Genomic DNA, 52,395 nt, shown 5'->3' on the forward strand with positions numbered 1-52,395 from the left:
CCGCCGCCGGAGCCTCGGAGTTCGGTACGGCGCTCGCCGGCGAACTGGCCTCACCCGACGTGGACGCCGCCGTCGTCATCTATATGCCGCCCATTCCCGGCGACACGGACGAGGTGGCGGCCGAGCTGCTACGGGTCTCCAAGGACGTTGCCAAGCCGGTGCTCGCGACGTTCCAGGGCCATCTGGGCATGCACCCGTCGCTGCGCGTCGAGACCAGCGCTCCGGGGTGCGAGGTGACGCCGTCGCGCGGCTCGATCCCGTCGTACGCGGCGCCTGAGGAGGCGGTCAGGGCGCTGGCCCAGGTGGTCCGCTACGCGAGGTGGCGCGCCCACCCGGCGGTGCCGCCACCGGAGCTCGACGGCATCGACACGGACCGCGCCAAGCACCTGGTCCGCACGGCCCTGTCCACCGCCGCACCCACTCCTGACATCCCGCGGCCGTCCACCCCGGACGGTCCCATGGGGAGTTCGGCGGGGGCGGCGAGCGTTGAGGGCGAGTCCCCGTCGGGCGTGTTCGCGCAGCCGGGGCCACCGGTCGAGGTCGACGCCACCGAGCTGCTCTCCTGCTACGGCCTGACCGTCTGGCCGGCCGAGGTGGTGCGCACGCCGGACGAGGCGGTGGAGGCGGCCGAGCGGCTCGGGTGGCCCGTGGTGCTCAAGGTGGCCGACCCCGGCGCCTCGCGCCGCGCGGGCACCGTACGGCTCGGGCTGACCGGCCCCGAGATGGTGCGTCACGCCTTCGCCGGGTTCGCCGGCGGCGAGGAGATGGAGCTGGCGGTCCAGCGGATGGCGCCGCAGCCCGCCGTGCCGACCGTCGTGGGCGCCGTCGAGGACCCCGCGTTCGGCCCCGTCGTGTCGTTCGGGCTCGGCGAGGTGACCGCGCGCCTCCTGCTCGACCAGGGGTTCCGGCTGGCACCCCTGACGCGGGAGGACGCCGCCGCGCTCGTGCGCTCCGTGCGGGCGGCCCCGCTGCTCTTCGGCCAGTACGGCTACCCGCCCGTGGCCGTGGAGGCCCTGGAAGACCTCCTCGTACGCGTCGGCCGCCTGGCCGGAGACCTGCCGGAGGTGGCCAGGCTGGACCTGGACCAGGTGCTCGTCGGCGAGTCGAACGTCATCATCCTCGGCGCCCGCGCCACCCTGCGCACTCCGGCCGGTCCGCGCCTCGACGGCGGCCCTCGGAGACTCTCCTGATCCGCTCTCAGCGAATGACGGCGAGTGGCGGCGAATGGCGGCAAATGAGGTGAACCCAAGTGCCACCTGATGCCTGGATAAAAGACGTTATAGAGCGTTATATCCGGCGGGTGAGTGTACTGCCCGTCCCTGGCAGGATGGACCCATGAGGGAAACCCGAGTCTCCGCCGCGGGCCTGCGCGAAGCGATCGAGCGCAGCGGCTACTATCCCGACCTCGTCACCGACGCGGTCGAATCCGCGCTGGGCAAGGAGGCGGTGACCGCCTTCGTGGTCCATCACGAGGCCACGTTCGATCCCGCGATGGAGGTGCGCCGGCACGTCACCGTCCTGGTGCTGTCGGCGACGCGGCTGCTGGTCTGCCACACCGACGAGCACCCCGCGGTGGAGGGCGTCTCGACATCCCACGCCTCCACGACCACGGAGGCCGTACGGTTGAGCCGCATCCAGTCGGTCGCCGTCACCCGCGTCGTGCCCGACCCCGCCTCCTACGTCCCGGGCGTCCCTCCGACGGAGGCGACCCTCACGATCGGCTGGGGCGCCATCTCGCACGTGGACCTGGAGCCGGCGACGTGCGGCGACGAAAACTGCGAGGCCGACCACGGCTACACGGGCGCGATCACGGCCGACGACCTGTCGCTCAGGGTCAGCGAGGCGGCCGACGGCCCGGAGGCCGTCACCCACGTCCTCGCCTTCGCCAAGGCCCTGTCCGAGGCCACCGCCCGCGCCGCCTCCTGACTCCCGCCCAGATCAGCGCCAGGGTCGCGCCGTGCTCGCCTGGCACCTGGACCGGTTCGGCGGCGGGAGCGTGTCGCATGCGGTCGCCGGTCAGGGCGCCGCGTGGGGGGCTCGGCCGTGCCCATGCCGGTCGGGCCGGCGCCGGGCCTGACGGACCTGGCGGAGAGATCCGCGCGAAAAGGGAGAAATTCGCGAAGGCATAGGATGATGGGCATGCTGGTGCCGGGGTACGGCGGCGGGTCGCTGGCAGATCTGCCTGGTGCGTTGCTGGCGGCGCTGGGCGTCCACGAGCCCGGCACCTCTGGTGCGTCGAGCGCGCCCGAGACGACGGCCGAAGGGCCTGGCGCCGCGCGCGACACGGCCACCGCCCTCACCCCCTCGAACGACCCCCCGCTCGTCCTGGAGCCCGCCGAGCGCGTCTGCCTCTTCCTGGTGGACGGTCTGGGGGCCGAGCTGCTGCGGTCGCACGCCGAGGCCGCCCCGTTCCTCTCCTCGATGGTGAGCAGGACGCTCACCGCCGGATTCCCCGCCACCACCGTCACCAGCCTCTGCTCCCTGGGCACCGGCCTGACGCCGGGCGAGCACGGCATGCTCGGGCTGACGCTGGCCGTGCCGGGCACCGGCCACCTGTTCAACTGCCTGCGGTGGAGCCTGCCCGGCGGCCTGATCATGGATCCGGACCAGTGGCAGCCCGCCCCGACCGTCTACCAGCGCGCCGTACGGGCCGGGATCGACTCCGTCTACGTCGGTCCCGCCGAGTTCGAGGGCACCGGGCTGACCAGGGCCGTCTATCGAGGCGTGCGCTACGTGGCCGCCGACGCCGTGGGCGACCGCGTGGCGCGGGTGCACGAGGTGATGCGGGCGGGCTCGGCACACGTCACCGTCTACTACGGCGACCTCGACGCCGCCGGCCACATGACGGGCTGGGGGAGCGAGGAGTGGCTCCGGCAACTCGCCGTCGTCGACGACATGGCGCGCCGGCTCGCCGAGGGGCTGCCTCCCGGCTCCGCGCTCTACGTCACCGCCGACCACGGCATGGTCAACGCCACCGAGAAGATCGACGCCGAACAGGTTCCCGAGCTGATGGCGGGCGTGACACTGCTCGGTGGCGAGGCCAGGGCCAGGCACGTCTACGCCGAGCGGGGCGCGGGGAAAGACGTGCTGGAGGCGTGGCGCGACACCCTTCGCGGCAAGGCCTGGGTAGTGTCCAGGCAGGAGGCGGTCGAGTCGGGCTGGTTCGGGCCACGGGTGCGGGACGCGTGGCTGGAACGCATCGGCGACGTCGTGGCCGTGCCCCACACCGACCTGGCCATCACCGCCCCCACCCACAACCCGATCGAGGCGCTCTTCATCGGATACCACGGTTCGATGACGGCGGCCGAGCAGCATGTCCCGCTCCTGGAGGTACGCACTTGACCAGCCCGCTGATCACACCTGCCGCGCTCGACGCGCTCGACGACGTGACGGTGCTCGACGTTCGCTGGCGGCTGGGCGGGCCGCCCGGCGTGGAGTCCTATCGCGAGGGGCACATTCCCGGCGCCGTCTACTGCGACCTGGACAGAGACCTCGCGGCGCCTCCCGGCGAGGGCGGCCGGCATCCGCTGCCCGAGGCGGGCGCGTTCCAGAGCGCGATGCGGCGGCTCGGGGTGTCGAACGGGCGGCCGGTGGTGGTCTACGACGACACCGCCTCCACGGTCGCGGCCAGGGCCTGGTGGGCGCTGCGCTACTTCGGCCACCAGGACGTTCGCGTGCTCGACGGCGGACTGCCCGCGTGGACCGAGGCCGGGCTGCCCACGACGAAGGACGTGCCGGCGTCCGGCCTCGCCGAGGGTGACTTCACCGCGAGGCCGGGCGGGATGCCGGCGTTGACCGCTGACGAGGCGGCGGCGCTGGCCACCCAGGGCGTGCTGCTCGACGCACGGGCCGCCGAACGCTACCGGGGCGAGGTGGAGCCGGTCGATCCGGTGGCCGGGCACGTCCCAGGGGCGGTCAGCGCGCCCACGACCGAGAACGTGGGACCCGACGGCCGCTTCCTCGCCCCAGCCGCGCTTCGTGACCGCTTCACCGGGCTCGGGGTCGGTGAGGGCGTTCCGGCGGGAGCGTACTGCGGCTCCGGCGTGATGGCCGCGCACGAGGTGCTGGCGCTGGAGGTGGCGGGCCTGCCCGCCGCGCTCTATGTGGGCTCCTGGTCCAACTGGGTCGCCGACCCCACGAGACCGGTCGCCACCGGCTGACCCCGTCGTCCTGCCGACCGGCCGTCCGGCTGATCCCTCCGGACGGCCGGTGCCTGCTGCGGGCCCTCCGCGTCAGCACAACGGCCGGCTCCCCGCGTCAGTACAACGGCCGGCTCCCCGCGCCGAAGCAGGCGAAGCCGGTTTCGCCCGTCTTGGCCGCGGCGGACGCCAGCGCCGCGTCCGGCGGCAGGCCGGTCGCCACGAGCTCGTGGAACATGCTCATCAGTGCCCGAGCCGCTTCATCGCGCACCGGCACCAGCCCGGCCACCACGCACGACGACCCCTTGGCCAGGAACGCCCCCGGCAGGCCCAGCGGCGCCCCCTCGACCGGCGCGCGCGACATCCCGGAATTGCAGGCCGACAGCACCACCAGGCCCGGCGCTCGCGGGATGTCCAGCAGGTCGTACGCCATGAGCGACCCGTCCTCCATGGTGATCCCGGACACCAGCGGACTACGTGCGTGAAAGACCCCGTGCGCGGCCAGATGCAGCACATCAGCCGCCTCCAGCGCCTCCAGCACCGCCTTGGTGCGCCCCGGCACCGCGTGGCCGTCCGGATGGCAGGCCAGGACGTTCGCCACCTCGGCGTGCGCGTGCGCCAGAGCGGGTCCGGCCGCCGCCACCACCACCGGCGGCCTGCCCCGGCCGGAGAGAGGGACCTCCCTGGCGTGCACCCAGGCGGCGGCGCCGGCGGTCACGGTCACCGGGCGTTCGCGCAGGCACGGCAGCGCACCCCACGGCAGCGTGTGCAGGGCGCCCACCGGCACCATCACTAACGGCCCGTCGCCCAGCTCGGCCAGCAGCGGGCGCAGCAGCAGCCGCTCGACCTCCAGGCCCGCCGCCTCGACGTTCGCCACGTCGCACGCCTCGGGATCATGCCGTGGCGCGGCGGACCGCCGGCGTAGCGCGTACCGCAGGCGGACGATCGCCTCCTTGACCGTCCGCACGTCGCCCACCCGCCGCAGCGCCACCCGCTCCCCAGTGATCACGACGGCCAGCAGCGCGTCCTCGTCCGCCACGAACTCCACCAGCGCCCCGGGCCCCAGCCCGGCCCGCACCCGATCGGGAGTCACCGGCGAGCACGCATGCGAGGGCGCCGCCACCGCCCGCCACCGCTCCGCGAACTCGAACACCTCCCGCGCGCACCCGCCACGCACCGCCAGCCCCAGCCCGAACGCCGCCAGCCGCTCCCCGGCCCTGGCCGCATGGGCGCGCAGCGAGGGGTCGTCGAACGTCTCCACCCGCTCGCTCACCTCCGACAGCCCGGTATGGACCGCCCGGAACGCCCCCGTGGCGTCCTCCTGCAGCGACGCCTCCAGCGCGAGCGCGTGCTGGCGTACGGGCACCGGGATGTCGGGCGTCCGCGCGGGCTCCGCGGCCAGGGAGGTCAGCCGGGTGCCGACGGGGGCCCACGGCTCCTCGCGTTCGGCGTGCTCGGTGAGCCGGGCGAGCTGTGCCGAGGCCGTCGGGTGGTCGTCGAGGGCCAGCGCCGCCTCGGCCGCCACCAGCCGCAGCGCGGCCGCCGCCTCGAGGTGGGCGGCGTCGTCCTCCAGCTCGTCCGCGCATGCGACCAGCTCGGCGACCAGGGCGGGAGTGACGGGTTCGAGCGCCAGCCGGGCACGCAGGACGACCTCGTTCGCCAGCGGCAGCCACGAGGTCCGGTCCTGGGCGGCCAGCTCGGCGGCCGCCTGCTCGGCTACCTGCCGCGCCCGGTGCGGGTCACCGGTGAGCAGCTCCACCTGGGCCAGCTTCAGCCGCGCCTCGGCCAGCGCCACGTGCGCGCCCGACGCCTCGAGATCGGGTACGGCCAGGCTCAGCATGGCCCTGGCCTCGCCGGGCAGATGGGCGGCCAGCAGGGCGCCGGCGAAGTCGGCCCGCATCGTGGCCAGCCGCTCGGGGAAGCCGAACAGGGTGTCCTCGGCCTCGCGGTAGTGCTTGAACGCCCCCGCGATGTCGCCACGCCGTACGGCTAGGAAGGGCAGGTTCGCGGCGGACAGGCGGGCCAGGTGCCGCAGCCCCGAGCGCTGGGAGATCTCCAGGCAGGCGGTGAGGTCGCGCATGGCGGCGTCCCAGCCGCCGCGGTAGGAGTGGACCAGGCCGCGGTTGAGCAGCCCGCCCGCCAGGAACCTGCGGTCGTCGATGGTGCCGGGAGCGGTCACGAGCACCCGCAGCGCGCGGTCGCAGGCCGCGATGGCCTCCTGGTGGCGGCCGAGGCGGGCCAGGGCCACCGCGCGCTGCGTGTCGAGCTTGGCGCGGTCGAGCGGCGAGAGGTGCGACCAGGCCAGGGCGGCCACGCGGAGGGCCTGGCGCGGGTGGCCGCGTTCGGTGCGTACGGTGACGAGGGAGAGTCGGGCCTGGGCGACCCTCTCGGGCGGGGCGTCCTCGGTGGCGATGGCCTCGCGGAGGTGGTGCTCGGCGCTGCGGAGATCGCCCAGCTCGCGGGCGGCGAGCGCGATGGCTCTGAGCGCGACGGCCTCGGCCTCGGGATGACGGGCGCGGCGGGCGGCGGCCAGGACGAAGCGGCCTGCCTGGAGTGCGTGATCGGGATCGACCAGGGAGCGCATGACGGCGGCCTCGGCCGCCACGACGAGCGGGTCGCGGTCGCCGGGTGGGTCTGGTGTCGCGCTCATGTCGGGGCCTTGGAACGAAACGGCCGAGAGAGGGATCGCGGCTCTCTCGGCTGGTCGGTGGGTCGTCAGGTCGGGGGGGTCAGGGACGGATGCGTACCCATCTGGTCTGGACGGGTTTCTGGCCGACCCGGTGGCACACGATGCTGAGCCAGCCCGGTGGCAGGCCGGTGACGGCGAACTCGCCTGTGGGCGTGACCCGCCGGGACAGTGTCAGATGAGGGGTTTTCACATCGATGAGGGCGCCCTCTCCAGGGTTGGGGGAGATGTGTCCGGCGACATCGATGAGGCCGTCGCCGATCGTCACCTCCAGATCGAAGGTGAGATCCGCCGTGACGAAGCGCACCAGGTGGGAGCCCTCGCCATCGCGTACGCCGCCGGCTGCGGCGCACTCGCCGGGCGCGGCCGTGACCGCTCCCGGGACCCGAAGCCCGTAGACGTCACGTGCGGCGGCGGACACGTGACCGGGGATCGGGTCGTTCCCGGAGGCCAACCGGAGGGCCGCCAGGAAGTATTCATCGTTGATCATTGCGCTGTCTCCTGTAGTGAGAGCAGAGTGCGCAGTTTTTCCAGGCAGCGGGCCTTGGTCGGCCCGATGCTGCCCACGGGGAGTCCGAGCCGAGCCGCGATCTGCTGGTTGCCGACGTCGATGGCGACCAGCTGGAGGAGTGACCGGCAGGGTTCGGGCAGGGTGGAGACCGTCTTCCAGAGCAGGCGCCTGCCGTCGGCCTCCAGGACGGCGGACTCCGGGTCAGGATCTTCGACGACCTCGAAGGAGGAGATGCGCGGGCTCTCCTTCCGCAGCAGCAGGAGGGCTTCGCGGCGCACGGTCGTCATGAGCCAGCCCCCCACTGCCGCGGGATCCCTGATGCTCTGGAAGTGCTGCAGCAGGCGCAGCCAGGAGCCCTGGACCGCGTCCGCCGCGTCGGAGGGGCTCAGGCCGCACGCGCGGGCCACAGCCCACATACGCGGCCCGAACCTGGACTCCAGCTCGTCCCAAGCCGAGCGGTCTCCCTCAGCGGCCGCGACAAGCAGCTCCGCTGGATCTCGCATGCGGCCTCCTTCCGCCCGGCACGGACAGGCGATCATGCCTCCCCGTGATTACCTGAGGACTGAGCGTAAACTCTACAGACTCGCCGGGATGAGAACTCCCAGATCGGGAATTTGCCGGGCGCCCTCCGAGTCGAAGAGCCGCCTGGCCACTTCCTTGGCCGGCTCGCTCTTGGCCGCGTCCGCGACGGCCCCCGCCACCAGGGCGGTGGCGAAGGACGTGCCGCTCCACGTCGCGTATCCCGCGAAGTCGCCCCCGTCCAGAAAACTGCTGGTCAGCCAGTCGCCGCGGGCGCAGGCGTCCACCCAGGTGCCGTAGCCGGAGTAGGGGGCCCTGCGCTCCTCGGACGCGTCCACGGCGGCCACGCCCACCACATTGGCCATCGCCGCGGGCCAGAACGGCCGGTCGGACCCGGTGTTGCCCGCGCAGGCCACGGTCACCGTGTCCTGCAGCGCCGCGATGGCGTCACTCAGGAGCTGAGGCGGCCGGTCGTCGAAGGTGTGACAGCCGAAGGAGAGGTTGAGCACGTGCGGCGGTCGCTCACGCATGCGGAAGAGGGCGCGTGCGACGGTCGCCTCGTCGCTGACGCCGTCGCCGTCGAGCACCCGGTGGACGCGCAGCGCCGCGCCCGGTGCCCGGCGGGCCAGCAGGCCGGCGATGAACGTGCCGTGTCCGGCCTGCGAGCCCTCGGTCGCGTCGGCGTCCTCCGGGGCGGTCTGGCCGTACCAGTCGGTGCCGGCCCACCACGGATGCTTGGCCACGCCGGTGTCGAGCAGCCCCACGACCACGTCCGAGTGGGACCGGCCCGGTTTGTGGTGGATGGGTGGGATGGGGAAAGGTCTGGACGCGGGACCGCCGAAGAACAGGGGCTGGCCGCGGAACACGTGGTTCGGCGACGCCCTGAGGCCCTGCTCGCGTAGTTCGGCCGTGATCTCGCAGGGGTCGGCGCCGGGCGACAGGTGGATCACGCAGACGCCGTCCGCCTCCGAGACCGCCTGGGTCCACCGCCTGGCGGCGGACAGCGCGGTGCGGTCAGTCAGCAGCTGACCTGGCCGGATGAACGCCGCGCCGACAGATTGCATTTCCATGAGGCGGTATGTTTCCCCGCTCGTCCAACTGTCACATGCCACTCCCGCACCAAGTTGGTATGGCCCCCCTCTGGTGCCGGATAGCGACCGACGGTAGTCTCTCCCTAGTCACTTGTGATCATCCTGGGGCGAGGCCGTTGGGGAAGGCGCACCTCGTACCGAAACGGGAGGTCCGGTGTCTGCTCGTGGCGTCCTTTACGTCCACTCGGCTCAGCCCGCGCTGTGCCCTCACATCGAATGGGCAGTCGCGGGTGTCCTTGGCGTGCCCGTAGATCTGACGTGGACGCCGCAACCCGCCGCGCCCAATGTCGTACGCGCGCAGGCGGAATGGGAAGGCAGACCGGGCATCGCCGCGGCCATCGCCTCCTCACTCATGGGCTGGCAGCGCCTGCGGTTCGAGATCACCGAGGACGCCTCGCCGGGTGTGGACGGGTCCCGTCACGCCTACACGCCCACCCTCGGCGCCTTCACCGCGGTCATCGGCGTCGCGGGCGACATCATGATCCCCGAGGACCGGCTCAGGACCGCGATGATGATGGCGGCTCAGGGGCGGTGTGTGCTGGAGGACGAGCTGGACAAGATGCTCGGACGGCCCTGGGACGAGGAGCTGGAGCCGTTCCGGTACGCGGGCGACGGCGCGCCGGTCCGCTGGCTCCACGCCGCCGTCTGACCCCCCACCACGGCCTCCCGTAAGCCGCAGAGGCCCCGCACCGACGCCGGTGCGGGGCCTCTTGGGAAGTCGGCCCAGGCCCCGCTCGTGGCGCGGCGCCGCCCCGGCCGACGTGCATGCGGGTCCCTTGGGGGAGGGATCGGCGGGACACTCGCCGGCCCCGAACGCCGCCCGCACGCCCGGCGCCTCCGCCCGCACGCCCGGCGCCTCCGGCCGCGCGCCCCGGCGTCCGGCGTCCTGCGCCGCGCGCCCGGCGTCCCGCGTCCTGCGCCGCGCGCTCCGCGTCCCGTGCCGCACGCCCTGGGTCCCGCTCGCGTCCCTTTGCGCCTTAGCCCCGCGCCCCGGCGAGGGAGGTGGTCGCGCCAAAAGGCACATGCCAGAAGGACCCCGCCGATGTCGGCGAGGTCCTTCGGAAGAGCTTGGGGAGGGTTACAGGGGGATGTTGCCGTGGGCGCCACGGGCAGGCGTGGCCTGGGCCAGGACCTTGGCGATGGCGCCGCGCGTCTCCGCGGGCTTGATCACCTCGTCGATGACCCCCAGCTCCTGCGCCCGTACGAGCCCACCGGCCAGCTTCTCGTGCTCGGCGGCCAGCTTCTGCTCCAGCTCCGCCCGCTCCTCATCCGGAGCCGCGGCCAGCTCGCGCCGCTTGAGGATGCGTACGGCCGCCACTGCCCCCATGACCGCCACCTCGGTGGTCGGCCAGGCGAACACCTTGGTGGCGCCGAGCGCGCGGGAGTTCATCGCGATGTACGCCCCGCCGTACGCCTTCCGCGTCACCAGCGTGACCCGCGGCACCGAGGCCTCGGCGAAGGCGTGCAGCAGCTTGGCGCCCCGCCGGACGACCCCGTCGTGCTCCTGCCCGACCCCGGGCAGGTAACCGGGCACGTCCACGAGGACAACCAGCGGCACTCCGAATGCGTCACACATACGAACGAATCGGGCGGCCTTCTCGGCGGACGTGGCGTCGAGGCAGCCGCCGAGCCGCATCGGGTTGTTGGCGATCACACCGACCGTCCGGCCGCCGAGGCGGCCGAGCGACGTGACGATGTTGGGCGCCCACTTGGGGTGCAGCTCGACGCCGGGCTCGTCGAGCAGGCCGTTGACCAGCGGCTTGACGTCGTATGCGCGCCTCGCCGACTCGGGCAGCAGCGTGGAGAAGTCCACTTCCTCGATTTCTCCGGTGCGCACCCGGCCCTGGTGGCCGAGGAGCGTGGCGAGCTGGCGCGCCTTGACGTACGCGTCGGTCTCGGACTTGGTGACGACGTGCACGACGCCGCTGCGCTTGCTGTGGGGCTCGGGGCCGCCCAGGGCCGCGGCGTCGACGCTCTCGCCGGTGACGCTGCGGACCACGTCGGGGCCGGTGACGAAGATACGGCCGGAGTCGGCCAGGATGACCAGGTCGGTCAGCGCGGGGCCGTAGGCGGCGCCGCCGGCGGCCGGGCCGACGACCACGGAGATCTGCGGCACCACACCGGACGCCTTGGTCATGGCGGCGAAGACGGTGCCGACGGCGTGCAGCGACTCGACGCCTTCGGCGAGTCGCGCACCGCCGGAGTGCCAGATCCCGATGACCGGCACCCGTTCACGGACGGCCACGTCGTAGGCGTGCACGATGTGCTCGCAGCCCTCGCTGCCCATCGCGCCGCCCTGGAAGCGGGCGTCACTGCAGAAGGCGACGACGGGGACACCCTCGACGCGGCCCATGGCGGTCAGCACACCGCTCTTGTCCTGGGGGGTGATCAGCCGCAGCGAGCCCTCGTCGAGCAGCGCGGCCAGCCGGACGACTGGATCACGGGGATCGGCGGACTCCTGTTCGGAACCGTCTGCCGCCATCCGGTTGTCCAGCACGGTCATGTCAAGCCCCCTTAAACACGACGGCCACGTTGTGGCCGCCGAATCCGAACGAGTTGTTGACCGCGGCGATGTCGCCTTCGGGCAGCGTGCGGTTGGCCCCGTGAACGATGTCCACCTCGATGCCGTCGTCGAGGTTGTCGAGGTTGATGGTGGCGGGGACGATCCGCTCCTGCAGGGCCTTGATCGTGAAGACGGATTCGATGCCGCCGGCCCCGCCGAGCAGGTGGCCGGTCATGGACTTGGTGGAGGTCACCAGCGGGTGGGTGCCGATGGCCTTGGCCACCGCCTGCACCTCGCCGACGTCCCCCGCGGGGGTTGAGGTGGCGTGCGCGTTGACGTGCTTGACGTCGAGACCGGTGATGTCCGCGTCGTTCAGCGCCTGCGTCATCGCCATGATGATGCCGCGGCCCTCGGGTTCGGGCTGGGTGATGTGGTGGGCGTCGGCGGAGTAGCCGACGCCGGCGCAGTAGGCGTAGATCCGCGCACCGCGCGCCTTGGCGTGCTCCTCGGACTCCAGCACCACGATGCCGGCGCCCTCGCCGAGCACGAACCCGTCACGGTCGCGGTCCCACGGCCGGGAGGCGCCCTGCGGGTCGTCGTTGCGCTGGGACATGGCCCGCGCGGCGGCGAAGGCGGCCATGTTGAGCCCGTGGATGGCGGCCTCGGTGCCACCGGCGACCACGATGTCGGCGCGGCCGGCCCTGATCATGTCCATCGCGTGGCCGATGGCCTCGGCTCCGGACGCGCACGCCGAGACGGTGGCGTGCACCCCGGCCTGGGCGCCCAGGTCGAGGCCGATCCAGGCGGCGGGCCCGTTGGGCATGAGCATCGGCACCGTGAACGGCGAGAGCCGGTTCCAGCCCTTCTCGCGCCAGGTGTCGTACGCGCTCAGCGTGGTGCTGATGCCGCCGATGCCGCTGGAGACCACGACGCCGAGCCGCTCCGGCGCCACCTCGGGAGCGCCGGCGTCCTGCCAGGCCTCCCTGGCGGCGACCAGCGCGAACTGCTCGCTGCGGTCGAGGCGGCGGGACTCGGGCCGGGGCAGCACCTCGGTGGGATCGACCGCGGCCGTCCCCGCGAACTTCACGGGGACGTGGTCGATCCAGTCCGTGGTGAGGGTCTCGACGCCCGACTGACCGGCGAGGAGCGCCGTCCAGGTCGAGGTGACGTCTCCACCGACGGGCGTCGTCGCGCCAAGCCCGGTGACGACGACACGTGCCCGGTTCGCACTCACTTTTTCGCGCTCCTTGCTAGTCAGAAGGGAATTGCTCTTAACCCTGGATGAAGTTGAGGACGTCCTTGACCGTCTTCAGGTTCTTGAGCTGGTCGTCGGGGATCTCGACGCCGAACTCGTCCTGGGCGGCCACGGCGATCTCGACCATGGACAGGGAGTCGATGTCGAGGTCGTCCACGAAGCTCTTCTCGGGGGTCACGTCAGAGGCCGGGATGCCGGTGATCTCGTTGATGATCTTGCCGAGGCCCGCGAGGATCTCCTGCTCGGTGGCAGCCATGTCGATGGTTCTCCTTTGATTTCTGGGTTCTGTACGGCTGCGCCGTACAAGCTCTTGATGGATGGGGGGAGGCTAAGGGATCTCGATCACTTGGCCCGCGTAGGTGAGGCCCGCGCCGAAGCCGAGCAGCAGCGCGAGGTCGCCGGAGCGGACCTCGCCGCGCTCGATCATGCGCGAGAGCGCCAGCGGGATCGAGGCGGCCGAGGTGTTGCCCGCGTCGACGATGTCGCGCGCGATCACGGCCTTGTCGGCGCCCAGCTTGCGGGCGATGGCCTCGATGATACGGAGGTTGGCCTGGTGCGGCACGAACGCGCTCAGCTCCGCGGGGTCCACGCCCGCCCGCTCGCAGGCTTCGAGCGCCACCGGGTGGAGCGCGGTGGTCGCCCAGCGGAAGACGGTCTGGCCCTCCTGGTGGAGGAAGTGCTCGCGGTCCTTGATGCTGATGGCCTCGGACCTGTCGCCGGAGCTGCCCCACACCACGGGGCCGATGCCCGGGGTCTCGGAGGGAGCCACCACCGCGGCGCCCGCGCCGTCGGCGAAGATCACGGCGGTGGACCTGTCGGTCCAGTCGACCCACTGCGACAGCTTCTCCGCGCCGATGACCAGCACGTTTCTGGCCGCGCCACCGCGAACGGCGGCGCTCGCGGTGGCGAGCGCGTAGCAGAACCCGGCGCAGGCGGCGTTCACGTCGAACGCGCCGGGCGCCTTGATGCCGAGGCGGTGGGCCACGACGGCGGAGGCGTTGGGGATCTGGGTCTCGAGCGTGCACGTGGCCACGATGACCAGGTCGACGTCCTCCGGCGACAGGCCGCTGGCGGCCAGCGCCTTGCCGCCGGCGATGGTGGCCATGTCCTCGACGGACTCGCCGTGGGATGCGATCCGGCGCTCCTTGATGCCGACCCGGGACTGGATCCACTCGTCGTTGGTGTCCATGGTCTTGGCCAGGTCGTCATTGGTGACGACGTTCGCCGGCTGGTAGTGGCCGAAGGCGAGAATCCTGCCGCCTGGGGCGATGTCGGGGACCTTCACTTGATCAGCTCCCTGGCCGCTTCGAGGTCGTCGGGGGTCTTCAGCGCCACGGTCTGAACGCCGGACAGGCCGCGCCTGGCCAGGCCGGTGAGCGTGCCACCGGGCAGCAGCTCGATCATCTTCGTGACGCCGAGCGCGCCCATGGTCTGCATGCAGGCGCCCCACCGGACGGGGCTGCTGATCTGCTTGACCAGCCGCTCCACGAACTCGGCGCCGCCGGAGACCGCCTGGCCGTCCGAGTTGGACAGCAGCGTGATGCCGGGGTCGGCGGGGACGACGCCGGCGGCGGCCTCGCGCAGGCTCTCCACCGCGGAGGCCATGTGGCGGGTGTGGAAGGCGCCGGCCACCTTCAGCGGGATGAGGCGGGCGCGGGCCGGCGGGTCGTCCTTGAGCGCGGCGAGCTGCTCCAGCGTGCCGCCCGCCACGATCTGGCCGGCACCGTTGATGTTGGCGGGGGTCAGGTCGTGCTTGTCGAGGGCGGCCAGGACCTCGTCCTCGGCGCCGCCGAGGACGGCGGTCATGCCGGTCTCGGTGACGGCGGCGGCCTTGGCCATGGCGTTGGCGCGCTCGCGGACCAGCGTGAGCGCCTGCTCCTGGGTGAGCACCCCGGCCAGCGCTGCGGCGGCGAACTCGCCCACACTGTGCCCGGCGACCACGTCGGGGGCCGCGCCGAGCACCTCGGCCGAAGCCAGTGCGGCGGCCACGAGCAGGGGCTGCGCGACCGCGGTGTCGCGGATCTCGTCGGCGTCGGCGGTCGTGCCGTAGGCGATCAGATCGAGCCCGACGACCTCCGACCAGGCGCCGATTCTGTCGGCCACGCCGGGCAGCTCGAGCCAGGGGGCCAGGAAGCCTGGCGTTTGGGCACCTTGGCCCGGAGCGACGAGTACAAGCACAAACCCCACCTTGCCCTGTAGAACTCCGACACGCGGATAATGATCCGCACGAACTTCCTCCGGGGGGTTTTGTAGGAAGCCTACAGTGGGGGTTTCGCCGCTATTACGTTAGGGCGCGCCAGGTTTCGGCGCTCTCCGCCAACCGCCCGAGAATCAGTCCGACCTGGAGGGTGAAGGCCGACCTGCCCTCCGTGGGCTGGTATCCGGTCAGCTCCGTGATCTTCTTCAGGCGGTAGCGGACGGTGTTGGGATGGACGAACAGCAGCCGCGCCGTCGCCTCCAGCGAGGTGCCCTGCTCCAGGTACGTGGCCAGCGTGTCGAGCAGCGGCGTCCCGGCGAGCGGGAGGTAGACGTTCTCGATGAGCTGCTGCCTGGCGTCGTCGTCGCCGTCGAGCGCCCGCTCGGCCAGCAACTCCTCCGAGTGCACCGGCCTCGGCGCGTCGGGCCAGCCGCACGACGCCTTCAGCCCCGCCAGCGCCGCCCTGGCGGAGCTCGCGGCGGCGTGCAGGTCGGCGACCTCGGGGCCGATGACGATGGGACCGACCCCGAAGCGGTGCACGACCTGCTTGGCCGCGTCGTTGACGCTGCCCGCGCCACCCACGATCACGATCAGCCGGTCGCCCTGCACGCCGGCCAGCAGGTCCATGCCGATGCGGCGGCCCTTCTCCCGCAGGCCGTCGATCACCGCGCGGGGATCGTCGTCGGGGGCGTGGCCGGCGATGACGACCACGGGGGAGGAGGTCCAGCCCAGCGCGGCCGCCCAGGAGTGCAGGCCGTCGTCGACCTCGCCGCGTACGAGGGCGTCCACGATCAGGGCCTCCAGCCTGGCGTCCCACGACCCCCTGGCCTCGGCCTCGCGGGCGTAGACGTGGGCGGCGGCGAAGGCGACGTCGCGGGTGTAGCGGAGCATGGCCTGCTGGAGCTGGTCCTCCCCGCCGGGCGCGGCCAGCTCGTGGGCCTGCGCCTCGACCACCTCGACCACGACCCTGACGATGTCGACGGTCTGCTGGAGCGAGATGGAGCGCTTGAGCTCGCGCGGGGCCGTGCCGAAGAACTCGATGCTGGGGGTGGGGCGATCCTCGCCGGCGGTCGAGAACCACTCGACGAACGCGGCGATGCCGGCCTGCGCCACGAGGCCCACCCACGACCGGTCCTCCGCGCTGAGCGCGCGGAACCACGGCAGCTGCTCGTCCATGCGAGCCATCGCGGCCGTGCCGAGCGAGCCCATGGCCCGCTCGAGCCTGCGTGTGGTGTCCTCGCGGGTCCGGTCTGTCACGTCTCCTAGAGTGCCAGCTCCGCCCGGATGACCGCGACGGTCGCGGCCACGAGCTCCGTACGAGGACTAGATGACGGCGACCGCGGTGATGAGGCCGATCGCCACGTGCGTGACGGCGAGCAGCCGCGCGCCCGGTTGCAGCTCGGGCTCCTTCACCAGGTCGCGTACGGAGATGCCGACGACCCGGTCGAACACCAGCATCGCCACGGTCTGCACCACGATGCCGACCAGGCCGAACACGGCCGTGCCCGCCAGCCCTTCCGCGAGCCGGCCGCCGGAGGACCAGATGGAGGAGGCCACGATCAGGCCGACAGCGGCCAGGGCGGAGGTGGTGAGCAGGGTGGCGTTGGGGTTGCGCTGGGTGCGGATGATCTCGCTCAGCTTGCCGGGTGTGGCCCAGTCGATCACGTAGAAGCCGACGATCATCAGGATCACGCCGACGGCGGCGTACGCGGCGATGGCGCCCGCACCGCGGGCGAGGGTCTCGAGAAGGGTCACGTTGATTCCTCTTCAGGGGGTCAGGCGATGAGGTGGGGGACGAACGAGGAGGTGTCGTCGGTGATCAGGCCGGTCGTCTCTCTGATACCCAGTCCGGCGGCCTCGTCGGCGACCACCCAGGCGCCGAGCACCGGCCGCTGCCCCTCGAACTCGGGCAGCGCCTCGAAGCCTTGGAAGACGTAGCCCTCCTGACCGTAGGAGCCGGGCGTCTCCTGGGCTCCCTCGGGGGTGACGATGCGCATGGAGGCGCCCTCCCTGCCGAGCAGCGGCTTGGCGATGTAGGAGGTCAGCTCGCGCGGCCCGTCGAGGTAGGCGGGCAGCAGGTTGGGATGGCCGGGGAAGAGCTCCCACAGGACGGCCAGCAGCGCCTTGTTGGACAGCAGCGTCTTCCACAGCGGCTCGACCCAGGTGGCGTGCCGTACGGCGTGCCGCCCGAACTCGTCGGCCAGCATCCACTCCCAGGGGTAGAGCTTGAACACCGAGCGGATCGGGCGCTGCTCGACGTCCACGAAGCGGCGGTTGAGCGAGTCCCAGCCGATGTCCTCCATGGCGATGGCCATGGTCCGCAGGCCGCCCTGCTCGGCGGTCTCCTGCAGGTAGGCCACCGTCATGGCCTCCTCGCCGGTCTCGTCCATGTTCGTGAACGCGAAATGCGTCGGCCCCGGCGGCAACCGCAACTCGCGCCAGCGCTCGATGAGCCGTTCGTGGACGGAGTTCCACTGGTCGGCGTCCGGGTGGACGTCCTGCAGCCAGAACCACTGCACGACCGACGACTCCACGAGCGAGGTCGGCGTGTCAGCGTTGTACTCCAGCAGCCTGGCCGGGCCCGTGCCGTCGTAGCGCAGGTCGAAGCGGGCGTACAGATGGGGGTCGCGGCGCTCCCACGAGCGCGCGACCTCCTCCCACGCCCACTCGGGGATGGCGAAGTCGGCGAAGCGCCCCGTCTCGACCACGTGCTCGGCGGCGCTCAGGCACATCTCGTGGAGCTCCCCGACCTGCTCCTCCAGCGCCTCCACCTCGTCAAGCGAGAAGACGTAGTGAACGGACTCGTCCCAGTAGGGCCGGCCCAGCCCCGACGGGTGCGCGGCCCGGTGGTAGGCCAGGCCCTGGCTCTCGATCGTCTTCTCCCAGCCCGGCCTGGGAGTGCCATGCTCACGGCGCATGTGTCAGCTCCCGCTGCTCCAGCGGTTGCCGAAGCCACCGCGCTGGATGTCTTTCCCCGAGCGGCTGCTGATGGTCACGTCGGACGGGCGGTAGGTGCTGCCGTTGTACACCCGGTCGCCCCTCCTGGTGCCGCCGTAGTACCAGTGGTACGCCCCGTGCGAGCCGCCGTTGCTGAGCCGGTACGAGCTGTTGCCGTCGTCGTCGTCGCAGTAGGAGTCGTCGACGACCTGGTAGGAGCCCGGGTCGGGAGTCGGTGTGGCGCCGTCGGTCGTGAGCGTGGGCGTGTCGTCGTCCACGAGGAGGACGCAGTCGGCGGTGACGTCGTCGTCGTTCGACTCGGCGATCGCCCAGACGGCGACCAGCGTCACGGACAGCGCGCCGAGGACTGTCAGGACGACGGCCTTGGACGACTTGCGTTCTGACGCCTCTTGGTGCTGGGGCGGTGGTGCCATCAAGCTCCTGCTTTCATGGGCCGATCAGCCTATCGGTGGTGCTTGTCCGCGTTCAATGCGGAGGGTGGTCGATCTGGCGGGTGCCATGTGCCGGGGGTATGAAGTGACGTATGGAACCGGTTGAGGCACTGCGCGAGATCGCCTTCCTGCTGGAGCGCGCCGGAGAGCCCACGTATCGCGTGCGCGCCTTCCGCCGCGCCGCCGAGGTCGTCGCCGACCTGCCCAGGGACGAGCTCGTGCGGCTGTCCCGCACCGGCGGACTCGGTGACCTGCAGGGGATCGGGAAAGTCACCACACTGGTGATCAACGAAGCGCTGGAGGGTGAGGTTCCAACCTATCTGCGCAGAATGCGGGCGACCGCCGGAGTCCAGCTCGACGAGGAGACCGCCGCGCTGCGGGCCGCGCTGAAAGGGGACCTGCACAGCCATTCGGACTGGTCGGACGGCGGCTCGCCGATCGAGGAGATGGCGGAGGCAGCCGTCGGGCTCGGTCACTCCTACCTGGCGCTGACCGACCATTCACCCCGGCTGACCATCGCCAAGGGCCTGTCGGCCGAGCGGCTGGAGCGTCAGCTCGACGTGGTGGCCAAGCTGAACGAGCGGCTGGCCCCGTTCAGGATCCTGACCGGTATCGAGGTGGACATCAACCTGGACGGCTCGCTCGATCAGACCGACGAGCTGCTCGGGCGGCTGGACGTGGTGGTGGCCAGCGTCCACTCCAAGCTCCGCATGGACGGCGACGAGATGACCCGCCGGATGGTCACCGCCATCGCCAACCCCCTGGTCGACGTGCTCGGCCACTGCACGGGGCGGGTGGTGCAGGCCGGGGGCAAGCGTGGCGAGCGCCGCCCCGAGTCCTCGTTCGACGCCGAGCTGGTCTTCGAGGCGTGCCGCCGCTTCGGGGTGGCGGTGGAGATCAACTCCCGGCCCGACCGTCTCGATCCGCCCAAGCGGCTGATGCGGCTGGCGTACGAGATGGAGTGCGTGTTCGCGATCGACTCCGACGCCCACGCGCCCGGTCAGCTGGACTGGCAGCGGTACGGCTGCGAGCGCGCGGCGAGGTGCGGCATCGAGGCGGACCGGATCGTCAACACGTGGCCGCTGGAGCGGCTGCTCGAGTGGACGGCCGTCTGAGCCGCTCCCTACTTGCCGACTCCGTCGGCGAGGCCCTTGATGATGTAGCGCTGGCCGAGGAAGAACAGCAGGACCACGGGGAGCGCCGCGATCACCATCCCGGCGAAGACGACCGGGTACTCGGTGCCGTGCTTGCTCATCAGGCTGGTCAGGCCCACGGGGAGGGTCTGCACGCCGGTCCCGCTGGTGAAGATCATCGCGAAGAGGTACTCGTTCCAGGTGAAGAGGATGTGCAGCAGCACCGTCGAGGTGAGGATCGGCTTGCACATCGGCAGGATGATCCGCCAGAACGCCGTCCACCGGCCCGCGCCGTCCATCTCGGCCGCCTCGTCCACCTCGCGGGGCAGGTCGATCATGTACGCGCGGATGAGGAAGGTCGTGAACGGGACGCGGAAGGCGGTGTAGAGGATGAGCAGCGCCCAGAACGTGTTGTACAGCCCCATCGCCTGGAACATCTTCACCAACGGCACGAGCGCCACGGTGGGGGCGAGCATGAGCCCGCCGAGTATCGCCGCCGTGAGCGTCCTGTTGAAGGGGATGTTCACGCGGGTGAGGCCGTAGGCGGCCCACGCGCTGACGAACACGGTGGCGACCGTCGAGGTCAGCGTGACCAGCACGCTGGTGGTGAGGTAGTCGCTGACGCCGCGGTTCCACGCCTTCGCGTAGTTGTCGAAACTCCAGTGCAGGGGCAGCGCGAACGGGTCGCCGAACAGTTCGGCGTTGGTCTTGAACCCGTTGAGCGTCATCCACAGCAGCGGATAGAGCACGACCACCGCGAGGGCCAGCAGGAAGGCCCACATGAAGACGCGGGCGATCACTCCGAGGAAGCTCAGGCGCGTCACCATTCCACCCTTCTCCTGCGGGTGACCCACAGCTGCGCCACCGCGATGCCGAGCGTGATCGCGAACAGGACGGTCGCGATCGCTGCGGCGTAGCCGAAGTTGTTGCGGACGAACCCGCTGCGGTACAGCCAGGTGCCCAGCACCTGGGTCGAGTTGTTCGGCCCGCCGGCGGTCATCACCATGACCTCGTTGAACACCTGGAACGCGCCCGAGATGGTGACGATCGCCATGAGCCCCGTCATCTCGCGCACGAGCGGCACCGTCACGTGGAAGAACCGGCGGACCGCGCCGACGCCGTCGATGGCGGCGGCGCCGTAGATCTCCGAGGGGATGCGCTGGATCGCGACCGCGAACAGCAGCGTGGAGTAGCCGAAGCCCTGCCACTGGCTCATCGCGACGATCGCGGACATGGCCGTGCTCTCCTGGCCCAGCCACGCCTGGGCGAACTGGCCGAGGCCCACAGCCTTGAGCGCGTGGTTGAGCGGGCCGAGGTTCGGCTCGTACACGAAGTAGAACAGCAGCCCCGCGACGGTCAGCGAGATCGCCGAGGGGATGAAGTAGACCGCGCGCAGGCCACGCCGCCACCGCTCGCTGCCGATGCTCTCGATGAGCGCGGCGAGCAGGAGCGCGCCGAACACCTGGAACACGATGGAGACCACCGCGTACAGCACGTTGTTCCCCAGCGACGTCCAGAACACCGGGTCGTCGACGAGCTTGACGTAGTTGTCGAGCCCGACGTATTCCTGGCTGCCGCTGTAGATGTCCCACTTGAGCGTGCTGAACTGCAGGTTCTGCACGAGCGGCAGGTAGACGAACACTCCTACCAGCACGAGGGCCGGCAGAACCCACACGAGCCTGAGCGTGGCGCGCACGTACGCTCTCCCCTACTTGGCCTGGGCCGAGGCCTGGCGCACGCTTTCGAGCACCTGCTCGGCGGTCTTGCCACCGCTGACGATCGCCTCGCCGCCGGCCAGCCACGCGTCAGCCACCTCGGGCACGGTGACCATGTCCAGCCAGATAGCCAGCTTCGGCGCCTTGTTGACCTGCTGGACGCCCTCGTAGACGGCCTTGCTGGAGGTCTCCGGCGTGACCGCTCCGACGACCGTGCTGGGCTGCCCGTACGGCGGCGCGGACAGCGTCTTGGCGTTCTGCGCGCTCGTGACGAACTTCATGAAGTCGACGGCGAGCGGGATCCTGGGGGACTTGGCGTTGACCAGGTATCCCTCGGGCGAGCCCTCCAGGACCGTCGGGTCGCCGGGGGCGCTCTTCGGGACCGGGAGCTGGAAGATGCCGAAGTCCTCGGGCTTGAGCTTGCTCGACGTCGCGTTGTCGAACTCCAGGATCTCCTGGTAGTACATGGCGGCCTTGCCGTTGGCGAAGGCCTCCTGCGCGGAGGAGTAGAGCACGCCGTTCGTGCCGCTCTTCGTGTCCGTGCACTGGTCGACCAGCGTCTTGAACTGGTTGAGCGCGGTGATGTAGCCAGGGTTGTCGAGCTTGGCCGTGGCCGGGACGAAGTCGGCCTGGAGCACGGCGTCCGGCACGTTGTAGGCGAACAGCTGCTGCAGGTAGTGCAGGGCGGGCCAGCCGTCCTTGTTGCCGAAGGCGATGGGCTCGTACCCGGCCTTGCGCAGCGGCCCGCAGGCGGCGATGAGGTCCTCGAACGTCTTGGGCGCCTCGATGCCGGCCTTGGCGAAGGCGCTCTTGCTGTAGCCCATGAACTTGCCGTTGCCGTACAGCGGGATCCCGTAGTTCTTGCCGTCGCGGGCGAAGGCGGCCAGCGAGCCGGGGCTGAACGTCTTGCCCCACTCCGTGTCCGGGCCGATCACCTTGGTGAGGTCGGCGGCGCGGCCGCCGCGGATGTAGTTGTCCGCCCAGTTGCCGGTCCAGGTGAAGTAGACGTCGGGCAGCGCGTCCGAGGCGGTGAGGGTCTTGAGCTTGTCCTTGACGCTCTGGTCGGTCTCCTGGATCAGCTCGACCTTCACCTGCGGGTGCTTCTTCTGGTACTCGGCCGCGAGGCTCTCGAAGTACGAGTCCGTCGGGTCACCGGCGAACTTGGTGAGCACGCTCAGCGTGCCGGAGAACTCCGCCTTGGCGGCCGGGTCGGCCGCCGGGGCCTGCGCGGAGCCGCCGCCGCCTGAGCAGGCGGCCAGCGTGAGTGTCCCGATGAGTGCCGCGAACGTCGGCAGTGCGCGAGGGCGCATGGGCTTCCTTTCTCTTTCAGGAACGCCTTTGGTGTTGGCCGACCTTACAGTGCGTCTGATACCGGTACCAGCCCTAGCGCCAAGATCTTTTCTCCCGAGCCCCGGATCTGCCGCTGTAAGCCCTGTTCATAGCTTTGGTGTTTGACGGGACCCGGCTCGCTGTGCCAACGTGACTGCCGCGTGATACCGGTATCAGATCGGTCACGTGACATTTCCCCGGGAAAGGATGCGAAGATGCTCGGGTTCAACGAGCCGGAATTTGTCTCCCAGGTGACGAGCGCGGTGGGCCTGCGTCCACAGATCGAGGAGCTGGTCGACCGGCTCGTGAACGAGGGGTTCAAGCACGTGCTCCTCGTCGGCGCCGGCGGCACCTACGCCCAGATGTGGCCGTACGAGCACCTCGCCCGGCGCAGCTCCACGTTCGACGTGCGCGCCTCGATCGCGGCCGAGCTGATCGTCTCCGGTGACGCCCGCCTGGGCGAGGACACCGTGGCGATCTTCACCTCGGTCTCCGGCACCACCGACGACACCATCCGCGCCATCGAGTACTGCAAGTCCAAGGGTGCCTACACGGTCTCCTTCACCGGCTACCCCGACTCGCCCGTGGCCACGAAGGTGGACACGGCGCTCATCTCGCAGCCCAAGACCTGGCCTTTCGACATGCAGCTGCTGCTGTTCATGACGCGGCTGCTGTCGCGCCGGGGCGAGTTCGATGGGTATGAGAAGTTCGCCGCCGAGTTCGCGGGCATCCCCGGGATCCTCGTCGAGGTCGCCAAGCAGGCAGAGCCGGTGGCCGCCGCCTTCGCCGAGGCCCACAAGGACAGCGACTACCACTTCCTCATCGGCGGCGGGAACCTCTGGGGGTTCACGTACCTCTACTCCATGTGCATCCTCGAGGAGATGCAGTGGCTCCGCACCACCAGGGTGCACAGCGCGGAGTTCTTCCACGGCTCGCTCGAGCTGGTCGAGGAGAACACCAGCGTGATCATCTTCCAGGGTGAGGACGAGACGCGGCCGCTCACCGACCGCGCCGAGGCCTTCGCCCGGCGCGTCTCCAAGGACGTGACCGTCTTCGACACCCGCGACTACCCGCTCACCGGGATCAGCCCCGAGTTCCGCGGCCTGCTCGCGCCCCTCGTCCTCGACACCGTGATGAGCCGTGTCAGCAAGCACCTGGAGCGGGTCCGCGACCACTCCCTCGACCTGCGCCGCTACTACCGGGTCATGGACTACTGAGGTCTTCATGCGAGTGCTCGGTTTCGGCGACAACATCGTCGACCGGTTCATCGACCGCGGCGTCGACTACCCCGGCGGCAACAGCGTCAACGTCGCCGTCTACGCCCGCCGCCTCGGCCTCGAGTCGGCGTACCTGGGCGTGTTCGGCGACGACTCGCTCGGCGGCTTCCTGCGGGAGTCGATCGCCGCGGAGGGGGTCTCCCTCGACCGGTGCGTCGTCCGGGAGGGCGAGAGCGGCGTCTCCCACCTCCGGGTCGACGACGGCGACCGCGTCTTCCTCGGCTGGAACGGCGGCGGCGTCACCGTTCGCGAGCCCCTGGTGCTCGATGACGGCCTGCTCGGCTACGTGAGCGGCTTCGACCTCGTGCATTCGAGCGTCTACTCGCGCAGCGAGCCCGAGCTGCCGAAGCTGGCCGCGCTCCCCACGCTGGTCAGCTTCGACCTGTCCAGCGAGGAGGAGTACCGCGGTCCCGCCTACCTGGACCGCGTCTGCCCGCACGCCGACCTCGTGCTGCTGTCCTGCTCCGACCTCGACGAGGCGGCCACCGCCGACCTCCTCGCCGAGGCGGTACGGCGGGGCGCCCGGCTCGCGGTCGGCACCCGCGGCGTGGGCGGCGCCGTCGCCCACGACGGCCACGCCCCGGTGAGCGCACCCGCGCAGCACGCCGACGGCATCATCGACACGATGGGGTGCGGCGACGCCTTCCTCGCCGGGTTCGCCGCCTCGCTGCTGCGCGACGGCTGGACCTCAGCGGCCCGGCCGGAGCCCGGCCAGATCGCGCGGGCGCTGCGCCGCGGGGCCGAATCGGCCCGCGACCAGTGCTTCGTCGAGGGCGCCTTCGGCCACGGCCGGCTGACTACGATGTGATGGGCTGATCAGGAACGGGGGAAGGGATCCATGCCAGCGGACCGCGGCCAGGGGCCGACGATCTCCGAGGTCGCGGCGGAGGCCGGCGTGGGCCGCGCCACGGCGGCCCGTACGCTCGGCGGCTACGGATACGTCAGCCCCGAGCTGCGCGCGCGGGTGCTCGCGGCGGCCGAGAAACTCGGCTACCGCGCCAACGCGCTCGCGCGCAGCATGTCGACCGGCGTGAGCCACACCCTCGGCGTGATCGTGGCCGACATCGGCAACCCCTTCTTCGCGGGGCTGCTGCGGGGCATCTCCGACACCGCGCGGGCTCGGGGGTTCGACGTGATCGTGCTGAGCACGTACGAGAACCTCCAGCAGGAGATCGCGGCCACCAACGTGCTCATCGACAAGCGGGTCGACGGCGTCATCGTCTCCTCGGCCGCCCTCGACCGCGACCAGGTCGCGCACATCAGGGCGGCCATGGACCGGGGCATTCCCGTCGTGCTCGTCGACCGCGCGGTGGCCTCGCTCGACCTCGACGCGGTCGTCATCGACAACCGCGACGCCGCCCGCGAGGCGGTCGAGGTGCTCATCGCGGCCGGCCACCGCCGCATCGGGTTCGTGTGGGGTCCGCCGGTGGCGCAGCCGCCGTCGACCAGGCGCGAGCTGCTGGCGGCGGCCTCGGCCAGCCTGTGGACCGACGGCGAGCGGCTGCGCGGCTACCTCGACGCGCTCGACGACGCGCACATCCCGTTCGATCCCGCGCTCGTGATGGCCGGGCCCAAGACGGAGGAGCGGGTGGTGGGGGAGGTCGGCCGCATGCTCGCTCTCCCTGATCGGGTCACCGCCGTGTTCTGCACGGAGACGGACGGCATGACCGGCTCCCTGCGCGCGCTGCGGAAGGCGGGGCTGTCGTACCCGGACGACGTGGCGCTGATCGGGTTCGACGACAGCGCGTGGGCGGCGGTCATGGACCCGCCCCTGACGATGATCGCCCAGCCGGTGCACCAGCTCGGCGCCAAGGCGGCCGAGGTCCTCCTCGACATCCTGGGCGGCGCCGAGCCGGCCCGCACCATGCACACCCTGCGCTCCCGGCTCATCCAGCGTGCCTCGGTGGCCTCGCCGCCTGAGTAGGGGCATGCGCGGGCGATCGCGGCGCGCGAGCGGCTACGCCCAGGGCTTGTCGACGATCCAGCTCACGTCGTCGGCCCAGAGGGAGGAGCTGTCGAAGGTGTGCGAGCCGCCGTTGCTGGCGATGTAGACGGTGTTGCTGTAGTGGCGGATGTAGCGGTCCGGGAAGTTGTAGGAGGCCAGCGAGACGCCCTGGCCGTTCTGGCCGGACTGCGGGCAGAAGGTGGCGTCCGAGGCGAACAGCGAGCTGCCGTCGTTGTGCTGCCGGTACAGCTGGTAGTTCTGGTGGCGCAGGAAGTCGCCGGGGTAGTTCTTCGACTCCAGCGACACGCATGAGCTGTTGGCCAGGCCGTTGCGTACGACCCACGTGGCGTCGCCCTTGTCGCCGGACGAGCTGGACGAGGTGATCACAGACGTGACGACCTGGTCGTTCTGGTGACGGATGTAGCGGCCGGTGCAGCAGGCCGTCGTCGCGCGCAGCGAGATCGACGAGCCGGGGGTGAGCGTTCCTCCCGTGTCGCCGCCCGTTGAGGTCGTGTATCCGGCGGCGACGATGTTGGCCTGCACCGCGTTCTCGGTGGCGTCCGACGGATAGCCGGACGTCATCACGCCCTCGTAGAAGGTGCCGGCGGAGCCGTGGCTGTTGTCACCGCCGATCCCGAGGATGATGGCCCCCTCCTTCTTCATCGGGTTGTAGCCCGCGACGTTGGGGCGCGGCCCGTTGTAGAAGGTCGACAGGTTGCCCGACTGCGCGTTGCCGGCCCGGATGGCCCAGTGGTTGGGCTCGCCCTTGATGATGGCGGTCAGGTACCGGTAGTTCACGCTCGGGTCGTTCGCGTTGTAACCGGCGTTCACTCCGGAGAACAGGCCGTTCTCGAGGTCGGCCATGACCCAGGGACCGTTGCCGGTGCCGTAGCCCCAGACCTTGATGTTGCCGAAGTAGATGGCCTCCATCGTGCCGTTGCCGTTGTCACGGCTGTTGGTCTCGGCGTTGCCGTAGTCGAAGCAGCAGCCGCCGTTGTAGTGCGTGCCGTCGAAGACCGCGTACATCCCCTCCGGCTGGTCGCCCCTGGCGATGCCGTTGGTGCTGTTGTCGCGGTAGCCGGTGCCAGGGGCGACGAAGACGCCGTACGCCTTGTGGCCGTTGATCATGGTCGGCGCCGCGGTCGCGTTCGCGAGGTTGTCATATCCGCCCGGAGCCGGGCCTTGGAACCCGCCGGGGGGCGCCTGGGTGAGGTGGTTACCCCGGCCGGACTGGTCGTAAATGATGGTGATGAGGCAGGTCGTACCGGCACAGAACGAATCCTGCGTGGCGGCGTTGGCGTATCCGCCCGCGCTCAGGAGGCCGATGTCCCGGGTGGTGTTGTCCGAGGCGCGACGCACCTGGTACAGCGCGCCGTTGTAGGAGCCGTACAGGGCACGGGTCGTGCTGTGCGCCGCCACGCAGGGGGTGCCGCCGGAGGCGTAGATGTCACACGACTGGGACGTCGCGGCCTGTGTCGGCGTGGAGATGCCGGCAAGCAGGCCGGCGGCGAGCGCGACGGCCGCACCCGCGGACAGCAGTGCCTTTTTGAGTTGCCGTAATCCGGACCGGACAATCATGATGAACCTCTGCCTTTCAGGGGGTGCCGCGGAATGCCGGGGATTTTTCAGGCATGGGTCGTCCAACCGAAAGGCGCGAGCGGCCGCCGTGCGGCCGCGCCTTCGACGATATGCCCGCTGACCTGTGACATCACGACAGGGGCGGAAAGGATAATGGCTCTGTTAGCGCTAACATTGTGGCGTGTTGTATGCCATCGGTGGATGGGGTTTTGTGGGGTTTATTGGCTCACTATGGATCGGGAGCACATGTTGCGTCAAGGTTTCAGTGGAACTATGAAAGTTTCACCTTGGTAGGAAATAGTACGAGGCTGGAGGGGGCCGCGTCGCCTCGTCACGGGCTCGTGCGCACCGTGGCTGACGGCGAAGCAGGCCCCGGCCATGCCACCGTACGTCAGGGCTCGCTCGGTACGGCCTCCAGGAGAGCGCACAGCTCGTCCGTCACGTCGTCGAGCGAGCCGGAGCCGTCGACCACCAGGTCAGGGTGCTCCGGCGGCTCGTAGATCTGGCCGAGGCCGGTCATGTTCGGCAGCCGGCCGAGCTTCGCCTGAGCGTACAGGCCCTTCGGATCGCGGTGCACGCACACCTCGGCCGGGGTGTTCACCCAGACCTCGGCGAAGTCGCCCGGCTGGAACAGGCTCTTGGCGGTCGCCCGGTCCGCCCGGTACGGCGACACCAGCGCGACGATCACGATCAGCCCGGCGTCCAGCAGGATGCGGGTCAGTTCGGCGACCCGGCGCACGTTCTCCGAGCGATCTTCCGGGGTGAACCCGAGGTCTTTGTTCAGCCCACTCCGGACGTTGTCGCCGTCGAGCACGTACGTGTGCAGACCCATGCCATGCAGCCGCCGCTCCAGCGCGTTGGCGATCGTCGACTTGCCGGCGCCCGGCAGACCGGTCAGCCACAGCACCTTGGCCCGCTGCCCCTTCAGTCGCTGCCTGGCGTCGCGGTCGACGGTGTAGGAGTGTGGCACGACGTTGCGACCGCGCCGCAGCGCGTGCCGGATCATGCCGGCCGCCACGGTCTCCTTGCTGACCCGGTCCACGAGCAGGAAGCTTCCCGTGTCGCGGCACGCCTGGTAGCTGTCCAGGCTGACCGGGGTGTCGGTGGTGAGTTCGACTGAGCCGATGTCGTTGAGGCCGAGGGTACGCGCGGCGAGTTGCTTGCCGGATACCACCTCCATCCGGCCGCGCACGTTCGTGACCATGGCGGGCACGGTCCGCGATCCGGCCAGCAGCAGGTAGGAGCGGCCATGCCGCAGTGGCTCCTCGGCGGTCCAGACCAGCGTGGCGGAGTACGCCGTCGCCGGGGACAGCCCGTTGCCGATGGTGTCCGGCGTGGTCAGCAGGTCTCCGCGGCGGACGTCGACGTCGTCGGCCAGCGTCACCGTCACCGGGGCGCCGGGGCCGGCCTGGTCGAGGTCGCGGCCGCCGGGGCCGAGCACCCGCTCGATCTTCGAGGCCCCGCCGCCGCCGGCGACCGCGACGGTGTCGCCCGGCCGGACCGGGCCGCCGACCACCGTGCCCGCGAAACCGCGGAAGTCGTCCGCGCGGATCACGTACTGGACGGGCAGCCGGTAGTCGTGGGTACCCTCCGGTTGCGACGGTTCCCAGGTCGTCAGCGCGCCGAGCAGCGTCGGCCCGTCGTACCAGGGCAGATTCGGCGACTGCTCGACGACGTTGTCACCGCTGAGTGCGCTGGCCGGTATCACGCTCGCCGCCATGTCGAACCCGGTCGCCGCCGCCAGCACCTCGCTCGCGAGCTTGTCGAACACCGCCTGGTCGTAGCCCATCGCGTCGAGCTTGTTGACCACCGCGATGACGGCCCGCACACCCATCAGCGCGCAGATCGCCAGGTGCCGATGGGTCTGCTCGCGGACCCCCTTGGTGGCGTCAACGAGCAATACGGCGATGTCCGCGGTGGACGCCGCGACCGCCATGTTGCGAGTGTACTGCTCGTGTCCCGGCGCGTCGGCGATGATCACTCGCCGCCCGGACGGCAGGTCCAGGAAGAGGTACGCGACGTCGATGGTGATGCCCTGCTCGTGCTCGGCCTCCAGCCCGTCGGTCAGCAGCGAGTAGTCCACCTCTCCGGCCGGAATCGTGGAGCCGCCGCGCCTGGTCCGCCGTGCGTAGTCGAGTTGCTCCTCGGTTGCGCTGCCGGTGTTGGCGAGCAGCCGGCCGATGAGGGTGGACTTGCCGTCGTCGACCGAGCCGCACGCGATCACTCGAAGCATCGAAATCATCAGAAGTACCCCTCAGACTTCTTGCTCTCGATGGATGTGCCGCCCTCACCGTCGATGAGCCGGCCGGCACGTTCGGACCTCCGGTCGAGTCGCATCTCGTCGATGACCTCGTCGAGGTTCTCGGCCTTCGACTCGACGGCCGCGGTCAGCGGGTAGCAGCCGAGGGTGCGGAACCGTACGTGGCGCAGTTGCGGCTGCTCGCCGGGTAACAGCGGGAAGCGCTCGTCGTCCACCATGATCAATGAGCCGTTCCGCTCGACGACCGGGCGTGGTGCGCTGAAGTACAGCGGTACCACGGGGATGTTCTCCCGCCTGATGTAGCGCCAGACGTCCAGCTCCGTCCAGTTCGACAGCGGGAACACTCGCATCGTCTGGCCGTCGGCCAGCTCGGTGTTCGCCGACCACCAGAACTCCGGACGCTGCGAGCGCGGCTCCCAGCGGTGGCGGGGCTCACGCAGCGAGAAGATTCTCTCCTTGGCCCGCGACCGCTCCTCGTCGCGCCGCGCGCCGCCGATCGCCGCGTCGAACCCGCTGTCGTCGAGCGCCTGGCGCAGCGTGACGGTCTTCATGATCCGCGTGTACTCGTGCGCGCCGTGGGTGAACGGCGTAGCCCCTTCGGGGTTGGTGTGCACTCGTAGGTCGAGTCTCAGCCGCCGGGCCGTCTCGTCCCGGAAGGCGATCATCTCGCGGAACTTCCAGCCGGTGTCCACGTGCAGCACGGGGAATGGCATCTGACCGGGCGCGAACGCTTTGATCGCCAGGTGCAGCAGCACTGAGGAGTCCTTGCCGATCGAGTACAGCAATACCGGCCGGCGAAATGCCCCGGCGACCTCACGCAGCACGTGGATCGCCTCGGCCTCGAGCATGTCCAAGACGTCTTCTTCGGCCAAGTGTCGGCCCTCCGTCGTCGTCGCTGAGCAAGAAATGCCTGATGAACGATGCGGCTATGCTGCCCCCTAGTAACCTATAAAAACATCATAACGGTTATTCTTCGTCATACACTATCCCGGTCGTCCGGGGAAGAGAAGGTCTGGCCACCGGAAACGCTCACCTTCATCAAGCCTTCAACCAGATCGGCGGTGCGGCGATGAACGCTCGGAGCACGCAGAAAGCGTCCGGCTCCCTGACTGTCAAAGAACTGTCCAAGAAGACCTGGAGCGACTTCGAGACGGTTCTCGGAAACAACGGAGGCGCCCGCGGGTGCTGGTGCATGCACTGGCGGCTCTCCATCGCAGAGTGGACGGAAGGAAAGGGCGAGGGGAACAAGAAGGCCATGAGCCGTCTCGCCCAGCGCGAACCGGCGCCCGGCGTCATCGTCTACGACGAAGACGCGCCGGTGGCATGGTGCTCACTCGGGCCGCGTTCCTCGTTCCCGAGACTCGAGCGCTCGCCGCTCCTGTCGAGCATCGACGACGAGCCGGTCTGCGCGCTCGCGTGCGTCTTCGTCCACAAGAAGCATCGGGGCTCCGGGCTGCTGCCGGCCATCCTGGAAGCCGTCTGTGGCTACGCGGCCGCCGCGGGTTACACGACCGCTGAGGGCTATCCGGTCGAACCTCGCGACGGGAAACGCGCGGGCGCGGACACGGCGATGACCGGGATAGCCAGCGCCTTCCTCGATGCCGGATTCTCCGAGGTGGCCCGCCCGCGTAAGGATCGGCCGATCATGCGGCGAAAACTCGGTTGATACCGGAAATCGCGAAAGGCGCGCGGCGGATCAGTGTTGTGTCCGACTCTGACGGTGACGGCGCGCCTTCTCGCGATTTCCGCAAATGCTCATGCTGCACCAGCGGCGCCGCCCGCCCCGCGAGGAATCCAGGAACAACCAGCCGCATCTTCCGCACGCCCGGATCCGGTCGTGCGGAAGCGTGAACACCGCGTTGATCACCAGCAAGGACAAGGCCGCAGGAATCGCTCCCGGCGCCGTCCAGTCCGCCGTGAAGCGGTCGGGCGTGGCGCCGATCTGCTTGGTCTGTCCCGCTCGCACGCCTCTGCCGGCCCGCTCGAGCAGCGCGCCGAACGGATCGGGCGGTATCGCCTCGCCATGAGCGATCGCGCTGAACACGGCCCACGCCTGTTCGCGAACTGCCCGGACCTCCGGCACGAGACCACTCGCGGAAGCCTCCGGCAACGGCGGCACCGTCTCGACCAGGCCCGCGGACACGCACCACGTCAGAACATCCGCAGGGTCTTTCAGCAGCTCGCCGTCGTCCACCGGCTGGTTCCGGTCGAATACGGTATTGGTGAGATCCAGCACCGGGTGGCCGCCGACGAAGTGGGCGTCCTGCCACGGTGACTGGACCTCAGTGGCCAAAGTAACCATCTTACCGAATGTAAATGGTTTCTCCGGCGTTGGCTAGAGCTGCTGCACTACGTGACGTCTCCCTGGAAACGTCTCCGGAGCAGGACGGTCGTCATGATCGCCCCGACCGCGAACACGACCGAGCACCACAGGGCCCAGCGCCAGCCCTCCAGGGTGGCCCCGGGTCCGCCGGTGGCGGCGAAGTGGGCCGCCACCGAGGTCACCACGCTGACACCCACGGCCAGCCCGAGCTGCTGGGAGACATTGATCAGAGCGCCGGCGGTGGCCTGCCGCCCCTCCTCGGCGCCGTTCGTGCCGGCGATGCTCGTCGTGATCAGCGCGATGATGTGGCCGAAGGCGTTCACGGAGGTGCCGATCAGGACGAGGGCGAGCCCGTGACCTGCCGGCAGCCCCACCATGATCAGAATGCCGAACGTCTCGATGACCATCCCGAAAAGGAGCACGCGGTAAAGCCCGAAGCGCTCGACGAACTTCCCCGCGTAGATTCCGGTGACAATCGCGATCGCGCCTGAGACCGCGAACGTCAAGCCGGTCGGCAGCGCGCCCATACCGAGATGTGTCTGCAGGTAGAGGGTGAGAATGAACAGCATTCCACCGTACGAGCAGATCAGCAGGACGTTGACCAGGTTGGCCGCGCCGATGGCGGCTCTGCGGAAGATGGAGATCGGCACGAGGGCGTTGCGTCTTCTGGACTCCACCCAGATGAAGAGGGCGACGGCGGGCACCGCGATCACCGCGGAGAGCACAATCGGAACCGACGTCCAGCCGTACTTCTCCCCTTCGGTGAGGGCGAACACGAGCGCGGCCATGCCCGTGGTCGCCAGGGCGACACCGGTGATGTCGAGGTGGCGGGATGCGTGCCTGTCCCGGCTCTCGTCGAGATGGCCTCTCGCGAGCAGAGCGAAGACCAGGACAATGGGTACGTTGATCAGGAAGACAGACCTCCAGCCGGCGAACTCGGTGAGAACACCTCCGAGCACCATGCCGGAGACGAACCCCGCCGACAATGCCGACCCGTAGATGCCGAGAGCGCGTTCGCGTTGTGGTCCTTGCGGGATGGCCGCCTGGAGCAGCCCCAGCCCCGCCGGGGCGATGAACGCGGCGGCGACCCCCTGCAGGACGCGGCCCGCGATAAGAGAGGCCGGAGACCAGGCAAGCCCCGCGAGGAGCGAAGCAAGGAGGAAGCCGGCCAGGCTCCAGATGAACACTCGCTTTCTTCCGTACAGATCGGCGACCCTGCCCCCGAGGAGGAGGAAGCCGCAGAAGGCGAGTGGATAGGCGGAAAGAACCCAGGCGACGCCCACCCCGGACGAGAAGTCCATGGATTCGAGAATGCTGGGGGCGGCGACGTTGATGATGGAATAGTCAAGAGCGACCAGGAACTGGGTGCCGCAGATGACGGTGAGCTGCCAGAACTGCCGGGACCGGAATCCGCTCTCGACAGTTGCTTGCGACGATGCTTGCCTCATTTCCGTTCCTTTCGCTCCTGCCGACCGTCGGTTCCGATATGTCAGGCGGGCCCCTCTGGTGATCGGTCATCATCCCGATCTCGCAGTGCACCGTGTGCGGACTCGATGCGGTTCCGGAGCGGGCGTGTGGGCGTCGCCGAGGGAGCCGAGAAACAGGCGGTGAAGGTGCGTGAGCGCGTTGAGTACGTCGTGCTCGGCGCACGTGATGGAGATCCGCCGGGCATGGACCGTCACGTCCCGCACGATGACGCCGTGGGTTTTGAGCGTGTCCAGCAGAAGGTGCACCTCGGGCTGGTGCGGACAGAAACCGCGGCCCACCAACGACACTCTCCCCATGGGGCCGGACCAGTGGCATCCGGCGAAGGCGTTGGCCGCGCGCAGGTCGGCGAGCACCCCGTCGATCTGGTCCCTGGCGGTCGCGTTCACGAGGAACCGCAGCGAGCCGGGGGTGTCGCCGATCAGGTGGTCGAGCATCTCCACGGGCAGCATCGGATCGGCCAGCGTGGCGGCGATCGTGGTCAGGGCGGCGGGGTCGACCCCGTCGAGCCGGCAGCGGAGTTGACCGGTCCGGTGCACGACGCCGATGGCGGTGGATCGCTCGCTGCCGAGTGCGGCAGCGGGGAGGTCGGTCACCCACGTGCCGGCGGTCTCGGCCATGCTGGATCGGACGTGGACGGGAACGCGATGGGTGCTGGCGTACTCCACGCTGGAATGGGCGAGCACCGTGGCGCCGCAGGCGGCCAGCTCGGCCATGTCCTCGTAGGAGAGGTGGTCCCATTTGCGGGACTCGGCGACGTGTTGCGGATCGGCGGTGAACACGCCCTCGACGTCGGTGAATATCTCGCACGCCGCGGCCCGTAGCGCGGCGGCCAGGGCGACGGCGGTGGTGTCGGAGCCGCCTCGGCTCAGGGTGGTGAGCTCGCCGCTGTCCGCCGCGATGCCCTGGAAACCGGTCACCACAGGGACCAGGCCGGACTGGACGCATTCGCGGATGGGGACAGGATCGACATTGACGATACGCGCGCAACCGTGCACCCCATCGGTGATGATGCCGCCGTCGTGGGCGCTGAACGAACGAGCGGGCACGCCCAGTTCGTGCAGCGCCAAGGCCAGCGCGGCCGCGGAGGCCTGTTCACCGGTGCTGAGCAGGAGGTCCAGTTCCCGGGCATGCGGGGTGTCAGTGAGGCTGTGGGCCAGCTCGAGCATGGAGTCGGTGGTGCGGCCCATCGCGGAGACCACGGCGACCACGGGCCCATCCGCAGCGGCTATACGCCGCGCCGCGCGACGGATCTTGCTCGCGTCACCTAGTGATGTTCCGCCGTACTTCTGTATCACCAGGTCCATCGGTCTTCTCTTCCTGCGCCACATCGTTTGTCGCGAACCATCCGGCCAGGTCGAGCCGGGGTGCGGCTTGGCCGCTCGAGCCGCACGCGCAGTGCCGCCGGTGCGAAGGACTCGCCGGCGTTCGCCGCGGTCTCCGTCATCGCGTCTCCCAGCTTTCGCCGCGCAGCCGGTACGGCGTGCCGAGCCGCACCGATTCGAACGCCGCCCACCTGTAGTACAACTGGGCGTCGTTGTCGGACCGCATGCCCGCGGCGCCGTTGACCTGCATGGTCTGCGTCGTGACGGTGCGGGCCAGATCCGAGGCCGCCGCGAGGTTGGCCGCCGCGTGGGCGGCCGCGCCGGGGTCGTGCACCAGCAGGCGCGTCGCGTCGATGTGCATGGACAGTTCGCTGAGCCGGAACGCCAGGCCTTGAAACTTGCCGATGGGCTGGCCGAACTGGCGGCGCGTCTTGGCGTGGTCGACGGCGTGGTCGAGCGCGGCCTGGGCGAGACCCACCAGGTAAGCCGCCTGGCGCACTCGCGCGTTGGCCAGTGCCGCCTCCCACTCGGGGGCGGAGCCGACCCATGCGGCCACGGGCGTGCTCGCGAACTCGACCTCGTACGCCTCGCCCCGGCTCGTTTCCTCGTACCGCCGCATCGTGATGGACGGGTGGCCGGCGCGTACCAGTGCCAGGCGCAGTCCGGCGTCGTCGACGCCGCCCACCAGGAAGTGGTCCACCTCTGCCGCGAACCCGACGAAGGCCCGCCGCGCAGAGATGGCACCGTTCTGTTCCGCCCATGGCTCGTCCGCGACCGCCAGCGCCACCGGCGCCTGGCCGAGGTCGTCGTCGGGCACCAGCTCTCGCACCGTGAGCGTGTCGAGCAGTGGCCCCTGGTACAGCACCGACCCGAGCAGCTCGGCCAGTCGCACGGTGTCGGAGGAGTCGAGAGCGTTGAGCCCGACCACCCCCTCCCACACCATGGCGCGGACCTCGCGACTGCCGTCGTCGTCCGCGCCCTCCGCGCGCGGCCGGTCGGCCATCCGTCGTACCAGCGGTGCCAGCTCCTCGTCGAAGAAGCCGGCAATCGCCGTGGTCTCCACTGCGGTCATGACGGCAACCCCAATTTCGATGTGGCGACAGAAAAGAGCATGATCTCCGAAGAACCCTGGGCGAGCGTGAGCCCCGGAGCCTCCCGGAACCCAGCGTCGAAGACGCCCTCGGCGATCGCCGCGGGGTCGCGTGCGTCCAGCAGCGCCTGCGGACCGAGCAGTTCGACCGCCGCCACCGCCACTTCCTTGGCCGTCTCCGAGGTGTACCACTTGGCGGTCGCCGAGTGCACCTCGTCGGGCCGTCCGTCGTGCAGGTTGGCCACGCACCGCCAGGCCAGCAGCCGCGCCGCGCGTACCCGCGTCTCGAGCTGCACCAGCCGCTGCTCGCACCCAGGCGGCGCGTGCTCACGCAGCGCGGCCAGCGTGCGCTCCGCCTTGGCGGAGTGGTCCAATCCGGTACGCTCCAGCGGCAGCACCTTGCCCAGCACCTGCCACCCGTCGTCGATCTCGCCGAGCACGTCCTCGCACCCGACCCGGATCCCGTCGAGTGTCACCAGGTCGAACCGCTCCTCGGACAGGTTCCACACCGGCTCGATGACCACGCCCATGCTCTGCAGCGGCACCAGGAACAGCGTGATCCCGGCGAAGTTCACCGGGCCGGAGGACGTACGGGCCGCGCACAGCGCGAAATCACTGTGCTGCGCCTTCATGTTGTAGATCTTGCGGCCGTACAGGCGCCAGTGGTCGCCGTCCGGCTCGGCGCGCGTGCCCAGCGACGCCAGGTCGGACCCGACGTCCGGCTCGCTGAACAGCACGTTGGCGGTGATCTCCCCGCGCGCGAGACCCGGCAGGAACCGTTCCTTCTGCTCCTGCGTGCCGAACAGATGGATGGCGTTCCCGACGATGTCGATGCCCAGCGCGTGCACGTTGTCGGGCACGCCGTGGCGGATCATCTCCTCGGTGAGGATCGCCTTCTCCACGATGGTCGCGTCCGCTCCGCCGTACCGCTCGGGCCAGTTGATCGCGAGCCAGCCGAGCTTGCCGAGCCGCCGGTGCACGTCGAGCAGGCCGCTCTCCTCCCCGTACGGCATCCGCCGGGACTGCGCGATCTCCGCGCGGACCGCGTCCTCGCACAGCAGCTTGCAGACTTCTTCCCGGAAGCTGTCCTGTTCCGGCGTGAAGGCCGGCATCATCGGACACTCACCTCGCTTGATCTGTCGCGCATGACTTCCGCCAGCGCCTCGATGTGTGGGGGTTGGAGCATGGTGTAGTGGTCGCCCCGCACCACATGGGTCTCATCCGCGTAGGCGCGGCACCGGTCGATCGTCCCGGCCGCCGACTCCTCGGCGCGCAGCAGCACCACCCGGCCGTCCACGCGCGACGGACGGAACGTCAGGAGCGCTCGCACGTTCGCGGCGAACACCGGGAACCGCGCGGCCAGCTCGGGCTCATCCGGTTCGGCGCCCATGGCCGCGACGTCGGCGGCGAACCACGCGTTCAGCTCATCGTCGCCGGGATGGGAGGGTTCGTCGGGGATGGCGGTGTCGAGCACGAACGTCAGCGCGACATCGCCATCCTGACGCGCCATCTCGAGCGCCACCGCGCCGCCGACCGACCAGCCGCCCACCTGCAGCGGCCCGTCGGGCAGGACCTCGCGGACCGCGGCCAGATAGGTGGCCGCGAGATCGGACAGCCCCCGGCCCTCGGTCGCGGTACCGTGCAGGCCCGGATCCTCCAGCGCGTAGACGGGCTGGTCGTCGCCCAGCAGCGGGGCCAGCGGGACGTAAGGCGCCACCGATCCGCCCGCGGCATGCACGAGGAACAGCGGCGGCTTCGAACCCGCGGGATTGAGCGGCACGAGCGGGGAGCCCGGCCGCGCCTCCGGTGGAGCGGAGGAGGCCCCCTGCCGGGCGAGGGCCTCCTCCCGCTTGCGCCGTAGCCGGAGGCGCAGCACCGCGCGCCGTTTCTCCGCCAAGGTGGAGGGAGGCGAAGCGGTCATCAGCTCGACTCCTTCAGGAGCCGATCGAGTTCCTCTTCGGGAAGATCGGCGACCTGCGCCTCCAGCCGCGCCACCTCGTCCTCGCCCAGCAGCGCGCGCTGCGCGTCGTCGATCTGGGCGGCGAACTGGCTGAGCAGCGGGTAGCTGAACAGCCGCCGCGGGTCGAGCGTCACCTGGAAGGCGTCGCGCACCCGCGAGATCATCTGGGTCACCTGCAGGGAGTTGCCGCCGAGGACGAAGAAGTTGTCCTGAGCGCCGATGCTGCCGGCATCGAGGCTCAGAAGGCTCTGCCAGATCTCGGCCACCCGGCGCTCCGTCTCGGTGGTCAGCTCGACGTGTCCCGCTCCGCCGTCGGGGCGCGGATCGGGGAGCCGCGCGTGGTCCACCTTCCCGGTCGAGGTCAGCGGGAGCTGATCCAGTCGCACGTAGTCGGTGGGCACCATGTGCAGGGGCAGCAGCCCGCTCAGGTGTTCGCGTAGCGCGTCCTGCTCGAACTCGCCGACCACGTAGGCGGCCAGCCAGGCCGAGGACGTGCCCTGGTCGCGTACGGTCACGACGCACTGCCGCACGCCGTCGAAGGTCTCGATGGCGTGCTCGATCTCGCCGAGCTCCACGCGCAGCCCGCGCAGCTTCACCTGGCGGTCGGCCCGGCCCAGGAACTCCAGATTGCCGTCGGAGTTCCAGCGCACCAGGTCGCCGGTGGCGTACATGCGCTCGCCCGGGGTGGCGGCGAACGGGTCGGGCAGGAACTTCTCGGCGGTCTGGTCGGGCCGGCCGAGGTAGCCGATGGCCAGGCCGGCGCCCGCCATGTGAAGTTCCCCTGGTACGCCGACCGGCACCGGCCGCAGTGCCTTGTCCAGGACGTAGGCCCGCTGATTGGCCATCGCCCGGCCGATCGGCGGCGGCCCGTCCAACGCCTGCGGCGGGCACAGGTAGTCCACGCAGGTCACCGTGACCTCCGTCGGCCCGTACCCGTTGTGGAACTCGCGTCCCGGCTTGCTCCACCGGTTGACCAGATCGGCGCCGAACGGCTCCATGCCGATGAAGCACACCCGCAGATCATCGAGGGCGGACGGATCGAGCAACCCCAGCACAGCGGGCGGGATGTCGACCATCGTCACCCGCTCGCGGGCCAGCAACCGCTGCAACTGTTCCGGGTCGAGCAGTTCGGAGCGCGGCGCGCCCACGATGGTGCCGCCGGCGGTGAGCGTCGAGAACACGTCCGACACGCTCACGTCGAAGGCGGGGTTGGAGAACTGCAGGATCCGGTCGTCCTGCGTCACCGAGAACATCTGCTGGAAGGTGGTGCAGAAGTTCACCACTGCCCGGTGGGGGACCATGACCCCCTTGGGGGTACCGGTCGAGCCCGATGTGTAGATGACGTACGCCGTGTCCTCCTGCGCCACGTGCACCGACGGCGGCGAAGCCGGCCATCCGTCGAGCGCGTCCGTGTCCAGCAGGAGCCGCCCCACCTCCGCGGGTACGCGGTCGGCCAGATCCGACGTCGTCACCACGGCCGCCACGTCGGCGTCGCCGAGCTGGTACGCCAGCCGCTCCGGCGGATACTGCGGGTCGAGCGGCAGCCAGGCCCCGCCCGCCTTGAGCACGCCGAGTTCGGCGGCCGGCAGGTCGAAGCCGCGCTCGAGCAGCACCCCGACCACGCGTCCCGGCGCCACCTTGAACTCCTCGACGAGCGCGTGCGCCAGCCGGCTGGACCGCTCGTCCAGTTGCGCGTAGGTCAGGTCCTCTCCCGCGAACCGCATCGCGACCGCGTCGGGCGCCTCGGCCACCCGCGCCGCGAACAGCTCGTGCAGCAGGCGCTCGTCGCGCTCACCCGGCTCGGGATTCCACGCGGTGAGCACGCGCAGATATTCGTCGTTGGACATGATGTCCAGGGAGTCCGCCCGAGCGTCGGGCCTGGACAGGGCGTCGGCCATGACGGTGGTGAAGTGTTCCACCAGCCGCTCGATGCGCTCGTGGTCGAACAGCTCGGAGGAGTATTCGATCCACACGCCCAAGCCGCCGTCCGGCAGGTCGTTGATCTGGAACGTGATGTCGAACCGGGTCGTCTCCGGTTGCGGGGTCAGCATCTCGACCTCGACGCCGGGCAGGCGCCAGCGCGCGATCATCGGCTCGGGCAGCAGCGTGAACAGGTGCGCGACCAGCGGATTCCGCCCCGGCAGCCGCTCCGGTTTGAGCTCCTCCACCAGGCGGCCGAACGGCACGTCCTGGTGGGCCATCGCCTCGAGGATGTTGTCGTTGGTGGCGTGCACCAGGTCGCGGAACACGGGGTTGCCCTCGAGATCACCGCGGACCACCACCGTGTTGGCGAAGAACCCCATCATGGGCTCGATCTCCGAGCGCGTCCGCCCGGAAAGCACCGAGCCGAGCGCGATGTCCTGCTGGCCGGTGTAGCGGTTCAGCAGGACCTGGTATCCGGCCATTGTCAGGGCGAGCAGGGAGACGCCCTCGGCCTTGGCCAGATCGCGGATGCCGCGTGCGAGGTCGTCGGGCAGGCGGGTCTCGTAGATACGGCCGGCCCCGGTGGGTGCCGACGGGCGCTGCCGGTCGGTACGCCACTCCAGCGGTTCCATCCCGTCCACCGCGGAGTGCCAGTACTCGATCTGCTTGGCCGGCTCCTCGCTGAGCAGCCAGAGCCGCTGCCACGCCGCGAAGTCGGCGGGCTGAAGGCTCAGCTCGGGGAACTCCGCGCCCTCCGGATCCGTGTAGCGGGCCGTCAGCTCCTCGGCGAACTGGCGCGAGGACCATCCGTCGATGACGATGTGATGCCAGACGATGGACAGCACATGGTCCTCGGGGCCCAGCCGCAGCAGGCCGAACCGGTACGGCGGGCTGTTGCGCAGGTCGAACTCCTCGCGCACCTGCCCGTCGATCCAGTCTTGGATGGACTCCTCATTCCCGTCGGTCACCGGCAGGTCCCACGTCTCGGGTGGCGGATCGACCGTCTGGAAGGGCACGCCGTGCTCATCGCCGAACCGCGTACGCAGGCTCTCGTGCCGCGCGACGATCCCGCGCAGCGCTCCGGAGAGTCTGGCCACGTCGAGCGGCCCGCGCAGGCGCATCGCGAACGGCACGTTGTAGACCGGTGCGCCCGCGACCATCTGGTGCAGGAACCACAGGAAACGCTGTTGTTCGGCGATGGCCATCTTCCCCGTACGCGGGACGGGGACGATCTTCTCCCGCTCGGCCTTCTCCGCCACGCGCTGGCGGACCTTCCGCTCCAGCAGGGCGCGCCTGATGTCGGCGACGTTGCGTTCGTTGGGTGCGGACATGATCTCGGATTCCTCCCTCACCGTCGCACGCTGATCGGGCGCAGATCGCTCCACACCTGCGCGATGTGTTCCAGGCATTCGCTCTTGCCGCCCTCGACGCCGGCCTCGCGCCAGCCGGCGGGGATCTCCCGGCCGGCGGGCCAGATCGAGTACTGCTCCTCGTGGTTGATCACCACGACGAAGTTCGCTTCCATTGCGCTTACCTCTCCTGTGGTACGAAGGCGGGAATGTCGGTTAGCTCATTGAGATAGCGATCGAGCGTCCTGAGCCCGTCCGCCGTCGGCTGCGCCAACGAGGCCGCGTGCCGGCTGAACCGCTGGGTGTCGAAGTGTCGGGTGCTGTCGGTGAACAGCTGGTCGAACTCGGCCGGCGCCGCGTCACAGCCGGCGGTCGCAGGCGGCAGCAGCATGGACAGCCTGGCGAGCCGCTCCTCGGGCCCGGCGACGGCCTCCAGGCGCTCACGGAACCGCGCGTAGCCGACCAGGTCGAGCCCGCACCGGTCGGCGAGCACGCCGAACGCCTCAGCGAAGCGCAGCCTGGCCGGGCACAGCACGTGCATCGCGCCGTCCGGCACCTGAAGGTCGCCGACAGCGGCCCGTGCCACGAACTCGCCGACCACGTCCACCGTCGTCACGTCGGTCTCGGCTTCGGTGGGGAACACGCATCCGGTGCGGGCGCACGCGTACAGCAGGTTGTGCGCCAGCGAGTCCGGATTGGCCACACCGATCGCCCGGTGCGGCCAGACCTCGCCGAGGCGGTACACCACCGATCTGACGCCCTGCCGGTGGGCGTCGGCGAGCAGGCTTTCCGCGACGTACTTCGATCGGTTGTAGCCGTCCGCGGCGACCTGCTCCGTCTGGGGGATCTGGTCCTCGGTGATGCGCGGGGCGCCGGGCCCGGGGGGCGGGAAGATGCTCAAAGTGGACAGGGTGTGCAGGCGGGCGCCGCCTGAGGCCAGTTTGATGAGCTCTTGCACGCCGAGCACATTGGCGGGCCGGTGGTCCAGATAGCCGGACAGGAAGTTCACCGCGCCCGCGGCGTTGACGACGCCGGACACGGTCGACGCTACCGCGTCGAATCGCCGCCGCGGCAGGCCGAGCAACTCGCTGCCCAGGTCGCCGGCGACCACCTCGACCCGCCCCGTCTTGAGCGCCATGGGCAGCGCCTGCCAGGCGGACGTCAGACCGTACTGGTCGAGGACCTCGGCCAGCCGCCGGGCGCCGTCCGGAGGGTCGGAGCACCGTACCAGGCAGATCAGCGCGGCGTTGGAGCGCATCAGCAACTCGGCGAAGATGTGCGCCCCGACGAAGCCGGTCGCACCGGTGAGCAGCAGGGTCCGCGGCGGTCGCCACGCCAGGTCGTGCTTGATGTAGGCCAGTTCGGCGCTGTCGTCGTCGACGCCCTTGGTCAGCCGCGCAGCCTGTGCGCGCACGGTCGACGCGACGAGCAGATCCCGGGGACGTACCGGCTGGCCCAGCCGCTCACTGATCGCGGTGGTGAGCCGGTACGCGAGCAGCGAGGTGCCCCCGTATTCGGCGAACGGTACCACCACCGAAACCTGGTCTCGTTCGAGCACTTCGCGCCACGCCGAACAGACCAGCTCCTCCATGGGGTCGGTCGGCGGCTCGACCCGCTCCTCCAGGCGCGTCTGCCGCGCCGTCCCGGCCACGATGAGCGCGGCCAAGGCCTTGCGGTCCGCTTTGCCGTTGTGGTTGAGCGGGAGCGCGTCGAGCACCACGATCTGGTGCGGGACCTGCTCGGCCGGCAGTTTTTCCGCCGCGCGCCCGCGAAGATCCTCTGCGGACGGTGGATTGTCCGGCGATCGCGGCGTGACACAACAGACCAGCGTGGACTCGGGCGGCTCACCGAGTACGAGCGCCACCGCGCTGCCCACGAGCGGATGGTCGGCCATGGCCGATGCGACATCGCCCAGCTCCACCCGTACCCCGCCGACCTTGACCTGTTCGTCGAGCCGGCCGTTGTAGTACAGCAGCCCGTCTTCGCCGACCCTCGCCAGATCGCCGGTCCGATAGAGCTTCTCGCCCGGGATCTGGGAGAAGGGGTTGGCCACGAGCACCCGCGCGGTGCGGTCTGGATCGTTGTGGTAGCCCGCCCCGATGCATTCACCGCCGAGATACAGCTCGCCTGGCGTGTTCACCGGGACGGGCTCGAGGTCGTCGTCGAGCACGATCGCGGCGGTGTTGTCGATGGGACGCCCGATGGGGATGCGGTCGACGTCGGCGTCCGTGACGTCGTGAAACACCGACCCGATCGAGCACTCGGTCGGCCCGAACGTGTTGGTGACCTCGAGCTCGGGCAGCAGTGCGCGCAGCCGGTGCACCGCGCCGGGGGCGGCCGCCTCCCCGCCGATCAGCATGCGCCGCAGGCTCGACGTCGCCTCGCGCAGGTCCTCACGCACCTCCAGCAGCGACACGAACGCCTCCAGCACGGACGGCACGAAGTCGGTCATCGTGACGCCGTAGCGGCCGATGGTCATCGCGGTCCGCTCAAGGTCGAGGATCCCGTCGCGGTGCGGCAGCACAACCTGCCCGCCGGACACCAGCGGCCACAACACCTGCCACATCGAGGAGTCGAATGTGGAGCGGCTGTTCTGCAGCGTCACGTGATCAGCGCCGTCACCGAACCGGCGTGACATCGTGGTCAATCTGTTGACCAGGCCGCGGTGGCGGTTGAGTGCGCACTTGGGCGTGCCCGTCGAGCCGGAGGTGTAAAACCCGTAAATCAAGTCCTCGGGTTTCGGTTCACGGTCTGTCGGCGGGGATTTCCGGTCAGCCGGATCGTACGGCGCCTCCGCGCAGTCGACAATTACCGCCGGGATGGTCGATGCCAGTTCGGCGACGGTCTCCACGGTCGCGGGCGACGCCACGATGGCGGGCGGCGACAATTCGGCCATGATTGCGCTGAGCCGGTCGATCGGCCAGGCCGGATCCAGCGGTACGAACGCCGAACCAGTCTTCATCACCCCGAAGAGTGCCGCCGGAAATTCCGGCCCGTCCGCCACCAGTACGGGTATCAATTGTCGGGTCAGCACGCCGTTGCGGATCAGTTGATTGGCCGTTATATTGGCCGCGGCGTCGAGGTCGGCATAGCTCATCGTCGTGTCCCGATGGCGAATGGCAGGACGGTCCGGTGCCAGCTCTTTCTGTTCGTAGAAGAGGTCAAGGACCGTGCGGTGCCGGGGAAACGCATGCTGCGGCCCCAGGGATAAGGCCAGGACTTGTTCGCTCAGGCGCGTCTGTTTATGGCGTGGCATCGTGCTCCCATGGTCTCGACCGGCAACAGATCGCCGTCCCCGGCAGATCAGTCGCTATTCAGGTCGGTGAGTTTCGGGTAGCCGGGACCGGGCCCTCGGCGAGCATGACGAGAGTCGAATAGATATGTGCGTGTTCGCGGCCATGGACAGCTGGCCGCATATCAAAGGAAACGCCGGGCTCAGGCGAGTGGGCGCAGCCGACCGGCTATGTCGGTCCCAGCTCGATCATGCGGATATAGCGTTCGGCCGGTGAGCTGTAAGGCATGAGAAGAGAGAGCGGGCGCGGTGATCCGCGGGCCGTACCGGTGCTGTCACGCTCTCCGAGGACGTGCCGCCGATGATGGCTTCGAGACGGCGTGATGGCTCATGACGTGCTGACTCGTGCGTGCAGTGACCATGTGTTCCTTCCTCCTCCTGTCGGCTGAGTGCTGCACGTGCGATCAAAGTAACCAATAACAGGCTTATTACGGGTTACTCACATCCTGGGGCAAAGAACCGGGATCCGCAACCCCGGCTGTCGCCACCGCCGGCTCGGACGCCGCCGCGCAGGGCGGTATGGCCTGCAGAAATGCGAATGTGCCGCATGCTGAAATTCGGATTGGCGGGATGGCGGACTTCCGCGTGTCTTGCGACAGGGGGCCTCGACGCCGGCATGACGAACGGCGAGCCGGGCAAGCGCGGCTCGGTGACGGCGCGAGAGGCATACCCGGCGTTACCCGGGCCCGCGCCCGCTAATCCGGGGCCGCGTTCTTTTGTGACAACTTGCCGAAGCGCTCTAATGATCAGTCGGACGCCACGGATGATCCACCGTCAATGGGTCATATAAGTGCACGTCCGGTCGGCAGAATGGGACCGGAAGAAAAGCCGATACAGAACCTTTGTCGGCTCCGGCGGCAACGGCTTCAGTCCCGAGATCATTCCGTGCCGGGCGTGAAAGGCCGCCATCCGCGGGTAGGGTCGGTGACCGCCGGCGTATTCAGGTCCGGCGTCACGCCCATCACCCCACGCAAGGAGGAGGTTGTGCGGTCAGCCAATGGCAACGCGCGTGCCGGAGTATTCCAATCAGGAGGACTTTCCGCCCTGGCGGTCGGAGTCTGGCTTCATGAAATATCCGCGCCGGCGCGGCACTACATCGCCGACATCGGTCAGTCCGACCGTACGGTGATGGACGCGCTCGCTGCTTCTCTGCGAAGACTCGGGGACGAGGCCGTCGTCATCGATTTACGCTCGTCAATGGCCGCCGTGGCGTCGGATCTGCTCCGGTACGGTGCCCGCCACGACGGCGGTTACTGGAACACGACCGGTGCGGCGCGCTTCGTGCTCGTCAGCGAGCTGACACCATTGATGCGGGCGGACGGTTGCCGGGCATTCGCGCACGGCTGTGTCGGCGGCGGCAACGACCAGCGCCGCTTCGCGCGTTACGGCGCCCAGGTCGCGCCGGAACTGGCGGTCATCGAGCCGTGGACGAATCCGCAGGCCCTTGAGCGATTCCCCGATCGCGAGGCCATGCTGGCGGCCGTCGTCGAGCGCGGGCTGCCGCTTGACCCGGGCAGCGGTGCCGAGCGGTCCACCGACGCCAACCTCGCCGGCATCTCGCACGAGTCGGCGGAGCTGGAAGACCTCGAAACGCCGGTCAGCCACCTCTGCCCGCGGTGGAGCAAGTGGCCTGGGCAGGGCCCGGCCGAGCCCGAGACCGTCACGGTCGCTTTCCGCGAGGGACGGGTCACCGACGTCAACGGCAGCGGGCCCGATCCGGTCGCATGGATGACGCGGGCCAACACGATCGGCTCCCGGCACGGTGTCTGGCTGCGCGACGTGGTCGAGCGGCGCATCGTCGGTACGGTCTGCCGGGGCATCTACGAGGCACCCGGCCTGGAAGTCCTCGCCCCCGCGTGGACCCGCATCATGCAGGCGAGTCTTGACGCGGCCGGCCACGAACTCTACGACCGGCTGGCCGCCGTGCTGGGCGCCGCGATGTACGAGGGGCGGTGGTTCGAGCCGGCCGCGCAGGCGGCGCGAGCGGCGATCGACCGGCTGGTCGGCGACGTCAGCGGCAGCGTGACCCTGTCCGTGCACCGGGGCGTCGTACAGGTTCAACGGACACAGGTCGCCGGCCACGTGGAGCAGCAGACCCGGTTCGGCTCGGGCGGTAACCGCTGGAGCGAAGTGGCCGCCGTTCAGACATGAAAGGAAGAAAGCGATGCGTGAGCGTCGATTCGGCCGGCTGGGCTGGGAGGTCAGCGAGATCGGCTACGGGATGTGGGGCATAGCCGGCGGCGAGGGCGGATGGACCGGCGCCGAAGACGAGACCGGCAACTCCGCGCTGGACGAGGCCGTGCGGCTCGGGTGCACCTTCTTCGACACCGCCTGGATCTACGGGCGGGGACACAGCGAAAGGATGCTCGGGCAGTTGGTCAAGCGGCACCCGGACCGCCGCCTCTACCTCGCGACCAAGCCCCCACCGAAGGATCGCACCTGGCCATCCACCCGCGACTCCAAGTTGGCCGAGGTGTACCCACCGGATCATCTCTGGGAATACCTGCACCGCAGCCTCGAAAGGTTGGCCATGCCGTCCGTCGACCTGTTCCAGTTCCACGTCTGGGAGGACTCCTGGGCACACGACGCGTCCTGGCAGGACGCCATCGCCGAGATGAAGGAGCGCGGGCTGATCAAAGGTGTCGGGATCAGCGTCAACCGATGGGAACCCTGGAACGTCCTGCAGACGCTGAGCACCGGGCTGATCGACGCGGTGCAGGTCATCTACAACATCTTCGACCAGGCCCCCGAAGACGAACTGTTCCCGGCCTGCCGTGAGCTGGACGTCGCGGTGATCGCTCGGGTGCCCTTCGACGAAGGCACACTCACCGGCACTCTCACCCGGGACACCCGCTGGCCCGAAGGTGACTGGCGCAACACCTATTTCGTGCCCGAGAACCTCATCCCGAGTGTGGAGCGCGCCGAACGGCTGGCGCGGATCGTGCCCGAGGGCATGACCATGCCCCACCTCGCCCTCCGCTTCATCCTCGCGAACCCCGACGTCGCCACCGTCATCCCCGGCATGCGCAAGCACACGCACGTGCACGCCAACATCGCCACCAGCGACGCCGAACCACTGAGCGACGAACTGATGGCGCGGTTGCGCCAGCATCGCTGGGACCGCCGACCCACTGCGTGGTCGCAATGAGCGCCGCGCCCAAGCCCATCGTGCTGTGGGCAGTTCCTCGGTCGCGGTCCACGGCGTTCCTGCGCATCATGCTCGAGCGCGGTGATCTCGAGGTGCTCCACGAACCGTTTTCGTACCTGCAGGCGGACGGGCACTTCGAGGTGGCAGGCCGGCGGGTCACGTCGGCGGTCGAGCTGCTCGACGTGATCCTCGAGGTCAACGCCAAGGAGCGCCGGGTGTTCGTCAAGGAGACCTCCGACTACACGTACACGCCGCTGCTTGAGGACGGGCGCCTGTACAGCGACATCGTCAACACCTTCATGATCCGAGAGCCGCGGGCGGCGATCTCCTCGCACTACGCCATGAACCCGAACGCCACCCTGGACGAGTACGGGTTCGAGTACCTGCACGTCATTTTCGAAACCGTGCGGTCGGCCATCGGCGAGGTCCCACTGGTGATCGATGGTGACGATCTCGTGTCCGATCCGGAGGCGACGGTCCGGGCCTACTGTGAGCGGGTCGGGCTGGAGTTCAAGGCCGAGGCGATGAGCTGGGATCCCGGGCAGCGGACGAACTGGCGGCGTACGGATCGGTGGCATGCGGAGGTGGCCGAGAGCAGCGGGCTGGAGGCCAAGGCGTCCCAGCGGCGTGAGACGCCCGACACGAACGCGCACCTACGCCGCGTCGCCGAGCACCACCAGCCGTTCTACGACGCGCTCGCCCGCCACCGCCTTGCCGGCTAGTGCCCATCCGTCTGGGCTGATGCCAGTCTTGTCGGCCCCGCTGAACTGGCCTCGGCGTGCCGCCGCGGCCAGGCGCCGACATCCGCCTGCGTCAGATCGTCGCCGAGCCGACGTGGTCCGACCGGCGGCCGGCGACCGTCATATGAATGGCCCTGGCCGCCCGCACCAGCGCCGGCGTGCCCCTTGCCCCAGTCCCAGGCCGGCTCGCCGAACGATGCGCTTCACCAGGTCCGGGCGGATGGCGGTGACACGCTGCGCCAGACTCCGCATGAGCTGCACGTCCGCGGCGGTCACAAGCTTGAAGTTCGGCGTGGTGCGCCACTGGGTCAGGGCTGCGCAAGGGCGTCGGACCGTTTCCGAACCGCCGATCCCGGCAGTCAACCAGCACGAGGCGCGCAGCTCATCATCGTGGCGGCGGTCCAGATGTCGGGACGGGGGCAACACCGACACCGCGCCTGGACCGACCGCACAACCCCATCGATCGGGCACGTCTCGAGTCGGGAGACGCGGAGTGTGTCAGCTGTCTAGCGTTGCTTGAGGCGGAGCGCTTCTTTGCGGGTCTCGGCCTGGACGGACTGCTCGCGCTCCAGCCATGCCGGGTTCTCCGCCTTCAGCGCGTTGATCTCAGCGGTGGTGAGCGGTTCGGTGATCCCGCCTCTGGCCAGGCCGGAAATGGAGACCCCGAGCTTCGCGGCGACGACCTGCTTCGGGTGCGGGCCGTTGCGACGCAGGTCAGCGAGCCAGGCGGGTGGCGTCGCTTGCAACGCGTTCAGCTCGTCCCTGGAGACCACACCCTCCTGGAACTCGGCGGGTGTGGCCGAGAGGAGGACGCCCAGCTTCTTGGCCGCGGTCTCGGGCTTCATCGTCTGGACGGTCTTCGGTTTGGGCGAGGGCATGAGGCCAAGCGTAGTCAGTCGGAACGGGTTCTCTGACATCGGTACGCTGACGAGGTGACTGATGGTGAGACCGGCAAGGCATTTCGGCTGGCGTATGTGCCCGGTGTGACGCCTGCGAAATGGGCCAACATCTGGACCGAGAGGATGCCCGGCGTGCCGCTCACCCTGGCCACGGTTCCCGCCTCCGAGGTGGTGGGACTCCTGCGGGATGGCGGCGCCGACGCCGGATTCGTCAGGCTGCCCGTCGACCGGGACGGGCTCAGCGTGATTCCTCTTTACGTGGAGACCACGGTGGTCGTGGTGCCCAAGGACCACGCGGTGGCCGCCGCCGACGAGGTGACCATCGCCGACCTGGCCGACGACGAGGTGCTCCATCCTCTGGACGACACCATCGAGTGGACGGTCCGGCCGGGGCTGCCCGCGTTCACCCGCCCGGCCACGACGGCGGAGGCGGTCGAGCTGGTGGCCTCCGGCGCCGGGCTTCTTCTGGTCCCGCAGTCGCTGGCACGCCTCCACCACCGCAGGGATCTCACTTACCGGCCGGTGCTGGACGCGCCGCAGTCTCAGGTCGCGCTGGCCTGGCTCACGGATGCGACCACTGACCTGATGGAGGATTTCATCGGCATCGTCCGCGGCCGGACGGTGAACAGCTCGCGGGGCCGTACCCCTGCCTCCGCTGCGGAGAAGCCGGCACAGCGGCAGGCGCAAAAATCCACGCAGAATGGCTCCCGCCGCCGGGCCGCGCCGGCCAGGAGGAAAGGGAAGGGCCACCGGCCTCGGTGACCTGCAGCCCCGAACCCCTCCGGTTGGACCCGCTTGGGAGTCGGTCGCTCACACCCCGTCCGCAATGGGGAAACGGGGTGTTCACGCAGGTGGGCCGCACTGGGTTCGCGAACCGGTGACCCCTCGCTGGTGAGGAGTCATGATCGCATCTGGCGGCTTCTCAACCTGCGGGATGATCTCGCACGGGTACCCTCGTGCGGGAGGGCTGACCAGCTCTGACGGCACGCTGATGGTACGAGACCTCAGCGCGGATGCGACATTCCCTTCCCCTGTCCAAGCTGCGCGCCGCGCTGGAGCGCCGGTTCCGTGAAAACACCACACCCGTAGCACAGAATCGGATCAGCGACGCGGCCTGACGATCAGCGGCCGCCACCGAAGTTCCGCGGAACTCGGGACATGCTCGCGTCTACGGGGGAAGTACTTTGCACAACACGACAGTGCGTCTACAGGTCTGGCGACCTGCCAAACGTCTGGTGGTAGGGCTCACCAGTGTGGCCATGGTGGGCACCGGGTCGCCGGTCTGGGCCGGACCGCCAGTTGCTGCCGGATTCTCGACCGGGGTGGTTGCGCAGCCATCCACACCATGCGGTCCGTCGCCGGAGGTGGAGTTCTACCAGGATGAGGTTCCGCAGCCGAAGGTGGCGACGCCTGACAACACCCACAACGGCCGTGATCATTACACCCTCACCGCGCACGTGGGTACGCATTCGTTCTCTCCAGCGAACGACTGGCCCGAAGTAACCACGCTGGGTTACAGCGCTTCCGGCAGAGGCGGCAGCGGCGGCGCCGGCGGCAGCGGGGGCAGCGGCGGCGCCGGCGGCAGCGGCGGCAGCGGGGGCAGCGGCGGCGCCGGCGGCAGCGGGGGCAGCGGCGGCAGCGGTGGTGGCGTCGAGATGGACTTTCTCGGCCCAACGATCATCACGCGACAAGGCCGGCCGGCCGACGTGAAGGTGATCAACGCCCTGCCGCCGGCGGGAACCCAGATATTCCCGTTCGACCAGCCGAACAACGACAACACGCTCACCTTGCACCGTCACGGTGGCCTGCAGCCGGCCGAAAGCGACGGAGCACCCGCGCCCATCGGAGTGGAAGTCCCACCCGGCGGCTCGCAGACCCAGCACTATCCGAACAACCAGGCCGCAGCACCCCTGTGGTACCACGACCACATTGACGCGCAGACCTCGTACCACGCGTACGAGGGGCTGGCCGGGTTCATACCCAACACCGACCGGCGGGAGCAGCAGTTCGGCCTGCCCACCGGCGACTTCGCCAAGGCCTACGTGCTGCAGGACAAGTCCTTCAACGCCGACAAGACGCTCTGCTACAGCCACGCCGATCCCGAGTTCTTCGGCGACCTCCCGGTGATCAACGGGATCGTCGCCCCGAAGCAGACGGTGGAACCGCGGCGGTACACCTTCACCTTCATCAACGGATCAGATTCCCGCTTCTACCGCCTCAGCCTGAGGCAAACCGGCGGCTCGACGGCCGCTGCTCCCAAGATGACCGTGGTGGCAGGTGACTCGGGGTACCTGCTTCACCCCGCTGTGGTCAAGGAGCTGCTCGTCGCCCCGGGCGAGCGGTACAAGGTGGTCATCGACTTCACCGGTCACCGTTCACAGAAGTGGGTGGTGACCAACAATGCTCCGGCGCCCTTCGGCGCGCTGGATGGCGTCGATCCCGACGGGGCCGGGATTCCGCAGCTCATGCGGTTCGACGTCGGCCCTTCGACCAGCTCGCCAGACCGTTCCCGAGTCCCGGGTGCGCTGCCGGAGAGCAACAACCAACTCCCACCCGCAGCCATCCTCGCCAAAGCCAGGCTGCGGACCGTTCAGGCCGGTGAGGTCATCCCCGGTGCCCCGCAGCTCGGGGACAAGGTCCAGCTGCTGAACTACGGGCCGGCGGACACGGCCACCGAGACACCGCAGCTGAACTCGACCGAGGCATGGGCCATGCGCAACCACAGCCCAGACTCTCATCCGATCCACCTGCATCTCGTCGAACTGCGGCTGATCGGCCGTTGGCCCGTCACCAAGTGGAGCGACACCGACCCAGACACCGGCACCCAGATACCGTTGGAGATCGGACAGTTTGTGCCACCGGCTCCTTACGAAACCGGCCCGAAGGAAACGTTCGTGGCCCCGCCCGACTACATCACCGTCTGGGCGGGCAAGTTCACCGTCGGTGGGTCATCCGTCTGGCACTGCCACATCATGTCCCACGAGGACGGAGCGAGCACGGGCGGCGCTATCGAGATGATGCGGCCGCTGGTGATCGGCAACAAGCCGCAAACCCAACTACCGCTGATCCACAACCAGGTCCGACTCGACAAGTTGATACGCCAGCCGTAGCAAGAAACCCGGTGGCCAGCCAGCGTGGAGGCCACCGGGTTCTCCCAGCCTCACGACGCGCTGCAAAGGCCACCAGGTGTTGAGCTCGCCCCTGACGCGCCGAGTCGGCGGCGAGTGCGGCCCGCTCAGGGACACGCTCGCTGAGGAGTTCCCAGGCAGTTGCAGGAGGTCCAGGCCGAGCGGGAGGAGCTCGTGATCGCCGAGCGGGTCCTGAACCGGCCGGC

At 69.8% G+C, this 52,395-nt stretch carries 44 protein-coding genes and 1 pseudogene (1 of these 45 running past the window's edge); 15 read left to right on the forward strand and 30 right to left on the reverse strand.

The features are described 5' to 3' along the window. The 4 genes from AB0J64_RS26950 to AB0J64_RS26965 all read left to right on the forward strand — a co-directional run. Positions 1–1,190, forward strand: partial view of a GNAT family N-acetyltransferase gene (locus AB0J64_RS26950; protein WP_364032247.1) — the 3' end only. Its footprint begins 1,552 nt before the window's first position; 1,190 of the gene's 2,742 nt are visible here — the last part of the coding sequence; its start codon lies off the left edge, out of view; its stop codon occupies positions 1,188–1,190. 145 nt (positions 1,191–1,335) lie between these two features. Further along, positions 1,336–1,926 carry a DUF5998 family protein gene (locus AB0J64_RS26955; protein ID WP_344989111.1) on the forward strand — a complete coding sequence of 197 codons (591 nt, stop codon included), beginning with the start codon at positions 1,336–1,338 and terminating at the stop codon, positions 1,924–1,926. 213 nt (positions 1,927–2,139) lie between these two features. After that, positions 2,140–3,342, forward strand: a complete 1,203-nt coding sequence (locus AB0J64_RS26960) for a nucleotide pyrophosphatase/phosphodiesterase family protein (RefSeq protein WP_364032250.1) — start codon at positions 2,140–2,142, stop codon at positions 3,340–3,342. Then, entirely contained in the window at positions 3,339–4,160 is an 822-nt protein-coding gene (locus AB0J64_RS26965) for a sulfurtransferase (RefSeq protein WP_364032253.1), read from the forward strand. The genes AB0J64_RS26960 and AB0J64_RS26965 overlap by 4 nt, the downstream gene beginning before the upstream one ends. Before the next feature lie 97 nt (positions 4,161–4,257). Here AB0J64_RS26965 and AB0J64_RS26970 read toward each other — a convergent pair whose 3' ends face one another. From AB0J64_RS26970 to AB0J64_RS26985, 4 genes are all read right to left on the reverse strand, one after another. Continuing rightward, positions 4,258–6,789, reverse strand: coding sequence for a CHAT domain-containing tetratricopeptide repeat protein (locus AB0J64_RS26970; protein WP_364032256.1), 2,532 nt, complete (start codon positions 6,787–6,789; stop codon positions 4,258–4,260). Between the two features lie 79 nt (positions 6,790–6,868). Beyond that, on the reverse strand, positions 6,869–7,315 hold the full coding sequence (locus tag AB0J64_RS26975; protein ID WP_357600663.1) for a hypothetical protein: 447 nt from the start codon (positions 7,313–7,315) through the stop codon (positions 6,869–6,871). Continuing rightward, a complete protein-coding gene (locus AB0J64_RS26980; RefSeq protein WP_364032260.1) occupies positions 7,312–7,839 on the reverse strand; it encodes a sigma-70 family RNA polymerase sigma factor in 528 nt (175 codons plus the stop codon). The genes AB0J64_RS26975 and AB0J64_RS26980 overlap by 4 nt, the downstream gene beginning before the upstream one ends. Positions 7,840–7,911: 72 nt before the next feature. Next, entirely contained in the window at positions 7,912–8,925 is a 1,014-nt protein-coding gene (locus tag AB0J64_RS26985; protein WP_364032263.1) for a S8/S53 family peptidase, read from the reverse strand. 175 nt (positions 8,926–9,100) lie between these two features. Here AB0J64_RS26985 and AB0J64_RS26990 point away from each other — a divergent pair, with 175 nt between their 5' ends. Further along, the gene (locus AB0J64_RS26990) at positions 9,101–9,595 is read left to right on the forward strand and encodes a DUF3145 domain-containing protein (protein WP_357600655.1); all 495 of its coding nucleotides are present in this window, start codon (positions 9,101–9,103) and stop codon (positions 9,593–9,595) included. Positions 9,596–10,024: 429 nt separating this feature from the next. Here the strand turns inward: AB0J64_RS26990 and AB0J64_RS26995 are convergent, their stop codons facing one another. The 9 genes from AB0J64_RS26995 to AB0J64_RS27035 all read right to left on the reverse strand — a co-directional run bounded on the left by AB0J64_RS26995 (position 10,025) and on the right by AB0J64_RS27035 (position 18,272). After that, on the reverse strand, positions 10,025–11,449 hold the full coding sequence (locus AB0J64_RS26995; RefSeq protein ID WP_364032267.1) for a carboxyl transferase domain-containing protein: 1,425 nt from the start codon (positions 11,447–11,449) through the stop codon (positions 10,025–10,027). Between the two features lies 1 nt (position 11,450). Next, positions 11,451–12,683 (reverse strand): beta-ketoacyl-ACP synthase II, encoded by a 1,233-nt coding sequence (gene fabF / locus AB0J64_RS27000; RefSeq protein ID WP_364032270.1) that lies wholly within the window; start codon positions 12,681–12,683, stop codon positions 11,451–11,453. Between the two features lie 37 nt (positions 12,684–12,720). Continuing rightward, entirely contained in the window at positions 12,721–12,960 is a 240-nt protein-coding gene (locus AB0J64_RS27005; RefSeq protein ID WP_344989088.1) for an acyl carrier protein, read from the reverse strand. 72 nt (positions 12,961–13,032) lie between these two features. Then, positions 13,033–13,989 (reverse strand): beta-ketoacyl-ACP synthase III, encoded by a 957-nt coding sequence (locus tag AB0J64_RS27010; protein ID WP_344989086.1) that lies wholly within the window; start codon positions 13,987–13,989, stop codon positions 13,033–13,035. Then, a complete protein-coding gene (locus tag AB0J64_RS27015; RefSeq protein WP_364032275.1) occupies positions 13,986–14,882 on the reverse strand; it encodes an ACP S-malonyltransferase in 897 nt (298 codons plus the stop codon). Before AB0J64_RS27015 ends, AB0J64_RS27010 begins: the two co-directional genes overlap by 4 nt. Before the next feature lie 103 nt (positions 14,883–14,985). Beyond that, complete coding sequence (locus AB0J64_RS27020) at positions 14,986–16,110, reverse strand: helix-turn-helix domain-containing protein (protein WP_364032363.1); 1,125 nt, start codon at positions 16,108–16,110, stop codon at positions 14,986–14,988. A gap of 114 nt (positions 16,111–16,224) precedes the next feature. Beyond that, the gene (locus AB0J64_RS27025; RefSeq protein WP_364032277.1) at positions 16,225–16,656 is read right to left on the reverse strand and encodes a DUF350 domain-containing protein; all 432 of its coding nucleotides are present in this window, start codon (positions 16,654–16,656) and stop codon (positions 16,225–16,227) included. Positions 16,657–16,676: 20 nt separating this feature from the next. Beyond that, positions 16,677–17,819 (reverse strand): glutathionylspermidine synthase family protein, encoded by a 1,143-nt coding sequence (locus tag AB0J64_RS27030; RefSeq protein ID WP_364032279.1) that lies wholly within the window; start codon positions 17,817–17,819, stop codon positions 16,677–16,679. A gap of 3 nt (positions 17,820–17,822) precedes the next feature. Further along, a complete protein-coding gene (locus tag AB0J64_RS27035) occupies positions 17,823–18,272 on the reverse strand; it encodes a hypothetical protein (protein ID WP_364032282.1) in 450 nt (149 codons plus the stop codon). 110 nt (positions 18,273–18,382) lie between these two features. Here AB0J64_RS27035 and AB0J64_RS27040 point away from each other — a divergent pair, with 110 nt between their 5' ends. Then, entirely contained in the window at positions 18,383–19,405 is a 1,023-nt protein-coding gene (locus tag AB0J64_RS27040; RefSeq protein WP_364032285.1) for a PHP domain-containing protein, read from the forward strand. Between the two features lie 8 nt (positions 19,406–19,413). On the opposite strand, the gene AB0J64_RS27045 is transcribed toward AB0J64_RS27040, so the two are convergent. From AB0J64_RS27045 to AB0J64_RS27055, 3 genes are read right to left on the reverse strand one after another with little or no spacing between them, the layout of a single operon-like run. Next, positions 19,414–20,250, reverse strand: coding sequence for a carbohydrate ABC transporter permease (locus AB0J64_RS27045; protein WP_364032288.1), 837 nt, complete (start codon positions 20,248–20,250; stop codon positions 19,414–19,416). Continuing rightward, entirely contained in the window at positions 20,244–21,119 is an 876-nt protein-coding gene (locus tag AB0J64_RS27050) for a sugar ABC transporter permease (protein WP_344989073.1), read from the reverse strand. Before AB0J64_RS27050 ends, AB0J64_RS27045 begins: the two co-directional genes overlap by 7 nt. 12 nt (positions 21,120–21,131) lie before the next feature. After that, a complete protein-coding gene (locus AB0J64_RS27055) occupies positions 21,132–22,448 on the reverse strand; it encodes an ABC transporter substrate-binding protein (protein WP_364032292.1) in 1,317 nt (438 codons plus the stop codon). 234 nt (positions 22,449–22,682) lie between these two features. On the opposite strand from AB0J64_RS27055, the gene AB0J64_RS27060 reads away from it, so the two are divergent. Genes AB0J64_RS27060 through AB0J64_RS27070 form a run of 3 tightly spaced genes read left to right on the forward strand, consistent with a single transcriptional unit; the run spans position 22,683 to position 25,668 of the window. Continuing rightward, on the forward strand, positions 22,683–23,684 hold the full coding sequence (locus AB0J64_RS27060; RefSeq protein WP_364032295.1) for an SIS domain-containing protein: 1,002 nt from the start codon (positions 22,683–22,685) through the stop codon (positions 23,682–23,684). A 7-nt stretch (positions 23,685–23,691) separates the two neighbouring features. Further along, the gene (locus tag AB0J64_RS27065) at positions 23,692–24,552 is read left to right on the forward strand and encodes a PfkB family carbohydrate kinase (protein WP_364032298.1); all 861 of its coding nucleotides are present in this window, start codon (positions 23,692–23,694) and stop codon (positions 24,550–24,552) included. Between the two features lie 30 nt (positions 24,553–24,582). After that, positions 24,583–25,668, forward strand: coding sequence for a LacI family DNA-binding transcriptional regulator (locus tag AB0J64_RS27070; RefSeq protein ID WP_364032301.1), 1,086 nt, complete (start codon positions 24,583–24,585; stop codon positions 25,666–25,668). Between the two features lie 33 nt (positions 25,669–25,701). Here the strand turns inward: AB0J64_RS27070 and AB0J64_RS27075 are convergent, their stop codons facing one another. The 3 genes from AB0J64_RS27075 to cysD form a co-directional block, all read right to left on the reverse strand. Further along, on the reverse strand, positions 25,702–27,267 hold the full coding sequence (locus tag AB0J64_RS27075) for an alpha-L-arabinofuranosidase B (RefSeq protein ID WP_364032304.1): 1,566 nt from the start codon (positions 27,265–27,267) through the stop codon (positions 25,702–25,704). 391 nt (positions 27,268–27,658) lie between these two features. Then, positions 27,659–29,500, reverse strand: a complete 1,842-nt coding sequence (gene cysC / locus AB0J64_RS27080) for an adenylyl-sulfate kinase (protein WP_364032307.1) — start codon at positions 29,498–29,500, stop codon at positions 27,659–27,661. Positions 29,501–29,508: 8 nt separating this feature from the next. Continuing rightward, a complete protein-coding gene (gene cysD / locus AB0J64_RS27085; RefSeq protein ID WP_364032366.1) occupies positions 29,509–30,435 on the reverse strand; it encodes a sulfate adenylyltransferase subunit CysD in 927 nt (308 codons plus the stop codon). 284 nt (positions 30,436–30,719) lie between these two features. On the opposite strand from cysD, the gene AB0J64_RS27090 reads away from it, so the two are divergent. Next, positions 30,720–31,193: a GNAT family N-acetyltransferase gene (locus AB0J64_RS27090; RefSeq protein ID WP_364032369.1), complete on the forward strand. Its 474-nt coding sequence runs from the start codon at positions 30,720–30,722 to the stop codon at positions 31,191–31,193. A 30-nt stretch (positions 31,194–31,223) separates the two neighbouring features. Here the strand turns inward: AB0J64_RS27090 and AB0J64_RS27095 are convergent, their stop codons facing one another. The 9 genes from AB0J64_RS27095 to AB0J64_RS27135 all read right to left on the reverse strand — a co-directional run bounded on the left by AB0J64_RS27095 (position 31,224) and on the right by AB0J64_RS27135 (position 44,238). Further along, positions 31,224–31,820: an ABATE domain-containing protein gene (locus AB0J64_RS27095; RefSeq protein WP_364032310.1), complete on the reverse strand. Its 597-nt coding sequence runs from the start codon at positions 31,818–31,820 to the stop codon at positions 31,224–31,226. Positions 31,821–31,876: 56 nt separating this feature from the next. Beyond that, entirely contained in the window at positions 31,877–33,298 is a 1,422-nt protein-coding gene (locus tag AB0J64_RS27100; RefSeq protein WP_364032312.1) for an MFS transporter, read from the reverse strand. A gap of 69 nt (positions 33,299–33,367) precedes the next feature. Continuing rightward, entirely contained in the window at positions 33,368–34,666 is a 1,299-nt protein-coding gene (locus AB0J64_RS27105) for an aspartate kinase (protein WP_364032315.1), read from the reverse strand. A 112-nt stretch (positions 34,667–34,778) separates the two neighbouring features. Further along, entirely contained in the window at positions 34,779–35,732 is a 954-nt protein-coding gene (locus tag AB0J64_RS27110; RefSeq protein WP_364032318.1) for an acyl-CoA dehydrogenase family protein, read from the reverse strand. Next, the gene (locus AB0J64_RS27115) at positions 35,729–36,865 is read right to left on the reverse strand and encodes an acyl-CoA dehydrogenase family protein (RefSeq protein WP_364032321.1); all 1,137 of its coding nucleotides are present in this window, start codon (positions 36,863–36,865) and stop codon (positions 35,729–35,731) included. Before AB0J64_RS27115 ends, AB0J64_RS27110 begins: the two co-directional genes overlap by 4 nt. Continuing rightward, complete coding sequence (locus AB0J64_RS27120) at positions 36,862–37,671, reverse strand: alpha/beta fold hydrolase (RefSeq protein WP_364032324.1); 810 nt, start codon at positions 37,669–37,671, stop codon at positions 36,862–36,864. The genes AB0J64_RS27115 and AB0J64_RS27120 overlap by 4 nt, the downstream gene beginning before the upstream one ends. Further along, positions 37,671–40,964 carry an amino acid adenylation domain-containing protein gene (locus AB0J64_RS27125; protein ID WP_364032327.1) on the reverse strand — a complete coding sequence of 1,098 codons (3,294 nt, stop codon included), beginning with the start codon at positions 40,962–40,964 and terminating at the stop codon, positions 37,671–37,673. Before AB0J64_RS27125 ends, AB0J64_RS27120 begins: the two co-directional genes overlap by 1 nt. A 17-nt stretch (positions 40,965–40,981) precedes the next feature. Then, positions 40,982–41,158: an MbtH family protein gene (locus AB0J64_RS27130; RefSeq protein ID WP_364032330.1), complete on the reverse strand. Its 177-nt coding sequence runs from the start codon at positions 41,156–41,158 to the stop codon at positions 40,982–40,984. Positions 41,159–41,163: 5 nt separating this feature from the next. Further along, positions 41,164–44,238 (reverse strand): amino acid adenylation domain-containing protein, encoded by a 3,075-nt coding sequence (locus AB0J64_RS27135; protein ID WP_364032333.1) that lies wholly within the window; start codon positions 44,236–44,238, stop codon positions 41,164–41,166. 846 nt (positions 44,239–45,084) lie between these two features. Here AB0J64_RS27135 and AB0J64_RS27140 point away from each other — a divergent pair. From AB0J64_RS27140 to AB0J64_RS27150, 3 genes are read left to right on the forward strand one after another with little or no spacing between them, the layout of a single operon-like run. Further along, entirely contained in the window at positions 45,085–46,425 is a 1,341-nt protein-coding gene (locus AB0J64_RS27140; protein ID WP_364032336.1) for an argininosuccinate synthase domain-containing protein, read from the forward strand. Positions 46,426–46,438: 13 nt separating this feature from the next. Further along, the gene (locus AB0J64_RS27145; protein ID WP_364032339.1) at positions 46,439–47,422 is read left to right on the forward strand and encodes an aldo/keto reductase; all 984 of its coding nucleotides are present in this window, start codon (positions 46,439–46,441) and stop codon (positions 47,420–47,422) included. Further along, positions 47,419–48,144 carry a sulfotransferase family protein gene (locus AB0J64_RS27150; protein WP_364032342.1) on the forward strand — a complete coding sequence of 242 codons (726 nt, stop codon included), beginning with the start codon at positions 47,419–47,421 and terminating at the stop codon, positions 48,142–48,144. Before AB0J64_RS27145 ends, AB0J64_RS27150 begins: the two co-directional genes overlap by 4 nt. Before the next feature lie 161 nt (positions 48,145–48,305). Here AB0J64_RS27150 and AB0J64_RS27155 read toward each other — a convergent pair. Continuing rightward, positions 48,306–48,414 (reverse strand): annotated as a pseudogene (locus AB0J64_RS27155) (GNAT family N-acetyltransferase); the annotation flags it as partial. A 254-nt stretch (positions 48,415–48,668) separates the two neighbouring features. Continuing rightward, entirely contained in the window at positions 48,669–49,040 is a 372-nt protein-coding gene (locus AB0J64_RS27160) for a DUF5997 family protein (protein ID WP_364032345.1), read from the reverse strand. Between the two features lie 54 nt (positions 49,041–49,094). On the opposite strand from AB0J64_RS27160, the gene AB0J64_RS27165 reads away from it, so the two are divergent. Both AB0J64_RS27165 and AB0J64_RS27170 read left to right on the forward strand, forming a co-directional pair. Further along, positions 49,095–49,823: a LysR family substrate-binding domain-containing protein gene (locus tag AB0J64_RS27165; protein ID WP_364032348.1), complete on the forward strand. Its 729-nt coding sequence runs from the start codon at positions 49,095–49,097 to the stop codon at positions 49,821–49,823. 602 nt (positions 49,824–50,425) lie between these two features. Then, positions 50,426–52,171 (forward strand): multicopper oxidase domain-containing protein, encoded by a 1,746-nt coding sequence (locus tag AB0J64_RS27170; protein WP_364032351.1) that lies wholly within the window; start codon positions 50,426–50,428, stop codon positions 52,169–52,171. Positions 52,172–52,395 lie beyond the last annotated feature (224 nt).

Origin of the sequence: Nonomuraea sp. NPDC049695, assembly GCF_040674955.1 — a bacterium.
In the GTDB taxonomy this organism is placed as follows: Bacteria; Actinomycetota; Actinomycetes; order Streptosporangiales; family Streptosporangiaceae; genus Nonomuraea; species Nonomuraea helvata.

What these genes read in the sequence shown, in the direction of transcription:
- AB0J64_RS27040 (WP_364032285.1), top strand. Translation starts at nt 18,383, where the DNA reads ATGGAACCGGTTGAGGCACTGCGCGAGATCGCCTTCCTGCTGGAGCGC.
- AB0J64_RS27045 (WP_364032288.1), bottom strand. Translation starts at nt 20,250, where the DNA reads ATGGTGACGCGCCTGAGCTTCCTCGGAGTGATCGCCCGCGTCTTCATG.
- AB0J64_RS27160 (WP_364032345.1), bottom strand. Translation starts at nt 49,040, where the DNA reads ATGCCCTCGCCCAAACCGAAGACCGTCCAGACGATGAAGCCCGAGACC.
- AB0J64_RS27055 (WP_364032292.1), bottom strand. Translation starts at nt 22,448, where the DNA reads ATGCGCCCTCGCGCACTGCCGACGTTCGCGGCACTCATCGGGACACTC.
- AB0J64_RS26985 (WP_364032263.1), bottom strand. Translation starts at nt 8,925, where the DNA reads ATGGAAATGCAATCTGTCGGCGCGGCGTTCATCCGGCCAGGTCAGCTG.
- AB0J64_RS26995 (WP_364032267.1), bottom strand. Translation starts at nt 11,449, where the DNA reads ATGACCGTGCTGGACAACCGGATGGCGGCAGACGGTTCCGAACAGGAG.
- AB0J64_RS27035 (WP_364032282.1), bottom strand. Translation starts at nt 18,272, where the DNA reads ATGGCACCACCGCCCCAGCACCAAGAGGCGTCAGAACGCAAGTCGTCC.
- AB0J64_RS26960 (WP_364032250.1), top strand. Translation starts at nt 2,140, where the DNA reads ATGCTGGTGCCGGGGTACGGCGGCGGGTCGCTGGCAGATCTGCCTGGT.
- AB0J64_RS26970 (WP_364032256.1), bottom strand. Translation starts at nt 6,789, where the DNA reads ATGAGCGCGACACCAGACCCACCCGGCGACCGCGACCCGCTCGTCGTG.
- AB0J64_RS27075 (WP_364032304.1), bottom strand. Translation starts at nt 27,267, where the DNA reads ATGATTGTCCGGTCCGGATTACGGCAACTCAAAAAGGCACTGCTGTCC.
- AB0J64_RS27125 (WP_364032327.1), bottom strand. Translation starts at nt 40,964, where the DNA reads ATGTCCGCACCCAACGAACGCAACGTCGCCGACATCAGGCGCGCCCTG.
- AB0J64_RS27115 (WP_364032321.1), bottom strand. Translation starts at nt 36,865, where the DNA reads ATGATGCCGGCCTTCACGCCGGAACAGGACAGCTTCCGGGAAGAAGTC.
- AB0J64_RS27030 (WP_364032279.1), bottom strand. Translation starts at nt 17,819, where the DNA reads ATGCGCCGTGAGCATGGCACTCCCAGGCCGGGCTGGGAGAAGACGATC.
- AB0J64_RS27070 (WP_364032301.1), top strand. Translation starts at nt 24,583, where the DNA reads ATGCCAGCGGACCGCGGCCAGGGGCCGACGATCTCCGAGGTCGCGGCG.
- AB0J64_RS27090 (WP_364032369.1), top strand. Translation starts at nt 30,720, where the DNA reads ATGCACTGGCGGCTCTCCATCGCAGAGTGGACGGAAGGAAAGGGCGAG.
- AB0J64_RS27005 (WP_344989088.1), bottom strand. Translation starts at nt 12,960, where the DNA reads ATGGCTGCCACCGAGCAGGAGATCCTCGCGGGCCTCGGCAAGATCATC.
- AB0J64_RS27060 (WP_364032295.1), top strand. Translation starts at nt 22,683, where the DNA reads ATGCTCGGGTTCAACGAGCCGGAATTTGTCTCCCAGGTGACGAGCGCG.
- AB0J64_RS27100 (WP_364032312.1), bottom strand. Translation starts at nt 33,298, where the DNA reads ATGAGGCAAGCATCGTCGCAAGCAACTGTCGAGAGCGGATTCCGGTCC.
- AB0J64_RS26980 (WP_364032260.1), bottom strand. Translation starts at nt 7,839, where the DNA reads ATGCGAGATCCAGCGGAGCTGCTTGTCGCGGCCGCTGAGGGAGACCGC.
- AB0J64_RS27065 (WP_364032298.1), top strand. Translation starts at nt 23,692, where the DNA reads ATGCGAGTGCTCGGTTTCGGCGACAACATCGTCGACCGGTTCATCGAC.
- AB0J64_RS27105 (WP_364032315.1), bottom strand. Translation starts at nt 34,666, where the DNA reads ATGTGGCGCAGGAAGAGAAGACCGATGGACCTGGTGATACAGAAGTAC.
- AB0J64_RS27135 (WP_364032333.1), bottom strand. Translation starts at nt 44,238, where the DNA reads ATGCCACGCCATAAACAGACGCGCCTGAGCGAACAAGTCCTGGCCTTA.
- AB0J64_RS27020 (WP_364032363.1), bottom strand. Translation starts at nt 16,110, where the DNA reads ATGGGCTCGCTCGGCACGGCCGCGATGGCTCGCATGGACGAGCAGCTG.
- AB0J64_RS27120 (WP_364032324.1), bottom strand. Translation starts at nt 37,671, where the DNA reads ATGACCGCTTCGCCTCCCTCCACCTTGGCGGAGAAACGGCGCGCGGTG.
- AB0J64_RS26975 (WP_357600663.1), bottom strand. Translation starts at nt 7,315, where the DNA reads ATGATCAACGATGAATACTTCCTGGCGGCCCTCCGGTTGGCCTCCGGG.
- cysC (WP_364032307.1), bottom strand. Translation starts at nt 29,500, where the DNA reads ATGCTTCGAGTGATCGCGTGCGGCTCGGTCGACGACGGCAAGTCCACC.
- AB0J64_RS27150 (WP_364032342.1), top strand. Translation starts at nt 47,419, where the DNA reads ATGAGCGCCGCGCCCAAGCCCATCGTGCTGTGGGCAGTTCCTCGGTCG.
- AB0J64_RS27130 (WP_364032330.1), bottom strand. Translation starts at nt 41,158, where the DNA reads ATGGAAGCGAACTTCGTCGTGGTGATCAACCACGAGGAGCAGTACTCG.
- AB0J64_RS26955 (WP_344989111.1), top strand. Translation starts at nt 1,336, where the DNA reads ATGAGGGAAACCCGAGTCTCCGCCGCGGGCCTGCGCGAAGCGATCGAG.
- AB0J64_RS27145 (WP_364032339.1), top strand. Translation starts at nt 46,439, where the DNA reads ATGCGTGAGCGTCGATTCGGCCGGCTGGGCTGGGAGGTCAGCGAGATC.
- AB0J64_RS27110 (WP_364032318.1), bottom strand. Translation starts at nt 35,732, where the DNA reads ATGACCGCAGTGGAGACCACGGCGATTGCCGGCTTCTTCGACGAGGAG.
- AB0J64_RS27140 (WP_364032336.1), top strand. Translation starts at nt 45,085, where the DNA reads ATGGGACCGGAAGAAAAGCCGATACAGAACCTTTGTCGGCTCCGGCGG.